Source organism: Allofournierella sp. CML151 (assembly GCF_027853465.1).
Classification (GTDB): Bacteria; Bacillota; Clostridia; order Oscillospirales; family Ruminococcaceae; genus Allofournierella.
The window spans coordinates 1-50,794 of the sequence record NZ_JAPNNW010000022.1 but is presented as its reverse complement, the minus strand read 5'-3'; the positions used below and the strand labels follow the sequence as shown (position 1 = coordinate 50,794).

The 50,794-nt window shown below is 56.2% G+C and carries 53 protein-coding genes; 18 read left to right on the top strand and 35 right to left on the bottom strand.

All coding sequences use genetic code 11. The features are described 5' to 3' along the window. Positions 1-26: 26 nt before the first annotated feature. Positions 27-692 carry a hypothetical protein gene (locus PH256_RS13210; RefSeq protein WP_270914544.1) on the bottom strand — a complete coding sequence of 222 codons (666 nt, stop codon included), beginning with the start codon at positions 690-692 and terminating at the stop codon, positions 27-29. 27 nt (positions 693-719) lie between these two features. Then, positions 720-1,151, bottom strand: coding sequence for a hypothetical protein (locus PH256_RS13205; RefSeq protein WP_270914543.1), 432 nt, complete (start codon positions 1,149-1,151; stop codon positions 720-722). A gap of 840 nt (positions 1,152-1,991) precedes the next feature. Between PH256_RS13205 and ilvA the strand changes: the two genes are divergently transcribed. The 5 genes from ilvA (at position 1,992) to PH256_RS13180 (ending at position 7,869) form a co-directional block, all read left to right on the top strand. After that, a complete protein-coding gene (gene ilvA / locus PH256_RS13200) occupies positions 1,992-3,182 on the top strand; it encodes a threonine ammonia-lyase (protein ID WP_087184563.1) in 1,191 nt (396 codons plus the stop codon). Positions 3,183-3,234: 52 nt separating this feature from the next. Further along, the gene (gene ilvB / locus PH256_RS13195) at positions 3,235-4,902 is read left to right on the top strand and encodes a biosynthetic-type acetolactate synthase large subunit (protein WP_270914542.1); all 1,668 of its coding nucleotides are present in this window, start codon (positions 3,235-3,237) and stop codon (positions 4,900-4,902) included. Positions 4,903-4,904: 2 nt separating this feature from the next. Beyond that, positions 4,905-5,411, top strand: coding sequence for an acetolactate synthase small subunit (ilvN, locus tag PH256_RS13190; protein ID WP_087295867.1), 507 nt, complete (start codon positions 4,905-4,907; stop codon positions 5,409-5,411). 90 nt (positions 5,412-5,501) lie between these two features. Next, positions 5,502-6,518: a ketol-acid reductoisomerase gene (ilvC, locus tag PH256_RS13185; protein WP_270914541.1), complete on the top strand. Its 1,017-nt coding sequence runs from the start codon at positions 5,502-5,504 to the stop codon at positions 6,516-6,518. A 169-nt stretch (positions 6,519-6,687) separates the two neighbouring features. Further along, positions 6,688-7,869, top strand: coding sequence for an ATP-binding protein (locus PH256_RS13180; protein WP_270914540.1), 1,182 nt, complete (start codon positions 6,688-6,690; stop codon positions 7,867-7,869). A gap of 350 nt (positions 7,870-8,219) precedes the next feature. On the opposite strand, the gene PH256_RS13175 is transcribed toward PH256_RS13180, so the two are convergent. The 11 genes from PH256_RS13175 to PH256_RS13125 form a co-directional block, all read right to left on the bottom strand. Then, on the bottom strand, positions 8,220-9,122 hold the full coding sequence (locus tag PH256_RS13175) for an SMODS-associated NUDIX domain-containing protein (protein ID WP_270914539.1): 903 nt from the start codon (positions 9,120-9,122) through the stop codon (positions 8,220-8,222). A gap of 7 nt (positions 9,123-9,129) precedes the next feature. Further along, complete coding sequence (locus PH256_RS13170; protein ID WP_270914538.1) at positions 9,130-10,506, bottom strand: nucleotidyltransferase; 1,377 nt, start codon at positions 10,504-10,506, stop codon at positions 9,130-9,132. A gap of 112 nt (positions 10,507-10,618) precedes the next feature. Continuing rightward, positions 10,619-10,843 (bottom strand): DUF2188 domain-containing protein, encoded by a 225-nt coding sequence (locus PH256_RS13165; RefSeq protein WP_270914537.1) that lies wholly within the window; start codon positions 10,841-10,843, stop codon positions 10,619-10,621. Between the two features lie 14 nt (positions 10,844-10,857). Then, the gene (locus PH256_RS13160; protein WP_270914536.1) at positions 10,858-11,133 is read right to left on the bottom strand and encodes a DUF3892 domain-containing protein; all 276 of its coding nucleotides are present in this window, start codon (positions 11,131-11,133) and stop codon (positions 10,858-10,860) included. Between the two features lie 353 nt (positions 11,134-11,486). Next, a complete protein-coding gene (locus PH256_RS13155; protein ID WP_270914535.1) occupies positions 11,487-12,005 on the bottom strand; it encodes a helix-turn-helix transcriptional regulator in 519 nt (172 codons plus the stop codon). Positions 12,006-12,035: 30 nt separating this feature from the next. Beyond that, positions 12,036-12,509: a restriction endonuclease subunit S gene (locus PH256_RS13150; protein ID WP_270914534.1), complete on the bottom strand. Its 474-nt coding sequence runs from the start codon at positions 12,507-12,509 to the stop codon at positions 12,036-12,038. A 27-nt stretch (positions 12,510-12,536) separates the two neighbouring features. Next, positions 12,537-13,076 (bottom strand): hypothetical protein, encoded by a 540-nt coding sequence (locus PH256_RS13145; RefSeq protein WP_270914533.1) that lies wholly within the window; start codon positions 13,074-13,076, stop codon positions 12,537-12,539. A 530-nt stretch (positions 13,077-13,606) separates the two neighbouring features. Next, positions 13,607-14,761 carry an AAA family ATPase gene (locus PH256_RS13140; RefSeq protein ID WP_270914532.1) on the bottom strand — a complete coding sequence of 385 codons (1,155 nt, stop codon included), beginning with the start codon at positions 14,759-14,761 and terminating at the stop codon, positions 13,607-13,609. Further along, complete coding sequence (locus PH256_RS13135; RefSeq protein WP_270914531.1) at positions 14,751-15,086, bottom strand: plasmid mobilization protein; 336 nt, start codon at positions 15,084-15,086, stop codon at positions 14,751-14,753. Before PH256_RS13135 ends, PH256_RS13140 begins: the two co-directional genes overlap by 11 nt. Before the next feature lie 2 nt (positions 15,087-15,088). Then, a complete protein-coding gene (locus PH256_RS13130) occupies positions 15,089-16,162 on the bottom strand; it encodes a site-specific integrase (RefSeq protein WP_270914530.1) in 1,074 nt (357 codons plus the stop codon). A 2-nt stretch (positions 16,163-16,164) separates the two neighbouring features. Then, entirely contained in the window at positions 16,165-16,359 is a 195-nt protein-coding gene (locus PH256_RS13125) for a helix-turn-helix domain-containing protein (RefSeq protein WP_270914529.1), read from the bottom strand. A 261-nt stretch (positions 16,360-16,620) separates the two neighbouring features. Between PH256_RS13125 and PH256_RS13120 the strand changes: the two genes are divergently transcribed. Together PH256_RS13120 and PH256_RS13115 are read left to right on the top strand one after the other, a co-directional pair. Then, the gene (locus PH256_RS13120) at positions 16,621-17,130 is read left to right on the top strand and encodes a helix-turn-helix domain-containing protein (protein ID WP_270914528.1); all 510 of its coding nucleotides are present in this window, start codon (positions 16,621-16,623) and stop codon (positions 17,128-17,130) included. Between the two features lie 28 nt (positions 17,131-17,158). Continuing rightward, positions 17,159-17,593: a selenium binding protein gene (locus PH256_RS13115; protein WP_270914527.1), complete on the top strand. Its 435-nt coding sequence runs from the start codon at positions 17,159-17,161 to the stop codon at positions 17,591-17,593. Positions 17,594-17,735: 142 nt separating this feature from the next. Here the strand turns inward: PH256_RS13115 and guaA are convergent, their stop codons facing one another. Further along, entirely contained in the window at positions 17,736-19,277 is a 1,542-nt protein-coding gene (gene guaA, locus PH256_RS13110; RefSeq protein ID WP_270914526.1) for a glutamine-hydrolyzing GMP synthase, read from the bottom strand. A 477-nt stretch (positions 19,278-19,754) separates the two neighbouring features. Between guaA and PH256_RS13105 the strand changes: the two genes are divergently transcribed. Next, positions 19,755-21,113, top strand: a complete 1,359-nt coding sequence (locus PH256_RS13105) for a hemolysin family protein (RefSeq protein ID WP_270914525.1) — start codon at positions 19,755-19,757, stop codon at positions 21,111-21,113. 103 nt (positions 21,114-21,216) lie between these two features. Here PH256_RS13105 and PH256_RS13100 read toward each other — a convergent pair whose 3' ends face one another. From PH256_RS13100 to PH256_RS13070, 7 genes are all read right to left on the bottom strand, one after another. Next, on the bottom strand, positions 21,217-21,744 hold the full coding sequence (locus PH256_RS13100; protein WP_270914524.1) for a cob(I)yrinic acid a,c-diamide adenosyltransferase: 528 nt from the start codon (positions 21,742-21,744) through the stop codon (positions 21,217-21,219). After that, on the bottom strand, positions 21,741-23,108 hold the full coding sequence (locus tag PH256_RS13095; protein ID WP_270914523.1) for an MATE family efflux transporter: 1,368 nt from the start codon (positions 23,106-23,108) through the stop codon (positions 21,741-21,743). Before PH256_RS13095 ends, PH256_RS13100 begins: the two co-directional genes overlap by 4 nt. Before the next feature lie 199 nt (positions 23,109-23,307). Then, positions 23,308-24,024 (bottom strand): ABC transporter ATP-binding protein, encoded by a 717-nt coding sequence (locus PH256_RS13090; RefSeq protein ID WP_270914522.1) that lies wholly within the window; start codon positions 24,022-24,024, stop codon positions 23,308-23,310. A gap of 2 nt (positions 24,025-24,026) precedes the next feature. Continuing rightward, the gene (locus tag PH256_RS13085; RefSeq protein WP_087184546.1) at positions 24,027-24,788 is read right to left on the bottom strand and encodes an ABC transporter ATP-binding protein; all 762 of its coding nucleotides are present in this window, start codon (positions 24,786-24,788) and stop codon (positions 24,027-24,029) included. A gap of 3 nt (positions 24,789-24,791) precedes the next feature. Further along, the gene (locus PH256_RS13080) at positions 24,792-25,886 is read right to left on the bottom strand and encodes a branched-chain amino acid ABC transporter permease (RefSeq protein ID WP_087184545.1); all 1,095 of its coding nucleotides are present in this window, start codon (positions 25,884-25,886) and stop codon (positions 24,792-24,794) included. Positions 25,887-25,896: 10 nt separating this feature from the next. Then, positions 25,897-26,778 carry a branched-chain amino acid ABC transporter permease gene (locus PH256_RS13075; RefSeq protein ID WP_058966459.1) on the bottom strand — a complete coding sequence of 294 codons (882 nt, stop codon included), beginning with the start codon at positions 26,776-26,778 and terminating at the stop codon, positions 25,897-25,899. Positions 26,779-26,995: 217 nt separating this feature from the next. Beyond that, complete coding sequence (locus PH256_RS13070) at positions 26,996-28,147, bottom strand: ABC transporter substrate-binding protein (RefSeq protein ID WP_435890113.1); 1,152 nt, start codon at positions 28,145-28,147, stop codon at positions 26,996-26,998. 413 nt (positions 28,148-28,560) lie between these two features. On the opposite strand from PH256_RS13070, the gene PH256_RS13065 reads away from it, so the two are divergent. Further along, positions 28,561-29,145: a xanthine phosphoribosyltransferase gene (locus PH256_RS13065; protein WP_087184543.1), complete on the top strand. Its 585-nt coding sequence runs from the start codon at positions 28,561-28,563 to the stop codon at positions 29,143-29,145. A 119-nt stretch (positions 29,146-29,264) separates the two neighbouring features. Here PH256_RS13065 and PH256_RS13060 read toward each other — a convergent pair whose 3' ends face one another. From PH256_RS13060 to PH256_RS13040, 5 genes are all read right to left on the bottom strand, one after another. Then, positions 29,265-29,591, bottom strand: coding sequence for a YerC/YecD family TrpR-related protein (locus PH256_RS13060; RefSeq protein WP_087180633.1), 327 nt, complete (start codon positions 29,589-29,591; stop codon positions 29,265-29,267). Positions 29,592-30,296: 705 nt separating this feature from the next. Next, positions 30,297-31,211: a translation elongation factor Ts gene (gene tsf / locus PH256_RS13055; RefSeq protein WP_270914521.1), complete on the bottom strand. Its 915-nt coding sequence runs from the start codon at positions 31,209-31,211 to the stop codon at positions 30,297-30,299. A gap of 42 nt (positions 31,212-31,253) precedes the next feature. Beyond that, positions 31,254-31,979: a 30S ribosomal protein S2 gene (rpsB, locus tag PH256_RS13050; RefSeq protein ID WP_058967216.1), complete on the bottom strand. Its 726-nt coding sequence runs from the start codon at positions 31,977-31,979 to the stop codon at positions 31,254-31,256. A gap of 219 nt (positions 31,980-32,198) precedes the next feature. After that, complete coding sequence (locus PH256_RS13045; protein WP_270914520.1) at positions 32,199-34,109, bottom strand: LTA synthase family protein; 1,911 nt, start codon at positions 34,107-34,109, stop codon at positions 32,199-32,201. Positions 34,110-34,322: 213 nt separating this feature from the next. Then, positions 34,323-34,619, bottom strand: a complete 297-nt coding sequence (locus tag PH256_RS13040; protein ID WP_270914519.1) for a YlmC/YmxH family sporulation protein — start codon at positions 34,617-34,619, stop codon at positions 34,323-34,325. 164 nt (positions 34,620-34,783) lie between these two features. On the opposite strand from PH256_RS13040, the gene PH256_RS13035 reads away from it, so the two are divergent. From PH256_RS13035 to sigE, 3 genes are all read left to right on the top strand, one after another. After that, positions 34,784-35,410, top strand: a complete 627-nt coding sequence (locus tag PH256_RS13035; protein ID WP_087184540.1) for an HAD family hydrolase — start codon at positions 34,784-34,786, stop codon at positions 35,408-35,410. 137 nt (positions 35,411-35,547) lie between these two features. Beyond that, positions 35,548-36,489, top strand: coding sequence for a sigma-E processing peptidase SpoIIGA (locus tag PH256_RS13030; RefSeq protein ID WP_270914518.1), 942 nt, complete (start codon positions 35,548-35,550; stop codon positions 36,487-36,489). Further along, a complete protein-coding gene (sigE, locus tag PH256_RS13025) occupies positions 36,486-37,196 on the top strand; it encodes an RNA polymerase sporulation sigma factor SigE (protein WP_087180628.1) in 711 nt (236 codons plus the stop codon). The genes PH256_RS13030 and sigE overlap by 4 nt, the downstream gene beginning before the upstream one ends. Before the next feature lie 44 nt (positions 37,197-37,240). On the opposite strand, the gene PH256_RS13020 is transcribed toward sigE, so the two are convergent. Next, positions 37,241-37,753, bottom strand: coding sequence for a hypothetical protein (locus PH256_RS13020; protein WP_087184538.1), 513 nt, complete (start codon positions 37,751-37,753; stop codon positions 37,241-37,243). 187 nt (positions 37,754-37,940) lie between these two features. Between PH256_RS13020 and sigG the strand changes: the two genes are divergently transcribed. Further along, complete coding sequence (sigG, locus tag PH256_RS13015) at positions 37,941-38,717, top strand: RNA polymerase sporulation sigma factor SigG (protein WP_270914517.1); 777 nt, start codon at positions 37,941-37,943, stop codon at positions 38,715-38,717. 77 nt (positions 38,718-38,794) lie between these two features. On the opposite strand, the gene PH256_RS13010 is transcribed toward sigG, so the two are convergent. Beyond that, positions 38,795-39,646 (bottom strand): DegV family protein, encoded by an 852-nt coding sequence (locus tag PH256_RS13010; protein ID WP_270914516.1) that lies wholly within the window; start codon positions 39,644-39,646, stop codon positions 38,795-38,797. 245 nt (positions 39,647-39,891) lie between these two features. On the opposite strand from PH256_RS13010, the gene PH256_RS13005 reads away from it, so the two are divergent. The 4 genes from PH256_RS13005 to PH256_RS12990 all read left to right on the top strand — a co-directional run bounded on the left by PH256_RS13005 (position 39,892) and on the right by PH256_RS12990 (position 44,196). Continuing rightward, positions 39,892-40,800, top strand: a complete 909-nt coding sequence (locus tag PH256_RS13005) for a DnaD domain-containing protein (RefSeq protein WP_270914515.1) — start codon at positions 39,892-39,894, stop codon at positions 40,798-40,800. Between the two features lie 3 nt (positions 40,801-40,803). Further along, a complete protein-coding gene (locus tag PH256_RS13000) occupies positions 40,804-41,778 on the top strand; it encodes an ATP-binding protein (protein WP_270914514.1) in 975 nt (324 codons plus the stop codon). A 153-nt stretch (positions 41,779-41,931) separates the two neighbouring features. Next, complete coding sequence (locus PH256_RS12995; protein ID WP_270914513.1) at positions 41,932-43,284, top strand: MATE family efflux transporter; 1,353 nt, start codon at positions 41,932-41,934, stop codon at positions 43,282-43,284. 156 nt (positions 43,285-43,440) lie between these two features. After that, positions 43,441-44,196 (top strand): GntR family transcriptional regulator, encoded by a 756-nt coding sequence (locus tag PH256_RS12990; protein ID WP_087185055.1) that lies wholly within the window; start codon positions 43,441-43,443, stop codon positions 44,194-44,196. Positions 44,197-44,245: 49 nt separating this feature from the next. Here the strand turns inward: PH256_RS12990 and PH256_RS12985 are convergent, their stop codons facing one another. The 6 genes from PH256_RS12985 to PH256_RS12960 form a co-directional block, all read right to left on the bottom strand. Further along, positions 44,246-46,543: an ATP-dependent Clp protease ATP-binding subunit gene (locus PH256_RS12985; protein WP_270914512.1), complete on the bottom strand. Its 2,298-nt coding sequence runs from the start codon at positions 46,541-46,543 to the stop codon at positions 44,246-44,248. Between the two features lie 142 nt (positions 46,544-46,685). After that, entirely contained in the window at positions 46,686-47,477 is a 792-nt protein-coding gene (locus tag PH256_RS12980; protein ID WP_270914511.1) for an ABC transporter permease subunit, read from the bottom strand. Next, complete coding sequence (locus PH256_RS12975) at positions 47,474-48,370, bottom strand: ABC transporter ATP-binding protein (protein ID WP_270914510.1); 897 nt, start codon at positions 48,368-48,370, stop codon at positions 47,474-47,476. The genes PH256_RS12980 and PH256_RS12975 overlap by 4 nt, the downstream gene beginning before the upstream one ends. Then, positions 48,367-48,984: a TetR/AcrR family transcriptional regulator gene (locus tag PH256_RS12970; RefSeq protein WP_270914509.1), complete on the bottom strand. Its 618-nt coding sequence runs from the start codon at positions 48,982-48,984 to the stop codon at positions 48,367-48,369. The genes PH256_RS12975 and PH256_RS12970 overlap by 4 nt, the downstream gene beginning before the upstream one ends. A 170-nt stretch (positions 48,985-49,154) precedes the next feature. After that, the gene (locus PH256_RS12965) at positions 49,155-49,415 is read right to left on the bottom strand and encodes a TIGR03905 family TSCPD domain-containing protein (RefSeq protein WP_087185050.1); all 261 of its coding nucleotides are present in this window, start codon (positions 49,413-49,415) and stop codon (positions 49,155-49,157) included. A gap of 159 nt (positions 49,416-49,574) precedes the next feature. Then, positions 49,575-50,417 (bottom strand): PHP domain-containing protein, encoded by an 843-nt coding sequence (locus PH256_RS12960; RefSeq protein ID WP_270914508.1) that lies wholly within the window; start codon positions 50,415-50,417, stop codon positions 49,575-49,577. On the opposite strand from PH256_RS12960, the gene PH256_RS12955 reads away from it, so the two are divergent. Next, a complete protein-coding gene (locus PH256_RS12955) occupies positions 50,394-50,567 on the top strand; it encodes a hypothetical protein (protein WP_270914507.1) in 174 nt (57 codons plus the stop codon). The genes PH256_RS12960 and PH256_RS12955 overlap by 24 nt on opposite strands. Here the strand turns inward: PH256_RS12955 and PH256_RS12950 are convergent. Continuing rightward, a partial coding sequence (locus tag PH256_RS12950; RefSeq protein WP_270914506.1) for a hypothetical protein occupies positions 50,554-50,794 on the bottom strand: 241 nt, incomplete at its 5' end. The genes PH256_RS12955 and PH256_RS12950 overlap by 14 nt on opposite strands.

Sequence of the window (50,794 nt, the reverse complement as noted above, 5' to 3'; positions counted from 1 at the left end):
ATTTTAAACTATGATTCGTAGGTTTGTTACCTGCATTCCTTCTTCATGGCAAAGTAGCCGATGAGCACCGTCCACACATAGGCGCAGGTCTTGGGGATCATCAGCATACCGATCATGGGAATGGTGTCGGCCCAGAGCACTACAGGGATGTAGAAGCCGAAGCTCAGCACGATGGTCAGCCACATCCAGCGGAAGGCCCGGTCGTTATGCTCCTTGGCACTGCGGTAAAACAGCAGGATGATCAGCAGACCCAGCAGCGCGAAAGGAATGTTGCGGTAAATGCCCCAGGAGAGCGGAGATTCCGCGCTGAGCCACTGGTTCTGCGGCATCATGCACAGGGCCACGCGCACAGCAGAAAGGATATACACCGCGGCGGTGAGGCCGTTTTGGCCAGTGATTTTGTAGCGCTGCCGCCATACGTAGTAAAGCAGCACATAAAATACCGTCATGGTGACGGACGTAATCCACTTGCCCAGCCCCAGGGGAACGGTGTAGTTCTCCAGACCGGTGGTGCACAGTGCCAGCGCCCGGGGAATCAGATGGAAGGAATCACCTGCGCCCAGTACCACAGCCATCCAGCCAAACAGCCGGAACTGACGGTCGCCCTTGCTCCCCCGAATCATTAAAACGCCAATGGTGATGACCGAAATCAGATAAACCGCGTCAAATGCGGTCTCCACAATTGCCTGCATTGTTTTCTCCTTTTCTGTTTTGTTCTTTTATTTTGCATCAGAAGCTGTGGCGGATACCGCCTTGCCCCAGTTGCAGCCAAACAGCAGCCCGGCCAGCAGCAGCGATGCGCCCAGACCGGTATAAAACACTGCAATGAATTGCTCCGGCGCAAGACCACTGGCCCGCAGCCCGATACCGCCGCTCATCATCACCGCCATAATGGCAAAGGCTTCTTTGTCAAAAAATTTCAAAAAGAAATGCCGTTCCTCTTCATAGCCGCTAATTCGTGCGGTGTGCTTTTTCACCAGCTTGCCAAAAATGAACACCTGAAACACCGCGAATACCACGGCAGACAGCAGAAAATTCAGCACGGATCGATGGGCCGGATAGCTCATCAGGCCAATGCGCAGAATGTTGAACCCTGCCGCGCTCCATACCAGGCAGGCCAGAAGCAGCAGCGTATTGCGTTTTACCATCATGGAATACCTCCTATTGAACATTGTTCAGTATCAGGGATCAAAAAAGCCCCGCAGAGCGTCTGCACGGCCTGATTCCTTTTTCATGGACTGCTCCGCCCCGCCTTTTCCCCATTCTGTGGAACAAAGCAGCATCCGAGCCAGTTCTGAACGCCGTTCATTATACTTTGCTCTGCCTTTCCTGTCAAGAGGGCCCAAAATTTTTTCTGTGCATAATGTACTTTTTATTGCTGAAATCCGCTCCTTTTTCAATTTTTATGTGTATTCTAATAAAGCAATAAAGTTTTTTTTCGTGAAATCCATTGACATCCGTTTCCGGGAATGGTATATTGAACAAAATTGAATACGAAATGAAGGCTGTGACGAAGAATGGACCAGGATGATCCGCTGCAGAGAGCCGGTGGTTGCTGTGAATCGGTGCAGATTGCCTGACTCCTCTCCCTTCTGAGCTGGAGACTGAATCCCCGCTTTTTGGGGCAGTAGGGCATCCCGTGTATGCTGCGTTAACGCATAGAAGTTGTTTGACTTCGAACCAGAGCAAAGGCTGTGACGAAGACGGACCTGCAACGAATTTCACAGAGAGCCGGGGATGGTGTGATCCCGGTAAAGGACTGCAGTGCTTCCCATCCCTTCCGAGCCGGAGGCCCCAACGGTTTTCCCAGTAGGCGTCTCCCGAGCATGCTGCGTCAGTGCATAGAAGTTGTTTCGACTTCGAAGAGGTGGCGGATCTGTGTATCCGCAATTTGAGTGGTACCGCGAGTGTATTTTACACCCGTCTCAAAGCAAAATTCGCTTTGAGACGGGTGTTTTTCGTTTCAGAGCAGGAAAAGGAGTAAAAAAATTATGCTGTCTCTCGACAAGGTATTCGACGCGCAACAGGTTTTGAAAAACATCGTGCGGGAAACCGGCGTGGTCCGGGCATACGGGATCGCCCCGGACTGTGAACTGTATCTGAAACCGGAAAATCTGCAGATTACCGGCTCCTTCAAGGTGCGCGGTTCCGCTTATAAAATCGCCATGCTGTCGGAGGAGGAAAAAGCGCAGGGCGTAATCGCCTGCTCGGCCGGCAACCACGCCCAGGGTGTGGCGCTGGCGGCTTCCAAAAACGGCATCCAATCCATCATCTGCCTGCCGGACAACGCTCCCATCTCCAAGGTGGAGGCCACCAAGGGCTTCGGCGCTCAGGTCTGCCTGGTGGAGGGCTGCTATGACGACGCCTATCAAAAGGCACTGCAGCTGAAGGAGGAAATGGGCTACACCTTCGTTCATCCCTTCGATGATGAAAACGTGATCGCCGGTCAGGGCACTATCGCACTGGAGATCCTGCAGGATCTGGATAACATTGACGCGATCATCGTTCCCATCGGCGGCGGCGGTCTGATCTCCGGCATTGCCTACACGGTCAAGCAGATTCGCCCCTCGATCAAGGTATACGGCGTGCAGGCAAGCGGCGCGCCCAGCATGTACAATTCCATCCGGGACGGCTCCATCGAATGCCTGGACAGCGTGCAGACCATTGCCGACGGTATCGCGGTCAAGCAGCCCGGCCAGAACACCTTCCAACTGGTCCACGATTATGTGGACGACATTGCACTGGTCACCGACGATGAAGTGGCCTGCGCCATCCTCGCGCTGATTGAGAACCAGAAGATGATCGCCGAGGGTGCCGGTGCGGTGGCGGTGGCCGCCGCCATGTTCGGCAAATTCCCCATTCAGGGCAAACGGGTCGTGTGCGTGATCTCCGGCGGCAACATCGATGTGACCAGTCTGTCCCGCGTGATCGACCGCGGCCTGCGCAATTCCGGCCGTTCGTCCAGTCTGCTGATCGAGCTGATCGATAAGCCCGGCCAGCTGAAGGACATCTCCCGCATCATCGCGGACTGCGGCGGCAACGTGACCGGTGTGCACTACGAAAAGGGCAACACCGAAAGCGTTCACGGCTGCTTTTTGCGCATTGAGATGGAAACCCGTGACTTCGAGCATGTGCGCCTGATCACCCAGTCGCTGCGCAACGAAAACTTCAAGATCATCTGATCTTCCCCCCCCCCCGCACTTCAGAAAATCCAATCGTAAGGAGGAAACCACCATGACCCTTTCCGGCGCAGATATCCTGGTCCGCACCCTGATCGAGCAGGGCGTCGATACCGTATTCGGCTATCCGGGCGGCCAGATCATCAATGTATACGATAGTCTTTATAAATACCAGAGCGAAATTCATCATGTACTGACCGCCCATGAGCAGGGTGCGACCCATGCGGCAGACGGTTATGCCCGCACCACGGGCAAGCCCGGCGTGGTAATCTCCACCTCCGGCCCCGGCGCCACCAATCTGGTGACCGGCATCGCCACCGCTTATCTGGATTCCATCCCGCTGGTGGCTCTGTGCGGCAACGTTCCCACTACCCAGATCGGCACCGACAGCTTCCAGGAGATCGACATCACCGGTGTGACCCTGCCCATCACCAAGCATAATTACTTCGTCAGCTCGGTGGAGGATCTGGCCGACACCATCCGCGAGGCGTTCCAGCTCGCTCAATCTGGTCGCCCCGGCCCGGTACTGATCGACATTCCCAAGGACGTGCAGATTGCCACCTGTGAGTACACGCCTGCCCCGCCGGTCACCGCCGACGAGCCGGTGAGTGCCCCCATGGCACAGGTGGAGCAGGCGGCGGTTCTTATCAACGCCGCCAAACGCCCCTTCATCTATTTTGGCGGTGGCATGATCGCCGCTGCCGCCCAGGAGGAGATGCTGGCGCTGGCCGACGCCATTGATGCCCCCATCGGCTGTTCGCTGGCGGGCATCTCCGGCATCCCCACCGACCATCCCCGCTTTCTGGGTATGCAGGGCATGCACGGCCACTACGCCTGCTCGCTGGCAATGCACAACGCGGACCTGATCATCTCTCTGGGTGTTCGCTTCAACGACCGGGTTACCGGCAACCGTTCCAAATTCGCCCCCGGCGCACGCATTGTACAGGTGGATGTGGACGGCTCCGAACTTTCCAAAAACATTCCCGCCACTGTGGGACTGTGGGGTGACGTGAAAAAGACTCTGCAGGCGCTTCTCCCCCTCATCCGGCCCTCCCAGCTGCCGGGGTGGCAGAGTGTGGTCGCACAGCTGCGGCAAGAGGAGGAGGAAAGCCTGGACCACCGCCCCGGCCTGACCCCGCGCAACGCGATTATGGCGCTGAACGAACGGCTCAGCCCCTCCACCCCGGTGGCCACCGATGTGGGCCAGCACCAGATGTGGGCTGCGCAGACCCTGCGCTTCTGCCAGTCCCGCCGTTTCGCTTCCAGCGGCGGCCTGGGCACCATGGGCTACGGCATGGGTGCTGCGATCGGTGCCTATTTTGCCACCGGCGAGCGTACCGTACTGGTCACCGGCGACGGCAGCTTCGGCATGTGCCTGAACGAGCTGGCCACCGCGGTCAGCAACCGGATTCCCCTGGTGATTCTGCTGATGAACAACGGTGTGCTCGGCATGGTACGCCAGTGGCAGACCCTGTTCTTTGACAAGCGCTACTCCAACACGGTGCTGAACCGGAGCACCGATTTCGTCGCCCTGGCCAAAGCCTTTGGCGCGGCCGGTGAAACTGCCGACACCCTGGAGGAGCTGAACGCCGCACTCGACCGTGCCTTCGCCTCGGACGGCCCCTATCTGATCGATTGCGCCATCGAAAAAGACGAATTCGTTCTGCCCATGCTGCCTCCCGGAGGAAGCGTGGAGGAAATCATTACGAAGGTAGGTGACTGAAGATGAATCGATACACCATCGCCGTACTGGTCCGCAACCAGTTTGGCGTTCTGAACCGGGTGACCAGCATGTTCCGCCGTCGCCAGTTCAACATCACCGCTCTGACGGTGAGCGAAACCGAATCCAATCAGTATTCCCGCATTACCGTGGTCTTCAGCGGCGATGCACTGAAGGAGCAGCAGCTGATCAGTCAGCTGCAGAAGCTGCCGGATGTTTGCTCCATCCGCCAACTGCACAGTGAGGATTCCATCAGCTGCGAGCTGCTGCTCATTAAAATGGCCAACGAGCCCTCCACCCGGGAAGAGATTCGCGCTGCCGCTTCTGCCTTCGGGGCCGACACCGTGGACTATTCTCAGCATTCCATGGTCTTCCGCCTGACCGATACCAGCCACCGCATTGACGATTTCCTGGATTTCATGCGTGACTATACCATTCTGGAAATCTGCCGCACCGGCTGTGTTTCCCTGCAAAAGGGCAGCGCCACTCTTCGCCAGGATGTGGACGAATGAGCATTCTGATTTGCTTTTTCTAAGGCGGCACCGCATTTTTCCGCCGGTGCCGCCCCAACATACAAACTATAAAGAAAGAGGTACATTACAATGCAAAGAATTTTTTATCAGCAGGACTGTGATCTCCAGAAGCTGGCAGGCAAGACCGTTGCCATCATCGGCTACGGCTCCCAGGGCCACGCACACGCGCTGAATCTGAAGGAAAGCGGTGTGGACGTGGTAGTCGGCCTGTATCCCGGCTCCAAGAGCTGGGCCAAGGCTGAGGCTCAGGGCATGAAGGTCATGAACAGCGACGAGGCCGCCAAGGTTGCCGACGTGATCATGATCCTGATCAACGACGAAAAGCAGGCTGCTCTGTACAAGGAGAGCATCGAGCCCAACCTGACCGAGGGCAAAACCCTGGCCTTTGCTCACGGCTTCAACATCCACTACGGCTGCATCAAGCCGCCCAAGAACGTCAACGTGATCATGGTTGCCCCCAAGGGCCCCGGCCATACCGTTCGCAGCGAGTATCAGGCCGGCAAGGGTGTTCCCTGCCTGGTGGCCGTGGAGCAGGATGCCACCGGCGACGCGCTGGAGATTGGCCTGGCCTATGCCCTGGGCATCGGCGGTGCCCGTGCCGGTGTGCTGGAAACCACCTTCCGCACCGAGACCGAGACCGACCTGTTCGGTGAGCAGGCCGTGCTGTGCGGCGGTGTATGCGCTCTGATGCAGGCCGGCTACGAAACCCTGGTGGAGGCCGGTTATGACCCCCGCAATGCCTACTTTGAGTGCATCCACGAGATGAAGCTGATCGTAGACCTGATCTACCAGAGCGGCTTCTCCGGCATGCGCTACTCCATCTCCAACACTGCGGAGTACGGCGACTATATCACCGGGCCCAAGATCATCACCGACGAGACCAAGAAGGCCATGAGCAAGATTCTGAAGGACATCCAGGACGGCACCTTCGCCAAGGACTTCCTGCTGGATATGTCCTCTGCGGGCAGCCAGGTACACTTCAACGCCATGCGTAAGCTGGCTTCTGAGCATCCCAGCGAAGTGGTTGGCCAGGAAATCCGCAAGCTGTACAGCTGGAGCGACGAGGAGCAGCTGATCAACAACTAATCTCCTCCCCCCCGCTGTTTTTCAAGCATCGGCCCGCCTGGTTTTCCAGACCGGGCCGGTGCTTGCCGTTTTTTGCAGAGGAAATCTGCATCCCTGGATTTTTCCGCAAAGGAGGTGGGCGCGCACCGGAGCAGGGCTTCGTCTGCCTTGCTCGGGCGCGCCATAGGATATGAACCCAAAGGAATTGAAGCTGCTTGCCGTCCGGCTTCAGGCGCTGGCCCTGTTCCGCTCTCTGCGTACTGACCCGGTACTGGCCGCACTGGAAGACTTTCTGGCCGCCCCGGACCCGGAGCGCTACGCGGCGTTTGTCTGCGCCCTGTACGAGGCCAACGGCGGCGATCTGACCGGACACATTGAACATCTTTGCGCCAACAGCGATACGGTATATGTACGGATGCTGGGTGCAGGCAAGCAGCCCGGGCCCCATCTGCAGCATGCGCTGCAAACGGAGTTGGCCACCCTGCAGCAGGTCGCCTACCTTGAGGCTTCCTGCCTGCAGACGTTGATGGAAAACTCCGATTTTCTGCCGGAGTACCAGTGCCGGCCGATTGACCTGCCCGCCCTGATTCTGCACCGGTTGAAAAACATTCACCGCTACGGCTACGGTATCTACGCCAGTCATGGTATGTTCTGCGTGGACGATGCGGGCCAGATTCTGCCGGTATCTCATCCGGACCCGGTGGCGCTGTCCGATCTGGTGGACTACGAAGCGCAGCGCGCGGTGATTCTGCAAAACACCCAGGCGCTGCTGGAGGGAAAACCCGCCGCCAACATCCTGCTCACCGGCGACGCAGGAACCGGCAAATCCTCTACCGTGAAGGCGGTGGGAAATAAGCTGTTCGACCAGGGGCTGCGCATCGTGGAGGTCCGCAAGGACCAGCTACGGGTCATTCCTCAGGTGCTGGAACAGCTGTCCGCCAATCCGTTAAAATTCATCCTCTTCATCGACGATCTTTCCTTCGTGAAGCAGGACGATAATTTCAGCACCCTCAAGGCCGTGCTGGAGGGCTCGGTGACCGCAAAATCCCGCAATGTGGTAATCTACGCCACAAGCAACCGCCGCCACATCGTCCGGGAATCCTTCTCCGAGCGCGACGGCGACGAGGTGCACCGCAACGACACCATGCAGGAGCTGGTTTCGCTGTCGGCCCGGTTCGGCATCCACATCACCTTCTCCAAGCCGAACAAGAGCACCTACCTGAATATCGTGCATCATCTCGCCCGAGCCGCCGGGCTGAAGCTGTCGGAGGAAGAGCTGGATCTGCGCGCCGAACAGTACGCGCTGGAACGGGGTGGCCGGAATGCACGCCTGGCCCGCCAGCTAGTGGACCGGCTTCTAAGTGAGCAATAAACCAGCTTGCCATAGCACAACTCAGAGTCTTGTCAAAAGCGAGGGTCCCTTTGTACTAAAACAATAAAAAGGTCTAACTGATCAGCAAAAATCAGTTAGACCTTTTTCTTTTCGGATAAGAGGATTTTTCAAGAGCCGCAAACCCAGTGTTTATGCGGGTTTGCGGACTCTTATATCCACTTTTACCTTATTCGAACTCGCTCTTGCCAAGCTTTTTCTAAACAAATTTGTTTGTACAATTTTGCTCAGAGTATTGGTATTCTTTTCATTATTCAGATAATGGAGACTATCTGATTTTTTGTTGCCAGGATGTTGCCAAGTTGAAACGATATAAAGCCCCAGTCGCTATCTTAACAATTATTGAGTGGTACAGTATATACTTTTCCGACACCTGGGATTTTTAGCAGTTTCCCTTCATTTTCTTGAATAGTTTTCTTGGTATGGTCACCAATGGACTCCATAAGATTTCCAGTAGATGTATTAATTCCAAGCGAAATAATCTCTTGGGCTGGAACAAAACGATATCTATCAGACGGTTCTTCCATCATTCTTCGTAAGTCCGCCTCTTGCTCAGGTGAAGGCATTAACTCAACCACATCAGCAAGAAGAAGTTCATAAGTCTGAAAGTGTTCTCCGAATTTGAGCTCTGTCATGTGTCTACCGCAAAATCGATATGTGATATGATCCCAGTTGACAATCCCTGTTTTTATAAGCTCTTCTTCAAATTCGCGACTCAAATTCTCGATCCGCTCACGCTCTGCTTTCTTATTAAAGCGCTTAACGAATTTTCGCAGGTATTTATTCTCCATTCTGAGCCGATAATCATCACGAGAGGACTCATCAATTGGCACCTTATCATCATCTTTTACGAAGAAAAGATTTTTCAGCTCTATTTTTTCATTGCCTTTCAGTTTATAAACGCCGCCTACCGGTTGAAACTTTCCTGTTCCACGTTCATTTTTAATCAAGAGATATTTGTCACTTATTTTGATCCGATAGAGATAAGCAAATGAAATACGAATAAGAGTGTCATCCTTAATAAAACCGCCACGCTTTAGTTTTCTTTGAGATACCTTCCAATTTGTTGTATCCATAAGATCTTGAATTGAGTGCCAAAGTCCCGGAAGAGAAAAGCCTAGCACAACTCCTGATAAACTGCTTCCGGCAGGCAAATTTTTTATTTCAAAAACAAATATGACTGCGATGGAAATAATGGATAGAAAACCAATTCCTATCAGCCTCACAATTTTCATGAAGTTATTACCTACCAATCGGAATATCAATCCTTGATTTTGCAACACACACTCCATTCTTGATAATATAACATTCTATATAGTGGTTCCCAAAAAAACGGCTGTGCTCAATTAAGGTCTTTCCCTTTTCAACAATTTGACCTCTGAGTTGATTTCGTCTTTCGGCTTCAGGTCCAACATTTTTGACCTTCCAAAAAATCTTATACGGCGGTGGGCAATTGGTATATTCCATCACACAACGAATTTCAAAATTATGCGGCAAGTAACGCCTCAGCAGTGATAGGAATTCGGATAATAGCTTAGGTCTCCATCCGTCTCCGCTTACATAGCAAGAAATTTTGCAACGATATGAAAGATTAACTGGGTACAAATCCTCAATAAATTGCTCTGTATCAGAAAAAGACCGTACAGATTTAATAATTAGCGTTGAAAATTGTGAATAGTTAGAAGACTCGGAGAGCTGCTCATTCCAAAAATCATGATTAAAAAAGCCATACCAAGCTTGAAGTGCATCTTCTTTCGTGCAATCACCTTTGAATAAAACATCCAAATCTTCTAGTTTACTTTTAAGCCGATTCTTCCAGTTAGTCATTTTCTGTGTATCAATTTGCCTTGGGGTCAAGTCTCTGCCGTTATCTACAGGAGCAGCAACAGACACATCTGTCTCAAGTCGGACTACAATCTCTTTCATCGTATAATAGAACAGCTCATCTATACGATCATAAGAATCCTGTAATTTTTCATCACACAAGACAGTTTGTAGCAATCCGCTGGGCATATTCTTCCATGTGTCTCTGGATTTGCAGAACATTTTTGAAAGACGAACCACTTTTCTAAGTTTTCCATTAGAAGCTTTATTCTGCTCTGTGAACCACTTAGTTAAGTCTTTAAGTTCGCGCTCCGTCCAAGTAGTTCCGGCGTGTTCATATATCCAGCGCTTATTCTCAGTATCATAATGCCGCCTGTAAATAGCAAAATCAATATGATAACCGTCTGAGTATTTAATTCGAACACAGCTAGTTTTAACTTCTGGTTCTGCATTAAATTGTTTTGTTTTCCTCTGAAGTGCATTTGCTACCATATTTCTAGTAGCTTGAGCCCCTTTATCGCCAAGTGTAGACTTATCGAAAACAACAGCAACATCGATGTCGTAATCACCATCTTCATTTTGGACAACAGTTGACATAGCAACACTACCCTGCACACATGTCTCCGCAATGGAATAAGAAGTATTATTCTCTTCGTTATACTCTTTTAATCCATCCTTAAGACGCTGTATATTTAGGTCTTTTTTGCTATGTAAATTAGTCTGTTTTGCCTGGGATAAAACAACAGAATCATTATAGAAAGAAGCAAATTTAGATGATAGGTCATACATACTCATAATTTGTAAACCTCTTAATTTCATCGATGATATAGCCCAAAGTTATACAAATTTATGCAGATTATCCATGGGGCGGGTTTATGCCTGGTACCCATAAACCCACCCCGTCTGTTCAGCCTTCCGGAGGATACGGATCGTTTCCGTAGGAGTCTCTCTCCCGAATGCGCCCATCCACTCCATGAACAAACAATTCAGCTTTCTGATTACGTACGATTTCTCTGGCTACGGCAATAGCTTCCGCCTGAGTCTCAGTACGAATCGTAGCTCTGGAGTTTTCTGCGCCCTTCACCTGCCAGCCTCCATCCGGATGCGGCATCACATGCTGATTTTTTCCCATCAATAATTCCTCCTTCACTCGCGCGGCAGGTCAAGAAGGTTATCGTGCGTATAGTCATTGGGAGTAGAGCGCACATACTTCTCACCCGCGCTACTGGTGGCAGGAACCACATTGGGGTAAGGCCAAATTTTCACTTGGATAGCGCCGGGGTTCTCTTTCAAAAAGTCATGAAGGACAGCCTTCTTGAAAAAACCAGGATCTTTACAGCCTTCGATGTAAACGGAGTCAATCTCCAAGAGGCTACCGGAACTGTAGCAGCCATGTTTCATTTTGATTTTTGTCGCGTACATAAAGTCCCGTTTCCTTTCTCCGCATAGATGCGGTCATCATTGGTTGTTAGGAACATCTATTCAAAACAGCCAAAAGAAAAACTCGGCCACAAGGAATAAGTCAACTTCGTGAAATATCCCATATTGAACCGAGCTCAGAAACGTGATATAGTAAATGTGTCTAAGGGAAACACAGTCTATATCATGCTTCTGAGCATCGTATTCTGTGTAGACGCAAGATACAGCGCAACGGGTACCAGCCGGAGCGCTGTTTTCTTTTGCCTGGAATCTGGAATGATTATAGCAAGACAGGAGGAAATCCGTCAACTATATATTGTGTTCATTTTTTTACAAGCACAATATATATCGTTTCGCTAGCCGTTTTCGACCTCCTCGATAAGGTCAAACAGTGATGGTTCTCCGGAACTTTCTTCCTGTTCACGGAGAGCAATGATTGCGTCTAACCTAGCACCCATTTTTCTGTTGATAAGGGCTGCTGTTTTCAGCTTGTCCAGTTCACCACTATCAGCAGTTGCCAAAAGCATCTTCATGGAAAACATGTATTGAGCCATTGCCTGCTTGAATGTAACGGACTCAAAAATCTTATGGAAGTCTTGTTCTTTGACTCGTTTCCCTTTCGAATTTTGAGTGAGTTCCTGAGCCCTTGTGCTGGTATCAGTTACCATCTTCTTGGCGACTTCATCCAATTCTTTCTCGTAAAAATACTCCGGACCTATACCGTAGTAGATTGACAGTTTTTCCTGGTTACTGCTGGAGGCAACAGAGGTTCCGTTTTCCCAGTTTGCCACGGTGACACGATTGACATTGATGGCCTGAGCGATCTGTTCCTGTGTGGCCCCATACAGTTCTCGGATCTGTTTTAAGTTGTTCATAGGCGTTCACCTCATGCTCCGCATTATACGTCAAAGCGTCGCATTTGTCAAGACGCTACAAAAATTTGTAGCGTATTGACAAATTTTAGAAGAAAGCAGTTCTACTGAGCTCTCCTCGCTGGGATTATTAGTGCTCAGCTCACCGCGGAAAGCGCGGGCGAGGATGGCTTTTTTGATGAAGTTGATCTGCTCCAGCACCCCTTCGGCGGCTTCTTTGGCCAGCTGCTCTTTGGCGAGTAGATTGTCAAGGATACGGACAATTTCGGCCTGTTCAGAAAAAGAAGGCAAGTTGATTACTATTGCCCCCAATTCTTTGGAATTAATGTTATTGATCCCAGCGGATGATTTTTTCTTTTTGAACATTTGCATCCTTGCATCAGTAGAATTTAAATATATAACTAAATAATTTGGAACTACCGATTCTAACGGCTGAATCCGTATTAAAAAAGAGGCATGAGCGTATTCCCTGTCTAATTGTGGTACAAGAACGCTTTTTCCAACCAATTCTCTACTACCGTTCGAGCGAACAATTTAAATGTCATTCTCATGAATTTGATTTTCGTCAGAAATATCCTTATGAGATAGAAATTTGAGATCTTCAAAACTTAAGCCATCATCTGCGATATTAGGTATTCTAAAAACAGGCATTCCTTTATAAGAATAATCGCTTTTTTCAGAGGTTCCGTATTTGAAGCCTATGACAATTTTAGATAGTGTTGTATTATCCCAACTCTCCATCCCCACGCCGTGCTCTTTTCTCCATTGGGCGGTGAGTTCGCCGGTGAAGGCTTTGTGGAGGATGGCGGCTTTGCGGATTTCAAAGCTGTCCAGTGCATCCTGCGCTTTTTGCTTGGACTCATCCAGCTTGGCGAACAGGCTTTCAATACGGTCAACAATAGTTCTCGTGTACCGCTGCAGCGCATGAAGAATATCCACAAGATCCTGCGTGAGGAGGCCCTCCCGGAACAGCACGCTGATCCGATTGACCGCTGTATTTTCGGAAAGCAGCATGATCCGATCATAAGTAAACATCAAGTTCACAACTGTTTCGCCGATCATCCCTAACTTCATCAGGCAAGAGTTTGAATCTGAATAAAGATATGCTCCTGTTCATTGCTGGCAGGGTGTCAAACATAGGCGATGAGAAAATTTGTATGATCAACCATAACATTGTGGTACCAGATATCATCTCTAAGCGATCTTCCTCAGACTACTTTCTGGTGTGATCAACAATTAGGATATGCCCGTGAAAATCACTTCCGATTATATCATCATACATTATTCTCCATATTACAGCAGTTTGCTGCGTAGCCATAACCGAAAGGTGATGCTCTGGAGGATTGGGGTAACTCCCCAACAAGCTGTTTTTGCAGGAAGTCTCGATAAGAGAATCCTCAAAAACGAGTAAACTTGTCCAAGTTTACATTGCTTGCCACATTATGAAATCACAAAACCATATCAATCATGACATTCTTGGAAGATGCGGTAATCAAATTCTCCCTCTATTTTCCCTGTCCGCAACGGTGGCGACGGTCGCAACGGTACTGGGAGTACCCCTTAAAACACCGTTGCGATCGTCGCGAGCGTTGCGCCTTCCTCAGTTACTTCAATTCTACTGTCATATAGGTCAACTGAATACGCCGTCCTGCGTGCTTGGTTTTGTTCTCGTATTTCACCTGATGTTCTTCCATCAAACGGCTGGCATTCACATTCAGATGCTTGGTAAGCCGGTTCACTGCCATATCCGCTTGAATCGCCTGGGCCAGCTCGGTGGGACTGCCTTCCCATTCTCGGTTCTCGGCAGACACGATCTTTGCCACAGCTCCCAGCACTGGGTCTGGCGGCTGTTTCCAAAGCTCATTTTCTGCATGGTCAAGCTCCCACACCAGACTCTCCTGGTCTTTGCTCAGATACAGCCGCTGATCCGGCTGATCTCTTCCTACCACATCCAAAGTCGCCTTGCTATCCGTCCGCTTCTCCTTCTGCATCAGGAGTGCACCATCCGCACAGCCCAGTAAACCTGTAGTTCCCGAAATCATCTCAAAGCTGTCTCCCGCAGGCTGCTTTCTGGTGTGGTGGACGATCAGGATGCAGACGCTATATCGGTCAGCAAATTGTTTCAACTTGCCGATCACCTCATAGTCGCTGGAGTAGCTGTAACTATCGCTCACCGCCTCCCGGACCTTTTGCAGAGTATCTACGATAATCAGCTTGGTACCACTATGTTCCCGGAGAAACTTTTCCAGCTGTTCATCCAAGCCGCTGCCGACCATCTTGGCACTGGTGGCAAAGTGAAGGGAGCTTGTCCCCTCCACACCAAACATGCGGAACATCCGGCGCTGCAAGCGACTCTCATCATCTTCCAATGCCAGGTAAAGAACGGTTCCCTGGTGCACTTTGTAATCCCACAGGTCTTGCCCAGTGCTGACATGGTGTGCGATCTGCGCCACCAGGAAAGACTTGCCGATTTTCGGCGCTCCGGCAAGGATATATGCTCCTGTGTAGAGCAGGTTCTCAATCACTGAGGATCTGCCTTCGAATACATGATCCATCAATTCATCCAAAGTCACCGTATGGAGGTAGGCGGGGTCGTTCATATTGCGCATTTTCTGACGCCGTTGCCGCATTCGATCTTTCAGCGTGTTGCTTTTTGTATCCGATTCTGATATAGTGATATTGTTTTCAGAGATTGACTGCCCATCATCTGCGCCAACAGATGAGCCCTGGGCGGTCATTTTCTTTTTATCATCGGTCATAGGCAAAGTCCTCCTGCATCCCGTTCATAATGGTAGCGATCATCTGGATGGTGTCCAGCAGCTCATCGTTCACACCTTGTCCGTCCTCAATCCGGCGCAGCTCGTCCAGCACAGCGGCCAGCTGATCCCGCAGCGCCTTATAGACTCTGGGGTTGCCCTGCACCACCACGTCCCGGCAGAGCAGCCGTCGGATGATATAATCCTGCTTTGTCAACCCAGCGAGTTTAACTGCCGTTTCAATCTGGGCATCCTCCTCCGGGGAGACACGAAAAGCTACAATTTTATTTCTCCAACGGTTGTGCTTGTCCAAATTCTTTGCTGACATTTTTAATTGCCCCTTTCCATGTTCAATTTGTCTGCCATTTCCGCCTGCTTGGATGGAAACAGGTGTGCGTAGTTATAAGTGATGTCGATACTCTCATGTCCCACCCTGTCTGCGATGGCCGTGGCAGAGAATCCCATGTCGATCAAAAGCGAAACCGCGCTATGACGAATATCGTGGATTCTGATGCGAGGCACTCCAGCTTCTTTGGCTCCCCGGTCCATCTCTCGGTGGAGATAGCTCTTGGTGACGGTGAACATCCGGTCATCCGGGCCGATACTATAGAGCATCTTAATATAATCCTGGATTTCCTCGGCTAAAAATTGCGGCATGGTGATGACCCGATTGCTCTTTTCGGTTTTGGGTGTGGTAATCAAATCCTGGCCGTTCAGCCGCTGGTAAGACTTATTGATAGACACAGTACATTTTTCGAAGTCAAAGTCTGCTGGAGTCAGAGCCAGCAACTCCCCCTCCCGGATACCACACCAGTAGAGCATCTCAAAGGCGTAGAAGGACAGCGGCTTTTCCATCATCACCTCAGCAAATTTCAGGTACTGTTCCTTGGTCCAAAACATCATCTCGCGATTTTTGTTTTTTCCCATACCACCAGCCTTTTTGCAGGGATTTTCTCGAAGATTATAGTATCGAACCGCATGATTAAAGATAGCACTAAGCTGATTGTGCAGCGTCTTTAAGTACACTGGTGAGTATGGTTTGCCGTTCTCGTCTCTGTGGTTCATCATCTCGTTCTGCCAGGTAATAATTTGCTGGGCAGTGATGTTACACATTTTCAGCCTGCCGAAGTAGGGCAACAGCTTGGTGCTGATGATGTGATCTTTGGTGGCCCAAGTGTTTTCCTTGAGCCGGGTCTTCATATCCGCCGTGTAGAGATCCACGAAACTCTTAAAGGTCATGTCCAGATCGGCGCTGGTTTTGTTGAGCTGTTCTCTCTCCCAGGCCTGTGCCTCCCGCTTAGTCTTGAATCCCCTCTTCTGTGTCTGCTTGCGCTCGCCATTCCAGGCCGTGTAACGGTAGACCGCCCGCCAGGTGTTGGTTTTTTCTTCCTTGTAGACTGCCATGGTTAGCCCTCCTTTCCCGCCTTGCCGTAGCAAAACTTCTCCATGAAAAAGTTTCGATTTACCCGCCCAGAGATGGTCAAATAGCCCTTGTCCCGGAGTTCAGCGTTGAGCTTGTGAATTACCTTATAGGCGTGAGACTTTGAAATTCCAAGCTCTTGGGCTACTTCCTCTACGCGCATGAAGTTTTCTGCCTGCATTGAAAATACCTCCCTTTTTTCGTTAATGAATTCGGTGTCTGGATGTTGTGCTCCATTCCCCCTCCCGTTTCTCTGCATTCTTTCGCTCGCCCGTCACTAAGCTATTATGCTTAGTTCATTTTCATTATACTAAGCATAATAGCTTATGTCAACTAGAACACGCAGGACACATTAAATAAAATTGTTTAATATTTTCTTGACTTTACTAAGCATTTCTGCTACGCTTTTTTCTGAGGATAACCAATGATTGGAGTGAATGATATGGCAATTGGTGAACGGATTCACTTTTTCCGTCTCCTTCGAGGGATGACACAGAAATATCTCGGCATGGCGCTGGGCTTTCCGGAGAAGTCCGCCGATGTGCGCCTTGCTCAGTACGAAACAGGATCAAGAACCCCTAAGGCGGACCTTACCGCTGCCCTAGCCCAGGTACTGGATGTCTCTCCCCATGCCCTCTCCGTCCCGGACATAGACTCCTATGTGGGGCTTATGCACACCTTGTTCACCCTGGAGGACAACTACGGGCTCAAGATCAGCGAGCTGGATGGAGAAGTCTGCTTGACGGTCGATGTGCGAAAAAACAAGGACGCTGCCCGGCTGCACGAGATGCTGTGCAGCTGGCGGGAGCAAGCTGCCAAGCTTGAGGCTGGCGAAATCTCCAAGGAGGACTATGACAAGTGGCGCTATCACTACCCGAAGTTTGATAAGACCAAGTGCTGGACAAAGGTACCTTCGCAGGAACTTAGTAATTTGCCAGTACAGGATGTTTGATGGAAAGATATAGTACGAGGAAATCAAGATGTACGAAAGCTATACAAGACAATCTCTACCTACTAAGCAATATCGCGAACTGTTAGGGAGCGCTATTTGTGTTTTTAACTCAAACAATGCATTTATAATTGAGAATATTCTCAGATGTGATGACTTAAATAAATACGACTGGTATCATCTAATAGACTTAGAATCAGGGCATCTCAAGGAAAGTGTTCATGAAATCATCACTTCAAAATGCGGAGATAAAATTGAAACACTGTTTGCCAAAATTATTAAAATGCGGAATCGAATTATTCATAGCTATCACATTACAAACGCATCTGACGAACAGACATTGGCGACAAAAGAAAGAGCAAAAAATGGAAATAAGCAATTCGAGATTACCGAAAAGTACCTCCTTAACTTTATAGCTCTTAATCAAGAACTTTCTGACCTACTGCATAATTTAAGAGGGTATTAAATAAAAAAGAGAGCTAACTGACTAATCAAAATCAGTTAGCTCTCTTTTTATGAATAATGAAAAAGTGTTGCCAAATCGTTGCCACGAGCCATTTCAAAAGTCAAGAAACCGCTTAACTATGCGGTTTTTCAAGGCCTTGAAATCATTCGAACTCGATGGTTGCCGGGGGCTTACCGGTGCAGTCGTACATGACGCGGTTAATGTGGGGAACCTCGTTCACGATGCGGCTGGTCACCTTGGCAATCAGATCCCAGGGCAGGTAGGCAGGCTCGGCGGTCATGAAGTCGGTGGTGGTCACCGCACGCAGGGCCACAGCGTAATCATAGGTGCGCTCGTCGCCCATAACGCCTACGCTGCGCATGTTGGTCAGTGCTGCGAAGTACTGGCCCAGGTTCTTGTCCTCACCGGCGGCAGCGATCTCCTCGCGCCAGATGGCGTCGGCGTCCTGCACCATCTTGATCTTCTCCTCGGTCACCTCACCGATGATGCGGATGGCCAGACCGGGGCCCGGGAAGGGCTGACGGCTTACCAGGTACTCAGGAATACCCAGCTGACGGCCCGCGTTGCGCACCTCGTCCTTGAACAGGTCGCGCAGAGGCTCGATGATTTCCTTGAAGTCCACGTAATCCGGCAGGCCGCCCACGTTGTGGTGGCTCTTGATCACGGTGCTCTCGCCACCGGCGCCGCTCTCCACCACGTCGGGGTAGATGGTGCCCTGCACCAGGAAGTCTACAATGCCGATTTTCTTGGCCTCTTCCTCGAAGACGCGAATAAACTCCTCGCCGATGATCTTGCGCTTCTTCTCGGGCTCTTCCACACCCTTCAGCTTATCGTAGAAGCGCTGACGGGCATTCACGCAGATGAAGTTCAGGTCGTAGGGACCCTCGGGTCCGAACACGCTGCAAACCTCTTCGCTTTCGTTCTTACGCAGCAGGCCGTGGTCCACGAACACGCAGGTGAGCTGCTTGCCCACTGCCTTGGCCAGCATAACGGCAGCCACAGAGCTGTCCACACCGCCGGACAGAGCGCACAGCACCTTTCCGTCGCCTACCTTGGCACGGATGGCCTCGATGGACTTCTCCACAAAGGAGTCCATGGTCCACTCGCCCTTGCAGCCGCAAACGTTGTACACAAAGTTGGAGAGCATCTTGGTGCCTTCCTGGGTGTGCAGCACTTCGGGGTGGAACTGCACGGCGTACAGGTTGCGCTCGGGCCACTCCATGGCAGCCACCGGGCAGTTGGTGGTGTAGGCGCTGATGGTAAAGCCGGGAGCCGCCTTCTCGATGTAATCGTTATGGCTCATCCAGCAGATGGTCTTTTCGCTCACGCCCTGGAACAGCTTGCTCTTGGTGTCCACGTTGACCTCGGTCTTGCCGTATTCCCGCTCGGGGGCAACACACACATGGCCGCCCAGCAGATGCATCATCAGCTGCGAGCCGTAGCAGATGCCCAGCACGGGGATGCCCAGCTCGAACACCTCGGTGCTGATGGAGGGGGAATCCTCCAGATATACGCTGTTGGGGCCACCGGTAAAGATGATGCCGGCGGGCTTTTTCTCCCGGATGGCCTCCATGGCCTTGGTGTAGGACACGATCTCGCTGTAAACGTGGCACTCACGCACACGGCGGGCGATCAGCTGATTGTACTGGCCGCCAAAGTCCACAACTAAGATGGTTTCTGCCATTGATTTTCCTCCCTTTGCGACTGGTTTGCTTCACAGTTTACCCATGATTATAGCACATCTTTTGGGGCAAGGAAACAGCAAAATCGAAAATTTGCCGGTATTTCGCCGCTTTTTCCGTTTTTCCAGTGCGCACAGCGATTATCCAGCCGATACTGGTAAAAGCGCCCAAAATCGCCCCCATCCGACGCTTGACAAAGCTGCCTCATATCCTGTATCATCTAGGTATTCCCACTAAACCCGAAAAGGAGAGCATTTGATTTATGGACGACGGCGACCCTGTCCGATGCCCCATTGCAATTGAATCAGACAGACGGTACAAGACACACCTGTTTTCTGCCCTTGCGGGAAACGGGCGTGTCTTTTTGCGTTTCAGACGGATGCTGCGCTAGCGGCACTTTCCTCTTTGCGGGTGTCAATCCGACTTGCCCGCCCCGCCTGTTTTTTGATTCACCAACTTGAAAAAGGAGCTTATATTTTATGAACCCCATTGTATGGCAGATTCTTCTGCAAATCATTCTGATCGCACTGAACGCAGTGTTCGCCTGCGCTGAGATCGCAGTGATCTCGGTGAGCGACGCCAAGCTGGCCCAGCTCATTGCCCAGGGCGACAAGCGCGCTGTGCGGCTGGCCCGGCTGACCAGCCAGCCCGCTCGCTTTTTGGCCACCATTCAGGTCGCCATTACCCTGTCCGGCTTCCTGGGCAGCGCCTTCGCGGCGGACAACTTCGCGGGCATCCTGGTGGACAGCCTGCTCAGCCTGGGTGTGCCGGTGCCCGCCCATACCCTAAACGCAGTATCGGTGGTGCTCATCACCCTGATTCTTTCCTACTTTACTCTGGTATTCGGTGAGCTGGTACCCAAACGCCTGGCCATGAAAAAGGCGGAAAGCCTGGCGCTGTCCATGTCCGGCATGATCTCAGCGCTGGCCCGGGTGGCCTCCCCCATCGTGTGGGTGCTCACCGCCTCCACCAACCTTGTACTCCGACTGTGCGGTCTGGACCCCAACGCTGAGGAGGACGAGGTGAGCGAGGAAGAAATCCGCATGATGGTGGACGCGGGCAGCGAAAAGGGTGTGATCGACCAGGAGGAACGGGAGTTCATCCAGAACGTATTTGAGTTTGACGACCGCACCGTGGCCGAATTCGCCACCCACCGCACCGAGCTGACCGTGCTCTGGCAGGAGGACAGCGACGAGGTTTGGGCTGCCACCATCCGGGAGAGTCGCTTCGCCAAATACCCGGTATGCGGTGAGACCGCCGACGATGTAATCGGTATCCTGAACGTGCGGGATTACTTCCGCCTGCAGGACCGCAGCCGTGCTCAGGTGATGGAAAAGGCGGTACGTCCGGCCTATTTTGTGCCCCAGCATCTGCGGGCGGACGTGCTGTTCCGGGAAATGAAGCGCACTCGCAACCATTTTGCCGTGGTACTGGACGAATACGGCGGTGTGACCGGTGTGGTGACCATGAACGACCTGCTGGAGCAGCTGGTGGGTGATCTGGAGGACGACATGGAAAAGGCTGCTCAGCCCCGGGAGATCGAACCTCTGACCCCCGGCCGCTGGCGGGTACAGGGCTCCGCTCCCCTGAAGGAGGTAGCCCGCAGTCTGTCGCTGGAGATAGACGAAGAGCTTCTGGATACATACGACACCTTCGGCGGCTTTGTGTTCGGTCAGCTGGGCACGGTACCTGCCGACCAGGAGCGTTTTTCCGCCAAGCTGCCGCCGGTGTGCATTTACACCGCTCGGGTGCGGGACCACCGGCTGGAGGATGCGGTGGTAAGCCCTCTGGCTCCGCCGGAGCCTGCCAAAGCGGATGAGAATGCCGAAGAGCGCTAATTTCCCCGTTTTTCTCCTTCCATAAACAACAACGAAAAAACGCCCGTGATCTGTGCAGTTTGCCAGATCACGGGCGTTTTCTGTTTTTGTATCCGAAGGCGTTTTAGAACTCCACACCCTTGCGGCCCGGGATGCCCCGGTCGAAGGGATGACGGTGGCAGCGCATTTCGGTGCAGTAGTCCGCCGCATCCATCAGCCACTGGGCGGGCTCGTGGGCGGTGATCACCAGCTCCAGTCCTGCAGGCTTGTGCTCCACCAGCTGGCGCAGGATATTCATATCCTCCAGCATATCCAGCTGGCAGAGGGAGCCTGCCTCGTCCAGCACCAGCAGGTCCACCTGGTCCTCGTTCACCAGACGGATGGCCTCGTTCAGCATCTTCTGCTGCACGGCCCGGGCGGCCTGTTTTTCTTCTTCGGTCATTTTGAAGACGAACTTCATGGTTTCAGTGCTGCGGATTACCCTGGCACCCAGCTTTTCCAGCCCGGCAACCTCCCCGCTGGGGTAGCTTTTCAGGAACTGGACCACCACCACACGCCAGCCGTTACCCAGCGCCCGCAGCGCCAGGCCCATGGAGGCGGTGGTTTTGCCCTTGCCGTTGCCGAAATAAAGATGTGTCAAGCGTTCTTTCATGTTGTTTCTCCTTTTGCGCTCCCGGTCAGCACAGCCTGCAACCGGGCACGGTTTTTCCAGTAATATACAAAGCCCACCAGGTCTGCCAGGAACCAGCCGATGGGAACCGACCACCAGATGCCGGTGACCCCGATGGCCGGGATCGCGGACAGGCCATAGGCCAGGATGACTCGGGTACCCAGCGAAAGAATGGTAAGCACCACCGACATGCCCGGCTTTTCCATGGCCCGATAGAGGCCGTACAGCAAAAACAGACAGCCGATGCCGTAGTAGAAGCTTCCCTCAATGCGCAGATACTGCACGCCGATGGCCAGGATCTCGGTCTCCTCAGGGGCCACAAAGATGAGCATCAGCGGGTGGGCAAAAACAAACACCAGGGCGCTCACTGCCACACAGAACCCGGCCGAGATGGCCACCGCCCGCCGGATGCCCTTCTGGATGCGGTCAGCCTTGCCTGCTCCGTAGTTCTGGGCCACGAAGGTGGAAAAGGCGTTGCCCAGATCCTGGGCAGGCATGTAGGCGAAGGTGTCGATCTTCACCGCGGCCGCAAAAGCAGACATCACCGTCGGGCCAAAGCTGTTCACCCGGCCCTGCACCATCAGGATGCCGAAGTTCATAATGGACTGCTGCATGCAGGTGAGCAGTGAGTAACTGGCCACCTCGGCCAGACGGGCCCGGCCAAAGCGCCAGTGCTGTTTGTGGGGCAGCAGCTCCCGGGCACCGAACAGGCTGTACACCGCCAGCCCGATGCCGGACAGATACTGGCTGAGCACGGTGGCAAAGGCCGCTCCCGCCACGCCCCAGTCAAAGCGCAGCACGAAAAGCAGATCCAATCCGATGTTCATTACCGAGGAAACGCCCAAAAAAGCCAGCGGCACCGCCGAGTTGCCCACCGCCCGCAGCATACAAGCGAAATAGTTGTACAGGAAGGTGGCGGGAATGCCCGCAAAGATCACCAGCAGATACACCCGCATCAGGTCCCAGACCTGCTCCGGTACCTGCAGCAGAGCCAGAATGGGGTCCACCAGCAGATAAACGCCCACGGTAAGCAGGGCAGCCAACACGCCGATCAGCGTAAAGGAGGCCGCCACGCAGGAGCGCATCCGCTCCCCGTCCCGCTGACCCCAGCAGATGGATACCAGCGCTCCGCTGCCCATGGCAAGGCCCAGCAGAATCGACGTGAGGAAGGTCATGAGCGTGTAAGCCGAGCCCACCGCCGCCAGGGCATTTGCCCCCAGAAACCGGCCCACGATCAGGGTATCGGCAATGTTGTACAGCTGCTGCAGCAGATTGCCCGCAATCATAGGCAGTGAAAACAGCACCAGGGTCTTTGTGATACCGCCCTGGGTCAGATCCTTTGTCAACGAAAACCGCCTCCATACCAAAGCAAAAAGCGCCCGCCCTGCTCCGGTCAAAGCCGGGCATCTGGGCTGAGCGCTTTTTATTATAGCATATTTTCTCCGGTTGATACAGCGGCTTTGTTTCATCTGAGTTATCAGCCATTAAAGCAAACGCCCCTTTCGGAGAATTTTCGGAGGGGGCGTTTGTTCGGTTATTTTCTGCTCAGCAGCCCAGGTAAGCTTTGCGCACTTCGATGTTATTGGCCAGCTCATCGGCGGGGCCTTCCATCTTCACGGTGCCGGTTTCCAGCACGTAGGCGCGGTCGGCAATCTCCAGAGCCATCTTGGCGTTCTGTTCCACCAGCAGAACGGTCACACCGTCCTTGTTTACGTCCTCGATGATCTTGAAGATCTCCTTGACCAGCAGGGGCGACAGGCCCATGGAGGGCTCATCCAGCAGCAGCATCTTGGGCTTGCACATCAGTGCACGGCCAATGGCCAGCATCTGCTGCTCACCGCCGGACAGAGTGCCTGCCTGTTGCTTGCGCCGCTCCTTCAAACGGGGCAGCCGGTCGAACACCATTTCCAGATCCTGCGCAATGGCGGAAGCGCCGTCCTTACGGGTGAAGGCGCCCATAGACAGATTCTCCTGCACGGTCAGGTGGCTGAACACCCGGCGTCCTTCCGGAACCTGAGCCAGGCCCAGACGGATGATCTTGTGCGCTTCCATCTGGCTGATGCGGTTGCCCAGGAAGTCGATGGTGCCGCTCTTGGGCTTCAGCAAACCGGAAATGGCATGCATGGTTGTGGTCTTACCGGCGCCGTTGGCACCGATCAGGGTCACAATCTCGCCCTCGTCCACATGGAACGAGATATCCTTGATGGCATGGATGGAGCCATAGAACACATTCAGATCGCTTACGCGAAGCATCTCACCCATGGTCAGTCACCTCCCAGATATGCCGCAATGACCTTGGGGTTATTGCGGATGGATTCGCCGTTGCCCTGGGCAATGACCCGGCCGTAATCCAGCACATAGATGTATTCGCAGATGCCCATCACGAAGTTCATGTCGTGCTCAATGAGCAGGATAGCCACATCGAACTCCTTTTGCACGAACTTGATGGTGTTCATCAGCTCCTCGCTCTCGCTGGGGTTCATGCCAGCAGCGGGTTCGTCCAGCAGCAACAGCTTGGGATTGGTGGCCAACGCACGGGCGATCTCCAGCTTGCGCTGCTTGCCGTAAGGCAGGCTGGAAGCAGGCAGATTGGCTTCCTTATCCAGATCAAAGATTTTAAGCAGCTTCATGGCACGGTAGTCCATCTCCTGCTCCTTCTCCTTGAAGCCAGGCAGGCGGAACACACCGGTCCACATAGGATACTTGACCTGGTTGTGCAGGCCGATTTTCACGTTGTCCAGCACGGTCATCTGGCTGAACAGGCGGATGTTCTGGAAAGTACGGGCAATGCCGGCCTGGTTGATCTTGGCCGGAGCCTTGCCGGTGATGTTCTTTCCATCCAGGATGATATCACCCTCGGTGGGGCGGTACACGCCGGTGAGCATATTAAACACCGTGGTTTTGCCCGCACCGTTGGGGCCGATCAGGCCATACAGATGACCCTTTTCGATCTTCATATCCAGCTGGGCCACCGCCTGCAGACCGCCAAAAGCGATGCCCACATTCATTACTTCAAGCAGAGCCATGGATTATGCCTCCCCCTTGTTTTGTTTTTTCGACTGTGCCAGCTTCTGGAACAGGCCGATGGTGGAAAGCTTTTCCCACACCTGATGGCGCCAGGCCACCACCTGGGGGCTCTGGTTGAAGATCATCATAACGATCAGGATCACCGCATAGATCAGCATGCGGTAGTCGTTCAGGCCGCGCAGCAGCTCAGGCAGCACATACAGAACCGCAGCCGCAATCACAGAGCCGCGGATGTTACCGATGCCGCCCAGAACCACGAATACCAGCACCAGGATGGAGGTGTTGTAGTCAAACTTCTTGGCCGCCAGAGCGGACATATTCAGCGCATACAGTACGCCCGCCATACCTGCCAGGAAGGCGGAGGTGATGAAAGCCATCAGCTTGTACTTGGTCACATTGATGCCGGTTGCCTCGGCAGCGATGCGGTTGTCACGGATGGACATGATCGCACGGCCAGCGCGGGAATTGATCAGGTTCAGCACCACAAACAGGGTGATGAGCACCAGGATGATGCCCGCGGTGAAGCTAGAGGCCTTGGTCATGCCGCTGATGCCGATGGCGCCATTGATGATGACCTCGCCGTCCTCGCCCATGTTCAGAGATGTGGCATCCTTCATGGAGAAATGGAAGCCGTTGCTGTCCCAGCCCAGATAGATGGCATTCAGGATGTTCTTGATGATCTCGCCGAAGGCCAGGGTTACGATGGCCAGATAGTCACCCCGCAGCCGCAGCACAGGGATGCCGATCAGGAAGCCGAATACACCGGCCATCACGCCGCCGATGAGCATGGCCACCGCCAGACCCAGAGCGGAGGGCAGGTTCTGCCCCGCGATCATCCAGTACACCGCGCCGGAAAAAGCACCGACGCTCATGAAGCCAGCATGGCCCAGGCTCAGCTCGCCCAGGATGCCGACGGTCAGGTTCAGGGATACTGCCAGGACCACATAGGTGCAGATGGGCACCAGCATGCCCTGCATGGAGTTGCTCAGCAGACCGCCGCTGGCCAGCAGCTGCATCACCAGATAAAACAGCACTACAATGCCATAGGTGATCAGGTTGCTGCGGGTGGACTTTTTCATGGTTTTCAGCATATTCATAACCGCCACCTCACACCTTTTCACTGATTTTCTTGCCCAGCAGGCCGGTGGGACGCACCAGCAGCACAATGATCAGCACCGCGAACACGATGGCGTCCGCCAGCTGGGTGGAAATGTAAGCTTTGCTCATGATTTCGATCACGCCCAGCAGGATGCCGCCCACAAAGGCGCCGGGAATGGAGCCGATACCGCCGAACACCGCAGCAGTGAAGGCCTTGATGCCAGGCATGGCACCGGTGGTGGGCTGCAGAGTGGGATAGGCGGAGCACAGCAGCACGCCGGCCACTGCAGCCAGGGCAGAACCGATGGCGAAGGTCATGGCGATGGTAGAGTTCACATTGATGCCCATCAGCTGAGCAGCGCCCTTATCCTCGCTCACGGCCAGCATAGCCCGGCCCATTTTGGTGTTGTTCACGAAGAAGATCAGACCAGCCATGATGATAGCGCTCACCACAATGGTCACAATGGTCTCGCCGGAGATGACCAGACGGCCACCGGCCAGCTGCACCGGAGCCAGCCCCACCACGGAGGTGAAGGACTTGGGGTCCGCGCCCCAGATGAGCAGCGCCAGGTTCTGCAGCAGGTAGCTCACGCCGATGGCGGTGATCAGAACTGCCAGAGAAGAGGCACTGCGCAGCGGCTTATAGGCAAACCGCTCGATTACGATGCCCAGCAGCGTGCACAAAGCCATGGAAATAACAATGGCCAGCAGCGGAGGCATGCCCATCTGGTTCACCGCAATGAACACAATGTAGCTGCCCACCATGATTACGTCGCCATGGGCAAAGTTCAGCATCTTGGCAATGCCGTACACCATGGTGTAGCCCAAGGCGATGATGGCATACACACTGCCCAGGCTGATGCCGTTGATTAAGTAGGATAGAAATTCCATACTCGATTCCCCTTTTTTCGCGGCGGCGGACCGGTGATGCCTACACCTGTCTGCCGCCACCGCACAGAATATATGGATTATTATAGCACTGCTGTAAAGTGCACACAAGAATCCCGCAGCATTTTCTGCCGGATTTTGCCGGTTTTTGAATAAAAAAGGGCTGCTGCGCCCCCGGCGAGCAGCCCTTTCAGCACCGGACCAGGCCGGACTGTTTCAATTACATTGCGGTGTAGGCACCGTTCTGGATCTTAACGGCACGAGGAGCCTTGTTTACTTCGCCGGTGGCTTCCCACTTCATGCCTTCGCCGGTCAGACCGTCTACGGTGATCTGAGTCATGGCAGCTTTCAGCGCATCGCAAACAGCAGAAGCGTCCATATCAGCGGTCACACCACCCTGCTCGCAGGCAGCCAGGATGGTGTAAACACCGTCGTAAGCGTCAGCAGCGAACTGGTTGGGAGTCTCGCCGTACTTCTCTTCATACTTGGAAACGAAGTTCTGGGTCTTCTCGTCCTGCGCGTCGGCAGCGAAGGGAGTCAGCAGCATTACGCCCTCGAACAGGGAGGTGTCGGCGCCTTCGATGGTCAGCAGACCGTCCAGACCGTCACAACCAAATACAGAAGCGGTGCAGCCCTGCTTGTTCATCTCCTGGATGATCAGGTTGGCTTCGCTGTAGTAGATGGGCAGGAACACCAGCTCAGCGCCGGAGCTCTTGGCCTTCTGAACCTGTACGGAGAAATCGGTCTTGTTGTCGGCAGTGAAAGCCTCGTCGGCTACGATCTCCAGGCCCTTGGTGGCAGCCTCTTCCTTGAACTTGTCGTGGATGCCGGAAGAATAAGCGTCGGAGCTGTCGTAGATGATGGCGATCTTGGTGGCCAGGCCGTTATCAGCGATGTAGTCCGCGGAAGCAACGCCCTGGTTGGGGTCGGTGAAGCAAACCTGGAAGGCATTGTCTTCCTTGATGACATCCACTGCAGAAGCAGAGGGAGTCAGCAGGAACATGTTGTCCGCAGCGGTCTCAGGTGCTACGGTCAGGCAGGGCTGAGTGGTAACGGTGCCCAGCAGAGCCTGCATGCCCCAGTCCTTCAGGTTATTGTAAGCGTTCAGAGACTTCTCAGGGTCATTCTCGTCGTCCTGGAAGTTCAGCTCGAACTGCAGGCCGCCCTGGGCGTTGATCTCTTCCACAGCCAGCTCGGCGCCGTTCTTAACAGCGTTGCCGTAGATTGCAGCGCCGCCGGTCAGGGGGCCGATGCCGCCGATCTTAATGGCCGCGCCGGAGGCGGTGCCGGTGGTGGATGCTGCACCGGAAGCGGTGGATGTCGCGCCGCTGGTGCCGGATGCACCGCCACAAGCAGCGAAGCTGAATGCCATTGCGGCCGCAAGGACCAAACTCATTGCTTTTTTCATGTGGGTTCTCCTCCGATCTTCCCCCGCACACCCCTTATCTGTTTTCTGTGGGGGGAATTTTTTGCTTTTCTAAATTATACGGACATCAGTGTAAAATTGCAATTCGCTATTTTCACATACTTTTTATCGTTGTAAAGCGCAAACGTAGTGATAATGCACAGCCTTCTTTGGTTTTTTGGACAAATTAATCTGTTCATTTGGCAATTTGTAATGCTTTCGTTATTATTCTTCCAGGAAAAAGCTGTTTTTTCAGCAAAAAAGAGCGTTTTAAGCATTGCAAACCCTTCGCTTTTCTGTATAATAGGTGTATTACCTTTTTCCGTGTGTGCATTTTGCCCGCGGTGGGGATACTTTTGTGTAGGGAGCGTTATAAAAGTATGAAACTGCTGGAAGAGCGAATCGTAAAGGACGGTCAGGTCCGCCCGGGCAATATTATTAAAGTGGATTCCTTTTTGAACCATCAGCTGGATGTAAACCTGCTGGACGAGATCGGCAAGGAATTCTATCGGATTTACAAGGACGACGGCATCAACAAGATCCTCACCATCGAGGCCTCCGGTATTGCCATCGCCTGCATGACCGCCCGTTACTTTGATGTTCCGGTGGTATTTGCCAAGAAGGCAAAGAGCAAAAATCTGGACGGCGAGGTCTTTACCTCCACCGTACATTCCTTTACTTACGGTAAAGACTACGACATCACCCTGGCCAAGAAGTTCCTGGGCCCCGAGGATCGGGTGCTGATCCTGGACGATTTCATGGCAGTGGGTAAGGCCATGCACGGCCTGCTGGATGTATGTGAGCAGGCCGGCGCCACCGTGTGCGGCATTGGTATCACCATTGAGAAGGGCTTCCAGCCCGGCGGTGACTCCCTGCGCGCTGCGGGCTACAAGCTCACCAGCCTGGCCATTGTGGAAGGCGTGGACGACGAGGGCAACATTATCTTCCGTCCCCAGGAAGGCTAAGCGCTCACCGGCGGCAACCCGTTCCCTGAGAATCGGGCCACATCAAATCAAACAAAAAGAACACCCGGATGAAATACATCCGGGTGTTCTTTTTCATTCTTATGGGGAACCTTGTCCGCTTATTCCGCAGCCTGCTCACCTTCGGGCTGGGCATTCTGCTTCACGCGGTCGATGATCAGCTCGTAGCCGCCGTTGCCATACTGGATGCAGCGGTTGATGCGGCTGATGGTCGCCGTGCTGATTTCCACGCTCTTTACGATCTGCTCGTAAGTCTTGCCGTCCAGCAGCATCTTGGCAGCCTCCAGACGCTGGGCCATGTCGGCCAGCTCCTTCATGGTGCAAAGATCCTCGAAGAAGGTATAGCACTCTTCCATGCTCTGCAAAGAAAGGATGGCCTCGAACAACGCGGTGGTCGCGGGGTTTCTCAGATGATTCTTGTCAGCCATTACGCACCTCACAATTTGCTTTCTTGTTTTATTTGACTAAAGTGTATCACATAAAATTCCAAAAAGCAAGCCCGCACCATGGAATTTTTACGGTAATTTACACAAAGCTTTGCCCGTTTTGCCGCAGCTCACACAGGCAAAAAAACAGAGCCTGCCCCGCCTTCTTTTCAGCGGACGGCCCTTATCTCTCATGAGCAGGGATTATTGTAGCACGACTTTTGGCCATTTGCAAGCGATTTGGTCGAATTACCACTTTATTATTGCAAATTAGTACATTGAAACAATGTGTATGCTCCAAAAGGACAAAACGCAGCAATCAAAACCGAATCGAAATGCCGGTTCCCAAGTTTTTCCCACGCAGAATTCCGCGTAAAAAGCACATTTCATCACTTCTGGCTGCTTGATCACCTTGCTTGTTTATTACAAACTCAGAGAAGAAAAAGCACAGAAAAAGGGCGGTGCTCATTTGAGCACCGCCCTCTACGGCTTGTTTGTCAGCCCTTGTGCGCTGTTTCGCAGTGTGCGACTTAAAACCACTGCGAACGCCGGGCCGAAGCCTTCTATTCACAATCGGATCACCGGGCCGTACACAGCCCCGCCTGTTCTCCCAAAGGCTTTCGCCCACAAAAACGGGACCAGCACTGCACCGGCAGGATGAAAGCGAATGATCTGCGCCCCGGAAGGCACGAGTAAGCCGAAATCGACTTACTTCATCATGCTGGCAACCTCGGCAGCGAAGTCGTCGGACTTCTTCTCCAGGCCCTCGCCCTTCTCGTAACGGGCGAACTTGGTGATCTTGATCTCGCCGCCCAGCTCCTTGGCCACCTTATCGGTGTACTTGGCAACGGTCAGCTCGTTGTCCTTAACGAACTCCTGATCCACCAGGCAGTTCTCCTTGTAGAACTTGCCGATGCGGCCCAGAACCATCTTCTCCTTGATGGCGTCGGGCTTGTTGGCGTTCTTGGGATCGTTAGCGATCTGAGCCAGCAGGATCTCCTTCTCCTTCTCGATCACCTCAGCGGGCACATCGGCCTCGCACAGGTAACCGGGGTTGGCAGCGGCGATCTGCATGGCAATGTCCTTGCCGTAAGCCTCGAACTCGGGCTTCGCAGCGATCTCCTCGCTGGTCTCGAAGCTAACCAGAACGGCATGGGTGCCGCCGGCATGGATGTAAGCGGAGCAGATGCCCTCGAAGCGCTCGAAACGGCGGATCTTGATGTTCTCGCCGATGACCAGGATCTTCTCCTTCAGAGCAGCCTCAACGGTGTCCTCGCCCATCTTGCAGGCCAGCAGAGCGTCCACGTCAGCGGGGTTCTGCTCGGCAACAACATTGGCAACGTCCTTTACGAAGGTCTGGAACATATCGTTCTTGGCCACGAAGTCGGTCTCGGCGTTCACCTCAACCACAACGCCTACTTTGCCGCAGACAGTGGCGTAAACCATGCCCTCGGCGGCGATGCGGCCAGCCTTCTTCTGAGCGGCAGCCAGGCCCTTCTCACGCAGGTACTCAACAGCCTTGTCGAAATCGCCATTGGACTCGGTCAGAGCCTTCTTGCAATCCATCATGCCGCAGCCGGTCTGCTCACGCAGGTTCTTAACGTCTTGTGCAGTAAAAGCCATTTTGATTATCCCCTTTCGTTATCGGTGGAAAATGGTGGGTGCTCAGGCCTCAGCAGCCTCAGCGGTCTCCTCGGCGGCGTTCTGCTCGCCCTGGCGGCCTTCCATCACGGCGTCGGCCATAGCGCCGGCGATCAGCTTAACAGCACGGATGGCGTCGTCGTTGCCGGGGATCACGTAGTCGATCTCGTCGGGGTTGCAGTTGGTGTCGACGATAGCCACGATGGGGATGTTCAGCTTGCGGGCCTCAGCCACAGCAATGCGCTCCTTGTGGGGGTCAACGATGAACATCGCCTTGGGCAGGCCGTGCATGTTCTTCACACCGCCCAGGAACTTCTCCAGCTTCTCGATCTCCAGCTCCAGCTTGGCAACTTCCTTCTTGGGCAGCAGATCAAAGGTGCCGTCCTCGCTCATCTGGCGCAGCTGCTCCAGACGGTCGATGCGCTTGCGGATGGTGCGGAAGTTGGTCAGCATGCCGCCCAGCCAACGAGCGTTCACATAGTGCATGCCGCAGCGGGTAGCCTCGTCCTTAATGGACTCCTGAGCCTGCTTCTTGGTGCCGACAAACAGGATCTCGCCGCCCTCGGAAGCAACCTCGCGAACAAAGTTGTAAGCCTCGTCCAGTTTCTTAACGGTCTTCTGCAGGTCGATGATGTAGATGCCGTTACGCTCGGTGAAGATGTACTTCGCCATCTTGGGGTTCCAGCGGCGGGTCTGGTGACCGAAGTGCACGCCGGCTTCGAGAAGCTGCTTCATAGATACTACTGCCATGTTTAAATCCTCCAAAAAATTGTTTTTACCTCCGCATTGCATGCATGATCTCCCACCCTTGCAGGCACAGGGGAACAAAGCAATGCGTGTGTATTGCCGGTATAGTATACCACAAGGGTGCCTGGATTACAAGCACTTTTTTCGCATTTCTCCGCGAAAAAAGCTGCGAAACACCGCAAAAAAGGGCGGCGGAGCCCCGCAAGGCTCTGCCGCCCCCTCTCACTGCTCTTCCAGGGCGTATTCCTGGCCGAACATCAGGTCATATTGCAGCATCCAGTGCTCATCAAACCACTGGGTCTGTTCTTCGGTCAGCTCCTCGGTATCCGCCGAGCCGTCCGGCTGAATGGTCACACCGTGCGTACGGCTGCGGTAAACCGACAGCTGGTCGATCAGGTGGTCGAACAGCGCGGGCTGCTCCAGGCCGTACAGTTCGAAGGTCACCGGGCTGATTTCGTAGGCCGCTACGGTGCCGATGTCCACCGGCTCGTCCCAGTAGTTGGACCAGATCATCAAGGGCATCTGGTGCAGCTCCGGGGCCTCGCTGTCCTGCGAGGAGGAGTAACCCGTGGCGGTGTAAACCTCATAGCCGCTGCCGATGGGGTTGTAATGGTCGCCCCAGAACACCAGAATCACCGGCTCATCCACCTGGGAGAAGTAATCGGTCAGCTCGCCCAGCATAGCGTCCGCTTCCTTCACGCCGGTGGCGAAGTCCCGCAGAGCGCCCAGGGTCTTGTCGCTGATGCCCTCGGGGGCTTTCACAATATCCACCAGCTCCTCCTCGGGGTAGTTGGCCTCGTTGTAGCTGGTGTGGTTCTGCATGGTCACCGCGTGCATGAACAGGGGCTGATCCTGGTCCCGCTCCTCCCATTCCTGGATGATGCGGCGGGTCATCTCAGCGTCGGTCACCAGACCGCCGCCCCAGTAGTAGTCACGCTTCTTCTCCGGATTTTCGAAATCCTCCAGCGAGATGAATTCGTCAAAGCCCAGATTGGGGTAAGCGGTGTTGCGGCTCCAGAACTTGGCATAATAGCAGTGGACCGCCTGGGTGGCGTAGCCCTGCTCTTTTAAATAGGAAGCCACCGAGAACATGGGCCGGGTCACATGCTGCTGGAAGGGCTTGCACCCACTGGGCAGGAACTCCACCGAGTAGCCGGTGAGCGCCTCAAACTCCACATCGCAGGTGCCGCCGCCGAAGCTGGGGCTGTAGGCCTTGCCATAGGCGGCGCTTTCCATCAGCCGGTGCAGATTGGGGGTGATCTCCTGATCGAACTCCACCCCGTATTCCTCCAGCTCGGCCACATCCCAGAAGGACTCGTTCATCACGAAGATGATATTGGACTGGGTCACAGACCCGTCGCCCTCATTTTTATAGCTGCCCTCAAATTCCGGGGCCAAGTCCTGAGAAGCATCCTTATCAATGATGGCCTGCACCGCCTCCTGGCTATAGCCCTCGGGCTTATCCACCTGCAGGTTCTGAATGTTGGTCAGAAAGCCCGCAATCACACCGTAGTTGCGATAGTAGCGGTTCTGCATCCACATATCCGGTGTGATGCCCACCAGCTGTGAGACCGTGGGGCTGATGAACACCCCGAACACCAGGGCAAGCGCCCCCACCGCGGGGATACCGGCGCCCAGCAGCCGGGCACGGATGCCGGTCTTCGGTTCCCGCACAAAACAGGCCAGCACAAACAGCAGGGCAAAAATCAGCCCGCTGACCCACATGGAGGTCTGCAGCTCCACGCCGGATTTGCCCACCACATCGGTGGCTTCGGAAAACTGGGACAGATCCCAGGGAAAGAAGGGCTCGCCCCGCAGCTTCAGTTTAAAATATGTAACCGCCGCCGGGATGCAGCCCAGCAAACCAGTCACAGCCACCGCCAGCGGATGCAGCCGGGTGGCCCGGGCAAGCGCCTGATAGATACAGCCCAGCAGCAGCCAGGTGAGCAGGAAAGCAGGCAGATGAGGCAGCACATTATCGGTGAGCACCGCCATAGTCAGCTCGCCCCGGTGAATCCACTCGGTGCACACCAGAGTGATCAGGCTCACCAGCGGAGCCATAACATAGCGCAGCGGGCTCAGCCGCCGGGTAATGCCGGCAAAAACCGACGGTTTTGTCTTTACGTTTTGCAACGAATTGTTCCTCCTTTGGCCGGGCAAGCGTGGCCTGCACCGGCAGACTTCCCCGCCCTGGCCTCGCACCCTTTGCTGAAAAAGAAACGAGGCTGCGGCGGTATTTGTTTCATTTCCCGGGCAAATTTTTACCCGCAGAGTATTTTTTGTAAAATTCGTGTTAAACGGAAACGCTGTTTATTATACGACGTTTTTTGCAGACGGCGCAAGTTTTCAACTGCTTACAAATTTGTGAAAGATTGCCCAAACGCCCTCCTCCTTTGGCGGCGGAGGCTCCGGCAACGGGCAGTTCACCAGGATCACATCCTCGCCGATGGTCTCGATCTGCTGCCAGGAGATGACCAGATCCTCCCCTCTGCCCAGCAGGCCGAACCAGCGGGGCCGCCCCCGCAAAATCAGCCCACGCACCCGGGCGTTGCTCAGCTCCAGGTCCAGGTCATCTGCCCGGCCCAGTTTGGTGCCGGAGCCCAGCTGCACCACATCCTTTTTACACAGTTGCCGCAATGTCACAGCCCATCGCCCCCTTTGTTTTCTTCCATTGATATGCCCCGGCATGGCTGTTCATGCCCAAACTTTTACCGGGGCATTGGCCCAAGGAGGAAAATCGTGTATAATAAAAGCAATATCCCCGGGCTATGCAGCCCTTGAACGATTGCAAAGGAGAATCTTGCCTTATGTATAAAAACATCATCTTCGATCTGGGGGGCGTTGTGGTCGACTTCAATCCCCGGGAGTTCCTGCTGGAACGGTTTTACAACGAGGAGATTGAGCAGAAGGTATTCGAGCTGACCTTCGGCAGCGAAGAGTGGCTTCTGCTGGACGCCGGAAAGCTGAGCCGGGCCGAGGGCAACGCGCTCATGCTGGAAAAAGCCAAAGCCGCCGGCTGCGCCTTCGAGGTACAGAGCGTACTGGATGACTGGGCCCGCATGCTGAAGACCCGCCGCAAAACCGTGGAAGTGATCAAACGGCTGAAAAAGATGGGGTTTTCCATCTACTACCTGTCCAACATTCCCCAGGACGTGATCGATGAGATCCGCCAGCGGGACTTCTGGCCCCTGTTCGACGGCGGCATTGCCTCCTGCGAAGTCAAGCTCACCAAACCGGACCCGGCCATCTACAAGCTGCTGCTGGAGCAGTATGGCCTTGTGCCCGCTGAGACCATCTTTGTGGACGATCACAAGCCCAACACCACCGCAGCCTTTGATCTGGGCATTACCGGCATTCACTACAAGGGCAGCGCCTCCTTCATCCGGGCGCTGAACACCTGCGGGATTCCCATCAAGGAGCACCTGCTCTGGTAATTTTTTAAACAGCCAATGCGCCGCGCACCTCTCTGCAAGAGACAAGTGCGCGGCGCATTATTTTTTTGACAGCTTTCTTCTCTTCACCGCGCTACAATCGAAACCAGAGCGGGCGAACAGGCCCGGCAAAAGGGGGCGTGGATACAGCTGTGAAGACCGTGATCTATCTGGACGTGCTTTTGCTGGTGAATTTTCTGGTGGCGTATCTTTTGCTGCGCGCGGTAGGCTTTGTGTGCGGCACATCGCCGGGCTTTTGGCGCACCTGTGCCGGAGCGGCGCTGGCTGCCTTGTCCGCACTGATTCTGCTGGCCCCGCCGCTGCCCGCCGCTCTGAGCCTTCTGTACCAGGCCGCCAGCGCTGCCGCCGTGTGCCGCGCAGCCTGCCCCCTCCGGGGATGGCGCTGCTTTGCCCACCAGACTGTGTGGTATTTTCTTTTGAATCTGGGGCTGGCCGGGGCCGTGCTGCTGGCCTTAAGCCGCGATCTGCCGCTGGGGGCTCAGACCAATAATTTCGCCGTTTACTGGGCAGTCTCCCCCACTCTGCTTGCAGGGTGTGCGCTGCTGGTCTATCTGACTCTGCGGCTGGTGGTGCTGGTCTTTGGCGGCCCAAAGGAAACCGAATGCTGGCAGCTGCAGCTTTCCCTGAACGGAGCTGAACTCCCGCCGCTTACTGCCCTGCTGGACACCGGTTTTCTGCTGCGGGACCCACTGAGCGGGCAGGCACCGGTACTGGCCAGTTATACCAGTATGCGCGGCGCTGTGCCGGAGGCTGTCGCCGTTTTTCTGGAGGAATTTTTCGCCGGAGCCTGCCCTGAGCCGCCTCCCGGTGTGCCCATCCGGCTGATCCCCTGCAAAACTGCCGGCGGAATGCGCACCTTGCCTGCCGTGGGCGGTTTTTCCGCCCGGCTTTCCGGCACCGGCAAAGTCCGGCAGGCAAGCCGGGTACTGGTGGTTTTCACCGACCAGACCCTGGCGGATGCCTCGATCCAGGCGCTGTTCGGCACCGAATTTTATCACACCGCCCGGCCCGTGCAGCGCCAATTTGCACAAGCCGGACGGGAAAGGAGCGCTGCGGAATGAAATGCAATTGGCTTTCCCGCGCCTGGCATGCTCTGCTTTGCTGGCTCTGCCTGCCGGACGCGGTGTATTACATCAACGGGCCGGAAACCCTACCCCCTCCCCTGACTCCCGCCGAGGAAAAACTGGTCTTCGCCGGGCTGGAGGAGGGCCGCCAGAGCTGCCGGGATATCCTGATCACCCACAATCTGCGGCTGGTGGTCTACATCGCCAAAAAGTTCGAGGGCAGCAACGTCTCGGTGGAGGACATCATCTCCATTGGTACCATCGGGCTGATCAAGGCGGTGAACACCTTCGCCCCCTCCAAAAACATTAAGCTGGCCACCTACGCCAGCCGGTGCATCGAAAACGAAATTCTGATGTACCTGCGCAAGAGCAGCAATCGCCGCCAGGAGGCCAGCATTGACGAGCCGCTGAACACCGACGGCGACGGCAACGAGCTGCTGCTCTCGGACGTCCTGGGCAGTGATCAGAACCAGATCAGCGCCCAACTGGAGCAGGATGCAGAGAAAGACATGCTGCGTCAGGCGGTGGCCCGGCTGGCTCCCCGGGAACGGCAGATCATGCAGATGCGCTTTGGCCTGACCGACGGCATCGAGCGCACCCAAAAAGAAGTGGCGGATGCCATCGGCATCTCGCAGAGCTACATCTCCCGGCTGGAAAAGCGGATCATCCTGCGGCTGCGCCGGGAGCTGGAAAAATCACTCTGAAACCACATTGAGGCCGGGCAAGAGGTTCTTGCCCGGCCCTGTTTTTATCGGGTAGCGGCACACCGGCAGTCCGCCGCAAACCGCTCCAGCAGACTGCCCGCAAGCCCCATCTCCCCCGCAGGCAGATACAGCCCGTAGCAAAAGCCGTCCCGCTGCCAGCAGGCCAGCGCACTGCCGCCGGGGGCCTGGCGCAGTTCGGTGCGCACCCCGCTCACCGGCCGCACCGTGAGCTGGTCGTACTCCGGCAGTCCCAGCTCCCACAGGCGTAACTCCTCGCTTTCCGGGGCAACACGCAGCACCGCCGTCCAGCTGGGCTGGATAAAAAACTCCAGCTGACCCACACGCCGTCCCAGCAGATACACCCGGTCCAGCCGCAGATAGGGCGCGCCGGGCAGCTGAGTCACCTTGAAGCCCGCCTTTGCAGTGAAATCCGGCGTTTGCAGCAGCTGCTTTTCCCGGGCGCAGCGGTCATAAAAGATGGCCCACAAAAAGGCAAGCCCTGCCGTGAGCAGGAGCACCATTCCCATGCAGCACAGCAGCCAAAGTTCCGAGGTCATCGTCGCATCCACTCCCTTGCATCGTTTGTGTTCACAGTATGCCGGGGGCAAGCATTTGGTGCATCCGACCTCATTATTCCTGCTTTTTTGCGGCTGCGGGCCCTGATTTTGCCAGCCTTTGTTCTGACTGCCCGCCCCTCGCCGCGGCCATACTTTGAACAGGCACCCTTGCCTGTTTGGAGTGTGAATGCGTTTGTATTACAACAAAGTGGAGCTGTGCGGCGTGGATACCGCCCGCCTGCCGGTACTGAGCGAGGCGGAGAAAAAGCGGCTTCTGATTGCCGCGCACGAGGGCGACGCCGCCGCCCGCCAGACCATGATCCAGGGCAATCTGCGGCTGGTGCTCAGCGTGGTTCAGCGTTTTTCCGGCCGAGGCGAATGCATGGACGATCTGTTCCAGGTGGGCTGCATCGGACTGATCAAGGCCATCGACAACTTCGATCCCCAGTTGAATGTTCGCTTTTCCACCTACGGCGTGCCCATGATCGTGGGCGAAATCCGCCGCTTTCTGCGGGACAATAACCCTTTGCGGGTAAGCCGCTCCATGCGTGACACCGCCTATCGGGCCATGCAAGCCAGAGAACAGCTTCAGAAGGAGCTGGGCCGTGAGCCCAAGGCAAAGGAGATTGCTGCACAGCTGGACATGCCGGAGCGTGTGGTAACCCTGGCGCTGGAAAGCGTGGTGGAACCGGTGAGTCTGTATGAACCGGTGTACAACGACGCGGGCGATGCCATGTATGTGATGGATCAGGTGGGCGAAAACGACGGGGAGGACAGCTGGATCAGCGAAATTCTCTTTAAGGACACGGTGCATCAGCTCAGCGAGCGGGAGAAAAAGATCATGGCCCTGCGCTATCTGGCGGGCAAGACCCAGATGGAGGTGGCCCGTGAAATCGGTATCAGTCAGGCACAGGTGAGCCGCCTGGAGAAAAACGCCCTGGGCCGCATCCGGGAGCAACTGTAGGGCAGCCATTCCTCCCGATCAAGTAAAAAAGAGTGTTCCCTTCTTTTTTGAGGGGAACACTCTTTTTTCATTCGTTCTTATTCTTCATAATAATAGCAGCCCACACCCAATGCGCCCGGGCCGGTATGGCAGGCGATGCTCAGACCCAGTGCACTGCACTGTACCTTACAGCGGGGGAAGCGCTCCTGCACATATTTCTGCCACTTTTTGCCCACCTCCGGCGCGCCGGAATAGGCCACACCGATGTGCATGGGCATCCCGTCAAAGCGGCCGGTCAGATCGGCACAGATGGCATCCAGCAGCTTATCCTGCGCCTGAGCCAAGCCACGCACCTTGCCATAGGCGTCAATGCCGCCGCCCTGAATCTGCAAAAGAGGCTTGATGTTCAGCACGGTGCCGATGGCAGCTGCCGCCGGTGTGACCCGGCCGCCCTTTTTCAGGTATTTCAGGGTGTCCACCGTCAGATACACACTGGCCTTCAGGGCATTTTCCTCCAGATTCTGCTTGATCTGGGCAGCGGTCAGCCCCCGCTTTGCCAGCACCTGTGCATCCAGCACCGACTGACGCTGGGGCAGCGAGATGCGTTTGTTGTCCACCACCTGGACCCGGCCACCGTATTCCGCTGCCAGGGCCACCGCGGTGGCGGTGGTTCCGCTCAGGCCGCTGCTCATGGGAATATGCACCACTGCCTCATACTCGGTCAGAAGCTTGTCCCACAAGTTGGTCACGGTCTCCGGGCTGGGCTGGCTGCTGGTGATATTGGCCCCGGCCGCCTGCCGCCGGTAGAATTCCTCTGCCGTCAGATCCACGCCCTCCAGCATCCACTGTCCATCCACCGAAAAGGGCATGGGCAGGCAGTATACCCCCAGCTTCTGGGCTTCCTTTTCCGAGATGCCGCTGTTGGTGTCGGTCACAATTGCGATCTTCATCTTCTCAATCCGCCTCTCCGCCCTGGCGCGGGCGCTGGTATTACTGTTCTTTTAACCAATGGTACACGCCCCGGACCGGTTTGTCAATTCGCCGCCGGGCCATGGCGGGCTTTTTGCGGCGGGGCACTGGTCAGGCCGGGCATTTTGTGGTATGCTTTATGATGTAATTTTATGGGCTGCCGGCAGTTTTGCCCGGCCCGCGCTGCATTGTATGCCTGTTTGAACGAAGAAGGAGCCCTTGCCCTATGACCTACCGCCTGCGCAGCCAGACCGGCGATTCCATCGCTGTGCCTCAGCTGATCTTCACCAATCTCACCCGCGCCACCGGCGACCACATGCGGGTGGCGCTTTATATTCTGGCCACCCACAGCACCGATCCCAAGGATATCGCCCACGCTCTGGCGCTGAAGAATGTGCAGGCCGCCCAGAAGGCGCTGGATTTCTGGCATGGTGTGGGCCTGCTGGAGCTGGAGCGGGACGCCGCGCCCCCCGCTCCCCTTCCCGTCAAGCAGCCGCCCCTCACCGCCGAGGAGCTGCGCATGGCCGCCATGCGGGACCCCATGGTGAGTACCCTGGCCACCGAGGCCCAGGCCTATCTGGGCCAGAGCCTGGGGCAGAAGGATATCCAGCGACTGGTATCGCTGTATGTGAACGAGAGCATTCCGGTGGATCTGATTCTGCTTTGCGCAGCGCACATTTCCAGCCAGGGGCGTCATTCGGTGACCCAGCTGGAGCGGGAGCTGGACCGCTGGGCTCAGGAGGGTGTGACCACCGGTCAGGAGGCCGAGGCTTACCTGCAGCGTTTGAAAGAACGCGGCCAGCGGGAGGAAAAGGCCGCCGCCATTCTGGGCATACCCGTGGGGTCGCTCACCTTTGCAGACAAGCGGTGCATCCGCCGCTGGTACGAGGAATTCGGCTACTCGGACGCCATGGTGGAGGAGGCGGTGCTGCACGGCAACGGCAGCAAGGACCCCAAATACATCAACGGTATTCTGAAAAGCTGGTACGCCAAGGGCTGGCGCACCCCTGCCGACGCTCGGGGCGGCGGTTCACTGGCCGGTGCAAACGTGCGGGTGGACCGGCCTACCCACAGCGGCAACGACATCCTGCAGCGGCCCGCACGCCGCCCGCTGCGCCTGAAACGGGAGGAATAAGCCATGCGCACCAAAAACGAACTTTATCGGGAGGCCCTGCGCCAGGTGGCCAGCCGCCGTCAGCGGGCGGTGACCCAGGCCCAGGAGCGCCGGGCCCGGGCGCTGGCCGCCCTGCCCCGGCTGGGCGAGCTGGAGGCTCAGGTGCAGTCGCTGGGGCTGCGCACCATGGAGCTGGCTGCCAAGGGCGCGCCCCAGGCCGAGCGCCAGGCGGTAGCCGAACAGCGCCGCAAAACCCAGGAGGAAATCCGGCAGCTACTGGCCCAAAACGGCTACGGTCCCCAGAGCCTGGAGCCCCGCTACATCTGCCCGGACTGCCAGGACACCGGCATGGTAAACGGCCGTCTGTGCCCCTGTGTGGGCAAGCTGGCAAGGCAGCTGCGCTGGGAAGAGATCAGCGAGGAGACCCCGCTGCGCCTGTGCAGCTTTGAGAGCATGGACCTTTCGCTCTATCCGGACGCCATCGATCCGGCTACCGGCGAGAACATCCGCGCCCTGATGCGGGACCATCTGAATTACCTGCAGACCTATGCCCGGGAATTCGATATGCAGAACGAAAATCTGCTGATTTACGGCACCGCCGGTCTTGGCAAAACCCACGCCGCCCTGGCCATTGCCAAGACCGTGCTGGAAAAGGGCTTCAACGTGGTGTACATCTGTGCCCAGAACCTGTTCAGCCAGCTGGAGCGGGAGCGCTTTGCAGATAGCTGCCCCCTGCTGGAGGCAGTCCTGGAGGCGGATCTGCTCATTCTGGACGATCTGGGCACCGAGTATATAAACCCGTATATGGCCAGCTGCTTTTACAACATTCTGAACACCCGCATCCTGGAAAACCGGCCCACCATCTACACCACCAATATTGTGGATGGTAAAGTCTTTGAGAGCCGCTATACCGAAAAGATCGCCAGCCGCCTAAATGGCAGCTGTGAGTCAGTGCTGTTTCTGGGAAAAGACATCCGGGGCCTGAAAAGCCGGATGTAACCAATCACGGGGCCGCCCTGCCCCATCTGCTTGCAAAAAAGGAAACGAGACGAGCGCCCTTCCCGAAGAAGGACCGGCACTCCGCCCCGTTTCCTTTGTTTTGCCCCGAAACAGGGGCTTTGACTGTGTGTGAAAATGGAGGATTGTGAAACAATGAAGGAAAACATCATGGGAACCAAGCCGATGGCCCCGCTGCTGCTGGGTATGGCCTTCCCCATCATGATCAGCATGCTGGTACAGGCGCTGTATAACGTGGTGGACAGCATCTTTGTGGCCCGCCTCAGCGACGCGGCCCTCACCGCTGTAAGCTTCGCCTATCCGGTGCAGATGCTCACCATCTCGGTATCGGTAGGTACCAGCATCGGCGTGAACGCCCTGCTCAGCCGCCGTCTGGGCGAGGGTGACCGCAAGGCCGCCGACCGGGTGGCCCATAACGGCCTTCTGCTCATGGTGGCCAGCTGGGCGGTGTTCGCTGTATTCGGACTCTTCTTCTCGGAGCTGTTCTTCAGCTTCTTCACCAAAAACCCGGAGGTTGCCCAGGGCGGCGCGGCCTATCTGCGCATCTGCCTGGTGTTCAGCCTTGGCATGTTTTTGCAGATCTGCCTGGAGCGGCTAATCCAGGTGACCGGCAAAACCATTTACCAGATGGCCAGTCAGCTCACCGGCGCGGTAATCAACATCATTCTGGACCCCATTCTGATCTTCGGCATGTTTGGTATGCCGAAGATGGGCGTTGCGGGCGCGGCTGTGGCCACCGTGGTCGGCCAGTGGATCGGCTGCTGCGTCTGCCTGTGGCTGAATCTGCGCCACAACAACGAGGTCAAGCTGCGCATCAGCGCCCTGCGCTTTGACCTGCCCACCGTGAAGAGCATCTATTCGGTGGGCCTGCCCAGCATCATCATGCAGAGTATCTCCAGCGTGATGACCTTCGGTATGAACTTCATTCTGGCCGGTTTCTCTGAGACTGCCGTTTCGGTGCTGGGCATCTACTTCAAGCTGCAGAACTTCGTATTCATGCCCGGCTTCGGCCTCACCAGCGCCCTGGTGCCTATTGTGGGCTATAACTACGGCGCGGCCAAAAAGCAGCGCATCCTGGCCTGTACCAAAATCGCCATGATCTCCATCACAGTGATCATGATTTTCGGCACCGCCCTGTTCCAGCTGTTCCCCGGTCAGCTGCTGGCGCTCTTCAACGACGGCGGCGACCTGGCTCGCATCGGCGAACCCGCCCTGCGCATCATCTCGCTGAGCTTTGTGTTCGCGGGCATCGCCATTGTGCTGAGCAGTCTGTTCCAGGCGCTGGGCGAAGGCCTGCACAGCCTTCTGATGAGCGCCTTCCGCCAGCTGGTGCTGATTCTGCCCATTGCCTGGCTGCTGTCGCTTCCCGGCAATGTAAATCTGGTATGGTACTCCTTCCTGATTGCCGAGGCGGTTTCGCTGTGCTTTGCGCTCACCCTGTTCCGGCGCAGCTACAACACCAAAATCAAGCATCTGGGCGGTGTTTAAGTCCTTTTTGCAGCGCTGCTTTTCCGTGCCGCGCTGTTCTTGCCCGAAGCAGTTCCTGTTTGGAGCTGCTTTGGGCTTTTTTGTTGCGCAAACCGGCCGGGTTGTGCTATACTTTTTCTAAAGTATGATTTATTTGTGTGCAGGAGGCAATTGGATATGGCAAAAGCAAAAACCGGCGAAGCGGGACCGCTGGGCGGCGCGGTGATCAGCCAGCAGATCGCAGCCCAGCTGCTGCGCGAGATGCGCACCGGCCCTTACGAGAGCTGTGAGCGGCTGCCCGCCGAGGTGGAGCTTGCGGCCCGCCTGGGCGTCAGCCGCACCGTGATCCGTGACGCACTGGCCGAGCTGGAGCGGGAAGGCTACGTGGAGCGGGTGCGCGGCATCGGCACCGTGGTGAACCGGCGTATCGTGGCGCTGGACAACCGCCTGGACCAGAAATTTGAATATAGCGCCATGATCCGTGCCGCCGGTTATGTTCCCCATGCGGACAGCATCTCGGTGCAGCAGCTGAACGCGGACAGCCACCTGGCCCACCAGCTGGAGCTGGAGGTGGGCGACCCGGTGCTGATGGTGCGCAAACGGGTGCTGGCAGGAGAAATGCCGGTGATCTACTCGGTGGACTATCTGCCTGCCAAGCTACTGGACCATGAGAGTGCCCAGCGGCAGGATTTTGCCCGTCCCATCTTCGATATTCTGGAAGAGGTGTGCGGCGTCTCGGTGACCAGCACCGTCACCCACACCAGCGCCGTGCTGGGCGACGCAGCCATCCGCAAAACACTGGAGGTGCCGGACCACGAGGCCCTGCTGCTGATGGATGAGATCAGTTTTTCCAAGCTGACCCGGCCGGTGATGTACTCCCTTTCCTACTACACCAACTTCTTCTCCTTCTCGCTGCTGCGCAAAAAGGTGTAAAACTACAAAGCAATACAAAAAGGCAGGTCAAAACGACCTGCCTTTTTTGTTATACCTGTACCGGCTGGGGTGCGCCCGCCTCCAGCTGTCCCGGCAGAAGGCACACCTGCCCTTGCTGCAAACAGGCGGTGAAGCTCTGCCCCGGCCGGGCCTGCCCGCTGGCGATGCTGTCCGCCAGGGCCTGCTCCACTACCCGGCTCACCTGACGGCGCAGCTCCCGGGCCCCGTAGGCGCTTTTGCCCCGCCGGGCCAGCTCCCGCGTCAGCTCATGGGTATGGCATAGCCGGTAGCCGCTGCGGTTTGCCCGCTGCTCCAGCTCGTCCAGCAGCTGCTCGGTGATCTGCTCCAGCGCCGGACCCTCCAGCGGCGAAAAAACCACCGCCTCATCAAGACGCCCCAGAAGTTCCGGCCGGAAAAACCGCTTGGCCTCTTCCAGCGCCAGCTCCTTGCGGCGGGCAAGCTGGGCCGCCTGTCCGGCGGCAAAGCCCAGCGCCTCAGACTGGCCGCACAGATGCCGCGCGCCCAGGTTGCTGGTGAGCAGCACGATGCAGTGGGAAAAGCCGGTCTTTCGGCCCTCGCTGTCGGTGAGCTGGCCTTCCTCCAGAATCTGCAGCAGCAGGTTCTGCACGTCCGGGTGGGCCTTTTCAATCTCGTCAAAGAGCACCACACTGTAGGGGCGGCGGCGCACCGCCTCGGTGAGCTGGCCGCCCTCGCCGTGGCCCACGTAGCCCGGAGGCGCGCCAATGAGCTTTGCGGCGGCGTGAGCCTCCATATACTCGCTCATGTCAAAGCGGAGCAGCGCCTTTTCACTGCCGAACCACTGGCTGGCCAGCGCCCGGGCCAGGTGGGTCTTGCCCACACCGGTGGGTCCCAGAAACAGAAAAGCCCCCATGGGACGGGCTGTATCCCGCAGGCCGGTGCAGGCCCGGCGGATCGCTCCCGCCACCGCGGCCACCGCCTGGGGCTGGCCCACCACCGCCTCGGCCAGCCGCTGCTCCAGCAGGTCCAGCTTGCGGCGCTGGCGCTCAGTGATGCGCTGAGCGGGCACACCGCTGGCCCGGGCCACCACTTCTGCCAGCTGTTCCGGCTCCAGCGTAGGTGTGCCCGGCTGGTCCTGGCTCTGGATATGCAGCGCGGCGGCGGCCTCGTCGATCAGGTCGATGGCCTTGTCCGGCAGAAAGCGCCCCGGCAGATACCGCACCGACAGCTCCACCGCTGCCTCCAGCGTGCGCGGGGGCAGTGTAACCTGATGAAACCGCTCGTACCGGGGGGCCAGCCCCTGCAGAATATGCACCGCCTGCTGGGGGTCCGGCTCCTCCACCAGCACCCGGCCGAACCGCCGTTCCAGCGCCGGGTCCTTCTGCATACAGCGTCGGTATTCCTGCTGGGTTGTGGCGCCGATCATACGCAGCTCGCCCCGGGCCAGCAGCGGCTTTAGGATATTGGCCGCGTCGATAGCCCCCTCCGCCGCGCCCGCGCCCACCACAGTGTGCAGCTCATCCACAAACAGGATGGTGTTGCCCTCCCGGCAGATCTCCTCCAGCAGGTTTTTCAGCCGCTCTTCAAAGTCGCCCCGGTATTTGGTGCCCGCCACCAAACTGGCCATGTCCAGGCAGAGCAGGCGGCGGCCCTGAAGGCTGTCCGGCACCCGGCCCGCTGCAATGCGCTGGGCCAGGGCCTCGGCCAGAGCAGTTTTGCCCACCCCCGGCTCACCCACCAGACAAGGATTGTTCTTCTGGCGGCGGCACAGAATCTCGATCATCCGCTCCAGCTCGCTCTCCCGGCAAAACACCGGGTCCAGCCCGCCCTCCGCCGCAATGCGGGTCAGATCTTTTCCGTATTTATCGCTGGCGCGGCTGCCCCGGCTGGGAGGCGGTGCGCTGAATTTGGGCTGCAGCGGCAGCACCAGCTGGCCGGAAAGCTGACGGCACTCCTTGGCGGCAGCGCTCACATCCACCCCCAGCTCGGCCAGCCAGCGGCTGGCGGTGCAGGTCGGGTCTTCCAGAATGGCGCAGAGCACATGTTCGCACTGGGCCTCCTTCATGCGGGCGGCATGTGCCCCCAGCACCGCAAAATCCAGCGCCTTACAGCTTTCTGCCATCATATCCTTGGGACCGGGGCGACAAGGCGCGCCTCCCGGCTGCTGCTCCACCTTGCCCAGAATCTTTGCCCGGGTCACGGTGCGGGCCTCCAGCAGGTTTGCCGCCGGACTGCTCCCCTGAGTCAGAATCGCCAGCAGGATGTGACCAGTGCTCACCTGCCGCTGCCCCCGCTGCCCTGCCAGCGACAGGGCCAGATTCAGCATCTTCGCCGCGCTGCGGGAAAAGCCTTTGAACCGGTAGCTCATTGCCATCGTTCTCCCTTCGTTTGTTGGTTCCGGCAAGAGTATGGCCCGGCAGGAGCGGTATTTAAACCAAAGCAGCACAAAAAAGCCCGCTTTCCGGCGGCTTACAGGCCGGAAAGCGGGCTTTGGCTTTATGGAAAAAGACTCACACGCAGATGTCCCGCCGGGTAAACACCACCGCACCGGCGGCAAAGAGGACGACTGCCCCCAGATACAGCCCAGCCAGCGGCAGAACATTTTCGCCGTTGGCCAGTGCCACCGGGTCGTACAGGGTCACCGGGGTGAACCAGCGCAGGAACTCCGCCTGCTCGCCCACACCAGCCAGCATATCCAGCAGCACGAAGACCACGCTCAGGCCTCCGCCCACCCACAGGGCCGGGCCGCTGCTCTGGAACAGGCAGGCCGAACAAAAGCACAGCCCCGCGAAGAAGAGCAAAAGCCCCAGATCGCCCAGATTCACCAGCGCAAAACGGTCAAACTCCAGCTCGCCGGGGAACAGCACCTGAGCCAGAACGCCGCACAGACCGGTCATGTAGCCCACCAACAGCACCACCGCCGCCACCAGCACAAAGGCCTGGGTGAGAGCCAGCTTCCAGCGGGGAGTAGGACTGGCCAGCAGCCAGGCCATGGCGCCCCGGTCGGTGTAGCGCACCAGCAGCCGCTGCACCAGAAGCAGAATCATCACCAGCGGCAGGGCGATGAGCAAAAAGCCGTAAAGATAGTTGGCCAGAAACTGGGTCAGGCTGGCCCCCGGGTTGCTCATACCGAAGGCTGCGAACAGCTCCGGCATGCTCTCCATCATGATGTTCAGGCTGTCGCCCAGCTTCGGGTCAAACATGCTGGTGATCATAGACCCGTACAGGGTAACCACTCCCAGAAAGATCGCCGCCAGCGGGCCGTTTGCCCGCAGCTCCTTTTTCAGCAATGCTCCGCTCATTCGTTCCGCCCCCCATACATCCGCAAAAACATATCCTCCAGCGACTCCTGCCGGGTTTTCAGGTCCTGCACGCCGCTCTGGGCCGCCATCGCCAGCAGGCGGGCCACCGGCTCACCTTGGCTCAGCCGCAGCTGCACCCAGTCACCTTTTGCCGCCGCATCGGGCCAGGCCGCCGCAAAAGCCGCTGCCTCCTGTTCGCCCGCAAACCGCAGCTGATACACCCGGCTTGCCTTGGCCCGCAGCTCACCCAGCTGCTCCACTGCTGCAATGCGTCCGCCGCGCAGCAGCGCCGCCCGGTCACACAGCCGCTCCACCTCTTCAAAGATGTGGCTGGACAACAAAATCGTTACGCCCCGCTGTTTTTCCGCCAGCAGAATTTCCCACAGCTGGTTCTGCATCAGCGGGTCCAGACCACTGGTGGGCTCGTCCAGAACCAGCAGCCGGGGGCGGTGCATCAGTGCGCACACCAGGCCCACCTTCTGCTTGGTACCCTTGGACATCTTGCGGATCTTCTGGCTCGCGTCCAGCCCGAACCGCTGGCACAGCTTCCAGGCATAGCTCAGGTCATTCTGGCCACGCAGCCCGGCCATCAGCCGGATGAAGGCCGCACCGGTCATATCATCCATTAGTGCCAGCTCGCCGGGCAGGTAACCCACATGGCTCTGCACCCGGGCCGCACCGGCAAAGCAATCCTGCCCGAAGATGCGGGCGCTGCCGCTGTCCGACCGGACAAAGCCCATCAGCTGCCGGATGGTGGTCGTCTTGCCCGCACCGTTGGGCCCCAGAATACCGAAGGCCTCGCCCGGCTGCACCGCAAAGCTCAGCCCGAACACGCCCCGGCCGCCGCCGTAATCCTTGGTCAGGCCGCTGACCTCAATCGCCGTTTCGCTCATTGATACTCCTCCTTGTAGGCGTAGCTGCGCAGAATGCCCCGCCACACCATGTATTCCCTCACCAGCTCTTCCAGCTCCAGGGGTTTTTGCTCCATGCGGCGGCGGTGGATGTAGCCGTCGGTAAGATAGACCAGCATGTCCAGCACCTGGCGCGGCTGCACTCCGGGGCGGAATTTTTCCAGGTCCACCCCAGTGAAATACCGCTCCCACAGCTCCTCCAGCACCCGCACCTGGTACTTTTGCAGCGCCGGGCCGATTTCCCGCTCGGCGGTGTAGTACATCCGCACCGAAAATTCCAGCGCCCAGGGAAGCTTGCGCAGGATGGCCAGCTTTTCCTCCATGCCGTAGTCCAGCAGATCGAAAAAGTCGGTGATACCCGCCAGCTGCTCCATCTTCATGTTCTGTTCAATAAAGCTTTGCAGATACCGGGCCAGATACAGATAAAGCGTCTGTTTGTTTTTGAAGTAATAAAACAACAGCCCTTTGGAAATGCCCGCCTTTCGGACAATCTCCTCGGTGCTGGCCCGCTTGTAATCACTCTGGGCGAACACCTCCATGGCGGCATGCATCACCGCCTTGCGCTTTTCCTTGGGCAGCTGGCGCAGCCGGTCCATCCTGCCATCCCCTTTCCCTCTGTTGTGCCTTGACCCGCCGGTCAGGGTTTCTGGGTCCATTGTACCCCATTGACCCGATTTTACAAGACCCCCCACCACGTAAAAAAGCCCGCCTTCACCGGTATTCTGCATACCGGCAAGGCGGGCTTTTTTCTGTTTAAACAAAAGGCTTACAGGCCCTCTTCCTGCAAGGCGGCCTTCAGAGCCTTGGCGATCTGGTCCGGGCAGGAGGTGGCGCGGGGACCGCAGGTGGTGCCTTCCATACGGCGGATGGCCTCAGCAGCGGGCATACCCTGCAGCAGCTGGCAAATCCCCTTCAGGTTGCCGTTGCAGCCGCCCACAACGCTCACTTCCTGAATGATGCCGTTCTCGCTCAGGGTCACGGTGGTGCTGCGGGAACACACGCCCTTGTTCTGGTAGGTATGGGTCATATTGGGTTTCTCCTTTGATTTTAGGTCACTGGTTTTATTAAGCGGACACGGAGAAAACCTCCTCGCCCGTTCCAACCGGCAAAGAGCCGCAGATACAGCCCGCCGGGTCTGGCTTGATGATGGGCAGCAGCGCCCTGTTTCATGCACGCTGCCGATGGTTCAGCCCTTGCGGGTCTGGGCCAGCTGCTCCAGCCGAGCCAGGGCATCGTCGCCGGTGCGGCACATGCCCAGCGCCCGGGGGCTGCCGGTGTTGCGGCCGTGGAAGTCACTGCCGCCGGTAACCAACAGGTTACACTGGGCTGCCAGCCGGTACAGCACTTCCTTGTCCTCGGGGGTGTTGCGGGGATGCTCGATCTCAATGCCGTCGATTCGGCCCGCCAGTGCCAGCTCGGTGACCAGCTCCATGCTCTTGTACACGCTGGGGTGGGCAAACACCGCCACACCCCGGGCCTTGCGGATCACGTCCAGCACCTGATCCACGGTCTGGTACTCCGGGTCGTGCAGCACTTTGCCGCCCTTACCGAAGAGGGGTTTGTAGGTCTCTTTGTAAATACCGTCCGCCAGGCCGTAGTCGCACAGCACCTGCATCAGGGTGGATTTATACAGCACACCACCGTCCTGCGCCAGGGCCAGCGCATCCTCCAGCCGGAACTGGGGGTAAATTTCCTCCAGCTCCCGGCCGCTCTGGCGGCATACCGCGTTGCGCCGGTCCGCCATCAGCTGGCAATGGGCAATCAGGTCCGGGCAGGTCTCGTCCGGCCAGTAGCACAGAATGTGCACCCGACGCCCCCGTTCAAAATCGAAGGCAGTAAGCTCGGTGGCAGGGATCAGCCGCACATTCTCCCGCAGAGGGTTGGCGTAGCCATAACGCACCGAATGCATGGAGTCATGGTCCGAGATGGCCAGATGGCTCAGCCCTGCACGGGCGGCCAGCCGGGGCAGCCAGTCCGCCTTCAGCGAACCATCTGAAAATGTGGTATGAGTATGCAGATCGCCGGGCATGGCAGTCCCCTCCTTTGGCAGCTCATTAAACCGGCCGAGGCGCGCCGAAGCAGGCCGGGGCCGCAAGAAAAGTATTATTTTGCAATTTCTTTTTATTATAGCACATATTTTGCGCTGCGCAAAGCCTTCTTGCAGCTTACAAAACAGTAAGAAAAAGTGCAAGGGTGCCAAACCTGCAAAACAAAAGAAAGCCCCGATCGTTTGGCTGGGGCTTGTACACATCGATCAGTGAAAAGTGAATAGTGAACAGTGAATAAGTAAAAATCCTTCTTGGCCCGTAGGGCGGGGCCCCCGCAAAAGTTTGCACCGCAAAATTTTGTGGGGAAAAGGAGGAATGACGGAGCGGTATGAGAAAAGCCCGGCTGAACAGCCGGGCT

Excerpts from the sequence above, each read along its gene's own strand:
- PH256_RS13210 (WP_270914544.1), bottom strand. The coding sequence starts at position 692 with ATGCAGGCAATTGTGGAGACCGCATTTGACGCGGTTTATCTGATTTCG.
- PH256_RS13205 (WP_270914543.1), bottom strand. The coding sequence starts at position 1,151 with ATGATGGTAAAACGCAATACGCTGCTGCTTCTGGCCTGCCTGGTATGG.
- ilvA (WP_087184563.1), top strand. The coding sequence starts at position 1,992 with ATGCTGTCTCTCGACAAGGTATTCGACGCGCAACAGGTTTTGAAAAAC.
- ilvB (WP_270914542.1), top strand. The coding sequence starts at position 3,235 with ATGACCCTTTCCGGCGCAGATATCCTGGTCCGCACCCTGATCGAGCAG.
- ilvN (WP_087295867.1), top strand. The coding sequence starts at position 4,905 with ATGAATCGATACACCATCGCCGTACTGGTCCGCAACCAGTTTGGCGTT.
- ilvC (WP_270914541.1), top strand. The coding sequence starts at position 5,502 with ATGCAAAGAATTTTTTATCAGCAGGACTGTGATCTCCAGAAGCTGGCA.
- PH256_RS13180 (WP_270914540.1), top strand. The coding sequence starts at position 6,688 with ATGAACCCAAAGGAATTGAAGCTGCTTGCCGTCCGGCTTCAGGCGCTG.
- PH256_RS13175 (WP_270914539.1), bottom strand. The coding sequence starts at position 9,122 with ATGAAAATTGTGAGGCTGATAGGAATTGGTTTTCTATCCATTATTTCC.
- PH256_RS13170 (WP_270914538.1), bottom strand. The coding sequence starts at position 10,506 with ATGAGTATGTATGACCTATCATCTAAATTTGCTTCTTTCTATAATGAT.
- PH256_RS13165 (WP_270914537.1), bottom strand. The coding sequence starts at position 10,843 with ATGGGAAAAAATCAGCATGTGATGCCGCATCCGGATGGAGGCTGGCAG.
- PH256_RS13160 (WP_270914536.1), bottom strand. The coding sequence starts at position 11,133 with ATGTACGCGACAAAAATCAAAATGAAACATGGCTGCTACAGTTCCGGT.
- PH256_RS13155 (WP_270914535.1), bottom strand. The coding sequence starts at position 12,005 with ATGAACAACTTAAAACAGATCCGAGAACTGTATGGGGCCACACAGGAA.
- PH256_RS13145 (WP_270914533.1), bottom strand. The coding sequence starts at position 13,076 with ATGAAGTTAGGGATGATCGGCGAAACAGTTGTGAACTTGATGTTTACT.
- PH256_RS13140 (WP_270914532.1), bottom strand. The coding sequence starts at position 14,761 with ATGACCGATGATAAAAAGAAAATGACCGCCCAGGGCTCATCTGTTGGC.
- PH256_RS13135 (WP_270914531.1), bottom strand. The coding sequence starts at position 15,086 with ATGTCAGCAAAGAATTTGGACAAGCACAACCGTTGGAGAAATAAAATT.
- PH256_RS13130 (WP_270914530.1), bottom strand. The coding sequence starts at position 16,162 with ATGGCAGTCTACAAGGAAGAAAAAACCAACACCTGGCGGGCGGTCTAC.
- PH256_RS13125 (WP_270914529.1), bottom strand. The coding sequence starts at position 16,359 with ATGCAGGCAGAAAACTTCATGCGCGTAGAGGAAGTAGCCCAAGAGCTT.
- PH256_RS13120 (WP_270914528.1), top strand. The coding sequence starts at position 16,621 with ATGGCAATTGGTGAACGGATTCACTTTTTCCGTCTCCTTCGAGGGATG.
- PH256_RS13115 (WP_270914527.1), top strand. The coding sequence starts at position 17,159 with ATGTACGAAAGCTATACAAGACAATCTCTACCTACTAAGCAATATCGC.
- guaA (WP_270914526.1), bottom strand. The coding sequence starts at position 19,277 with ATGGCAGAAACCATCTTAGTTGTGGACTTTGGCGGCCAGTACAATCAG.
- PH256_RS13105 (WP_270914525.1), top strand. The coding sequence starts at position 19,755 with ATGAACCCCATTGTATGGCAGATTCTTCTGCAAATCATTCTGATCGCA.
- PH256_RS13100 (WP_270914524.1), bottom strand. The coding sequence starts at position 21,744 with ATGAAAGAACGCTTGACACATCTTTATTTCGGCAACGGCAAGGGCAAA.
- PH256_RS13090 (WP_270914522.1), bottom strand. The coding sequence starts at position 24,024 with ATGGGTGAGATGCTTCGCGTAAGCGATCTGAATGTGTTCTATGGCTCC.
- PH256_RS13085 (WP_087184546.1), bottom strand. The coding sequence starts at position 24,788 with ATGGCTCTGCTTGAAGTAATGAATGTGGGCATCGCTTTTGGCGGTCTG.
- PH256_RS13080 (WP_087184545.1), bottom strand. The coding sequence starts at position 25,886 with ATGAATATGCTGAAAACCATGAAAAAGTCCACCCGCAGCAACCTGATC.
- PH256_RS13075 (WP_058966459.1), bottom strand. The coding sequence starts at position 26,778 with ATGGAATTTCTATCCTACTTAATCAACGGCATCAGCCTGGGCAGTGTG.
- PH256_RS13070 (WP_435890113.1), bottom strand. The coding sequence starts at position 28,147 with ATGGCATTCAGCTTCGCTGCTTGTGGCGGTGCATCCGGCACCAGCGGC.
- PH256_RS13065 (WP_087184543.1), top strand. The coding sequence starts at position 28,561 with ATGAAACTGCTGGAAGAGCGAATCGTAAAGGACGGTCAGGTCCGCCCG.
- PH256_RS13060 (WP_087180633.1), bottom strand. The coding sequence starts at position 29,591 with ATGGCTGACAAGAATCATCTGAGAAACCCCGCGACCACCGCGTTGTTC.
- tsf (WP_270914521.1), bottom strand. The coding sequence starts at position 31,211 with ATGGCTTTTACTGCACAAGACGTTAAGAACCTGCGTGAGCAGACCGGC.
- rpsB (WP_058967216.1), bottom strand. The coding sequence starts at position 31,979 with ATGGCAGTAGTATCTATGAAGCAGCTTCTCGAAGCCGGCGTGCACTTC.
- PH256_RS13035 (WP_087184540.1), top strand. The coding sequence starts at position 34,784 with ATGTATAAAAACATCATCTTCGATCTGGGGGGCGTTGTGGTCGACTTC.
- sigE (WP_087180628.1), top strand. The coding sequence starts at position 36,486 with ATGAAATGCAATTGGCTTTCCCGCGCCTGGCATGCTCTGCTTTGCTGG.
- PH256_RS13020 (WP_087184538.1), bottom strand. The coding sequence starts at position 37,753 with ATGACCTCGGAACTTTGGCTGCTGTGCTGCATGGGAATGGTGCTCCTG.
- sigG (WP_270914517.1), top strand. The coding sequence starts at position 37,941 with ATGCGTTTGTATTACAACAAAGTGGAGCTGTGCGGCGTGGATACCGCC.
- PH256_RS13010 (WP_270914516.1), bottom strand. The coding sequence starts at position 39,646 with ATGAAGATCGCAATTGTGACCGACACCAACAGCGGCATCTCGGAAAAG.
- PH256_RS13005 (WP_270914515.1), top strand. The coding sequence starts at position 39,892 with ATGACCTACCGCCTGCGCAGCCAGACCGGCGATTCCATCGCTGTGCCT.
- PH256_RS13000 (WP_270914514.1), top strand. The coding sequence starts at position 40,804 with ATGCGCACCAAAAACGAACTTTATCGGGAGGCCCTGCGCCAGGTGGCC.
- PH256_RS12995 (WP_270914513.1), top strand. The coding sequence starts at position 41,932 with ATGAAGGAAAACATCATGGGAACCAAGCCGATGGCCCCGCTGCTGCTG.
- PH256_RS12990 (WP_087185055.1), top strand. The coding sequence starts at position 43,441 with ATGGCAAAAGCAAAAACCGGCGAAGCGGGACCGCTGGGCGGCGCGGTG.
- PH256_RS12985 (WP_270914512.1), bottom strand. The coding sequence starts at position 46,543 with ATGAGCTACCGGTTCAAAGGCTTTTCCCGCAGCGCGGCGAAGATGCTG.
- PH256_RS12980 (WP_270914511.1), bottom strand. The coding sequence starts at position 47,477 with ATGAGCGGAGCATTGCTGAAAAAGGAGCTGCGGGCAAACGGCCCGCTG.
- PH256_RS12975 (WP_270914510.1), bottom strand. The coding sequence starts at position 48,370 with ATGAGCGAAACGGCGATTGAGGTCAGCGGCCTGACCAAGGATTACGGC.
- PH256_RS12970 (WP_270914509.1), bottom strand. The coding sequence starts at position 48,984 with ATGGACCGGCTGCGCCAGCTGCCCAAGGAAAAGCGCAAGGCGGTGATG.
- PH256_RS12965 (WP_087185050.1), bottom strand. The coding sequence starts at position 49,415 with ATGACCCATACCTACCAGAACAAGGGCGTGTGTTCCCGCAGCACCACC.
- PH256_RS12955 (WP_270914507.1), top strand. The coding sequence starts at position 50,394 with ATGAGTATGCAGATCGCCGGGCATGGCAGTCCCCTCCTTTGGCAGCTC.
- PH256_RS12960 (WP_270914508.1), bottom strand. The coding sequence starts at position 50,417 with ATGCCCGGCGATCTGCATACTCATACCACATTTTCAGATGGTTCGCTG.